This window comes from Pseudomonas sp. LS44 (assembly GCF_024730785.1).
In the GTDB taxonomy this organism is placed as follows: Bacteria; Pseudomonadota; Gammaproteobacteria; order Pseudomonadales; family Pseudomonadaceae; genus Aquipseudomonas.
This window is the reverse complement of the sequence record NZ_CP102830.1, coordinates 1091963-1149633: the sequence shown is the minus strand read 5'-3', so window position 1 is coordinate 1149633 and position 57671 is coordinate 1091963. Positions and strand designations below refer to the sequence as shown.

The following is a 57671-nucleotide window of genomic DNA, read 5'->3' as shown; positions in this document are numbered from 1 at the left end:
CCGAGGCTCGGACAAGCGTGCCGCGATCCAGACCAGAACCGCCGCAGCCAGGGTCAGATGAAAGACATCAACCCGGGGCACGCCCAACCAGCCGCCCTGCGTACCGACCAGCAACCCAGCGGCCATGAACAACAGCGCGCCGGCAATCGCCCAAGCCCAGCGCGCCGAGCGTCCGGGATAGGCGATCGCCAGCAACGCCAGGACATTCCCGACCAGCACTATGGCAGCGGGAAGCAACAACAGCGCCGCGGCCGCGGCGGCGACCGGCAGATGCCACCAGCGGCTGCGCAACACACCGATGGCAATCAACAACAGGCTCAATCGCGACGACCACTGGCTGAGCGCGGTATGCGCGGTGTCGATGCCACTGGCCCCGGCGTACTTGAGCGCCCCGCACAGCGCCGCCGCACCCATAAGCGCGAAGCCGGCCGCGCGCCAGGTCTGCCCAGCGCGCAGGCTGCGGTACCACGCCCAAGCGCAAACGGCGCACAACAGCAGTTCAGCCCCCACATGCAACAGCAGACTCATGAGCGATCCTCGAAATACCGGCGAAAAAGCGCTGGCCGGCATGGTCGCCTGATCGAACAGGGTGAGCAAGCCACGCACCTGATGCATGGCTATCAGCTTGATCGATGCTGATTGTCCAGGCCTCGCGGGCGGCCAAGACTGCACATTCGCTCACCACGCTTGGAGCCTTGCCATGGACAGTCCGCGCCCGATCACCCGTGAGATGCTCGAACAAGCCTTGCAGCACTCGCCGTTCGCCCAGTTGATCGGCTTTCAACTGACCGGCTTCGAAGCAGGTCGCATCTGCCTGGAAGTGCTACCCGCCGCGAGTTGACCCAGCACCACGGCTACGTGCACGGCGCGGTGGTCGGCTTCATGATCGACAGCGCCTGCGCCTGGGCCGCCGCCTCGCTGGTCGGCGACGTGGTGACCTCGGAATACAAGGTCAACCTACTGGCGCCGGCGATCGGCGACAAGCTGATCTGCCGTGGCGAGGTGATCAAGGCCGGCCAGCGCCAGGTGGTGACCCGCGCCGATGTATTCGCGCTGCGTGATGGCCAGGAAAAGATCATCGCCACTGGTCTGGCGACCATCGTCCGGGTGTAAGCTCCGCCCTGCGTGCGGCCCCCGCAGCGTTACCGGCGGCGATAACGGCGCGGACTCAAGCCGGCCAGATTGACGGGCAGATGCGCGCCCAGGCGACGCCAACCTGCGTTAGGCTGTATTCCGACCCTATCGGAAAATGGAGCCCGGCATGAGCAACGCCGTCGAACCCTATCAACCCGGACTGTTCGATCTGACCCACAAGCTGACCGTCGAAAAACACGGGCACACCGCCCTGCTGACCATCAATAATCCGCCCGCCAACACCTGGGACCGCGACTCGCTGATCGGCCTGCGGCAACTGGTCGAGCATCTCAATCGCGATGACGATGTGTACGCCCTGGTGATTACGGGCCAAGGTAATAAATTCTTCAGTGCCGGCGCCGACCTTAAGCTGTTCGCCGATGGCGACAAGGCCCGCGCCCGAGAAATGGCCCGCCGCTTCGGCGAAGCCTTCGAAACCTTGCGCGATTTCCGCGGCGTGTCGATCGCCGCGATCAACGGCTATGCCATGGGCGGTGGCCTCGAATGCGCGCTGGCCTGCGACATCCGTATCGCCGAACGGCAGGCGCAGATGGCCCTGCCCGAAGCCAGCGTCGGCTTGCTGCCCTGCGCCGGCGGCACCCAGGCGTTACCGTGGCTGATCGGTGAAGGCTGGGCCAAACGGATGATCCTGTGCGGCGAGCGCATCGACGCGGAGACTGCCCTGCGCATCGGCCTGATCGAACAACTGGTCGACAGCGGCGAAGCGCGCGGCCACGCCCTGCTGCTCGCGGCCAAGGTCGCGCGACAAAGCCCGGTGGCGGTCCGCGCGATCAAGCCGCTGTTGCAGGGTGCCCGCGAACGGGAGCCGAACAGTTGGCTGGCTGAAGAGCGCGAACGCTTCGTCGATCTGTTCGATGCGGCCGACACGCGCGAAGGCGTCAACGCCTTCCTCGAGAAGCGCGACGCGCAGTGGCTCAACAAATAGCCAGCGACGAGACGGATGTCCCATGCGCCGCTGGCGCAACTAGACACGGCGGCTGGCCTGACCTGCCAGCCGTCTCACAATGGAAACCAGCATGAATGTGATTTTCGAAGAGTTGCCCTGTCAGCACGCCGCCCGTATCGGTATCGCCACGCTGGATGCCGAACCGAGCCTCAATGCGCTGTCGCTGCCGATGATCGAGGCACTGTCCAGCAAGCTGCGTGAATGGGCGGCGGACCCGGCCATCGTCTGCGTGCTGCTACGTGGCAACGGGCCGAAGGCCTTCTGTGCCGGCGGCGATGTGATCAAGCTGATCGAGGCGTGTCGCACCCATCCCGGTGAAGTGCCGCCGCTGGCGATGCGCTTCTTCGCCGATGAATACCGCCTCGACTATCTCATCCACACCTATCCCAAACCGCTGATCTGCTGGGCGCACGGCTATGTGATGGGCGGCGGCATGGGCTTGATGCAGGGCGCTGGCGTGCGCATCGTCACGCCCAGCACGCGCCTGGCGATGCCGGAAATCAACATCGGCCTGTACCCGGATGTCGGCGGCAGCTGGTTCCTCAGTCGCCTGCCGGGCAAGCTCGGCCTGTTTCTCGGTCTGACCGCCAGCCATGTCAACGCGCGCGACGCTCTGGATATGGATCTGGCCGACCGTTTCCTCACCGACGACCAGCAGGACGCGCTGATCGACGGCCTGCAACAGCTGAACTGGCAGGAACAATCGGCCCTGCAACTGAACAGCCTGCTGCAAGCGCTGGCCCACGAGGCCGAACAGGACATGCCCGAAGCCCAGTGGGCACCGCGCCGCGACTATATCGACCACGTACTGGACGTCGCCGACCTGCCTAGCGCCTGGCGCGCCATCACCGCCTTGAGTGACGACCAGGACCCGCTGCTGACCCGCGCCGCCAAGACGCTTGCGGCGGGTTGTCCGCTTACCGCGCATCTGGTCTGGGAGCAGATCCAGCGCGCCCGGCATCTCTCGCTGCGTGAGGTCTTCCAGCTGGAATACACCATGAGCCTGAACTGCTGCCGGCATCCGGAGTTTCCCGAAGGCGTGCGCGCGCGCCTGGTCGACAAGGACAACACGCCACACTGGCACTGGCCCGACGTGACGGCGATTCCCGAGGCGGTGATCAACGCGCATTTCCAGCCGACCTGGAGTGGTGCGCATCCACTGGCGAATTTATAAGGCGCCATCGCCGCCAGCTGCCGCTGGTCGCAGACGCTTGGCATCAGGAGCATGACCATGAACAAAATCGCTTTTATCGGTCTCGGCCACATGGGCCTGCCCATGGCCCGCAATCTGCTCAAGGCCGGCTTTGAGCTGAGCGTCTATGACCTGCTGCACAGCACCATGCAGGAACTGGTTGGCGAAGGCGCGCGCGCCGCCAACGACGCACGGGATGCCGTGCACCAGGCGAGCGTGGTGATCAGCATGCTGCCCGCCAGCCGTCATGTGGAGGCCTTGTACCTTGGCGACGACGGCCTGCTGGCTCACATCACCGCCGGCAGTCTGGTGCTCGAATGCTCGACCATCGCGCCGCAATCGGCGCAAGCCGTGCACCGCGCGGCGGCCGAGTTGGGTATCGAGCTGCTCGATGCGCCGGTCTCCGGTGGCACCGCCGGCGCCGCGGCAGGCACCCTGACCTTTATGGTCGGCGGTGAGGCGAGCACTTTGGCGAAAGCCCAGTCGCTGTTCCAGGCGATGGGCAAGAACATCTTCCATGCCGGTCCAGCCGGCAGCGGCCAGTTGGCCAAGGTGTGCAATAACCAATTGCTCGCCGTGCAGATGATCGGCACCGCCGAGGCCATGGCGCTGGGCGTGGCCAATGGGCTGGACGCGCGCACGCTGGCGGAAATCATGCGCCAGAGCTCGGGCGGTAACTGGGTGCTGGAGCGCTACAACCCCTGGCCCGGAGTCATGGAAAACGCCCCGGCCTCGCATGCTTACTCGGGCGGCTTTATGGCCGAGCTGATGGCCAAGGACCTGGGCCTGGCCCAGGAAACCGCGCAGGCCAGCGGCAACAGCACGCCGATGGGCGCCCTGGCCTTGCAGCTTTACCGGCTGCTGCTCCGCCAAGGCCATGGCCAGGAGGATTTCTCGGTGATTCAGCGGTTGTTCGGCGAACCGCGCCCGAGCGAGCCAGACGACAGTCCGTAAACCCGTCTCAACGCTCGTGCAAGGCCTCGGCGCGGGCGCGGATGATCGGCTTGAGCAGGTAGCTGAGGATGCTTTTCTTGCCGGTCATGATATCTACCGAGGCAATCATCCCCGGGATGATCAGCAGCGGTTGTTCTTCGCTGCCCAGGTGGCTTTTCTGGGTCCGCAGCTTGATCAGATAGAAGCTGTTGCCCTCGTCATCGGTGATGGTGTCGGCACCGATCTGTTCCAGGTCCGCTGCCAGCCCGCCGTAGATGGTGTAGTCATAGGCGGTGAACTTGACCATCGCCTTCTGCCCGGGATGCAGGAACGCAATGTCCTGCGGGCGAATGCGCGCTTCGACCAACAAGGTGTCGTCCAGCGGCACGATCTCGACCAAATCGCTACCCGGCTGAATCACTCCGCCGATGGTGTTGACCAGCAATTGCTTGACGATGCCGCGCACCGGCGAAGTGACCAGGGTGCGGTTGACCCGATCCTCCAGCGCCTTGCCGGTGGCTTCGGCCTTGCTCAGGTCGGTGCGCGCTTCGTTGAGCTGGCCCAACGCCTCGCTGCGAAAGCGCCCGCGAGTCTCGTCGATCTTGCGCTGGACTTCCTTGATCGCCGACTCGGCGCGCGGAATCGCCAGGCCGGTGGCATCCAACTGGCCACGACTCTCGACCTCGGCGCGCTTCAGGCGCAGGACTTCGACCGGCGAAATCGCTCCCTCGGCGACCAGTGGCTCGGAGATGGCGATCTCCTGGCGGAGTAATTTCAGGCTGTTGCGGAACTGCTCCTGCTTGGAGGCGAACTCGCGCAACTCCTGCTGACGCTGCACCAGTTGCTCTTGCAGGCCGGCGACTTCGTCGTGGAGTTGCTGACGGCGGCTGACAAACAGCGCCTGTTCGCTGGCCGCCTGACTGGGTGCGGAGCGAATGACCTGCTCGGAAATTTGCAGATCACGGTCCTCGACTTCGGCGCTCAGACGTTCGACGCGCAAGAACATCGCCAGACGGTCCGCCTCGGTTTCCCCGACATTGGACTCAAAGCGCGTGGCATCCAGGCGTAACAGCGGCGCGCCGATCTCGACTACTTGTCCTTCGCGGACGAACAGTTCGGAAACGATGCCGCCTTCGAGGTTCTGAATTTTCTGCAGCTTGGACGACGGAATCGCCTTGCCTTCGCCGCGCGTCACCTCGTCGATCACCGCGAAATGCGCCCAGCCGACCAGGAATACGCCAAAGCCGATCAAGCCCCAGATGGTCAACCGCACGATCCGCGGGGCGTCCTCGACCAGTGCCTTGCCGACTTCCGGCAAGGGTTGTCCAGAGACCGCGTCGCCACCCCGAAAATAACTGCGGATGCCCTGACGGAGGGCGCCGAATGCTTTAGGCAACACTGATCTGCCCTCTTTTCAACGCTTCCATCACGGCCGCTTTCGGGCCGTCGGCGATTATCTGGCCCTTGTCGATGATGATCATCCGATCCACCAGCGAGAGCATCGAGGCCCGGTGGGTCACCAGCAGCACGGTCTTGTTGGCGATCACCGCTTCCAGGCGTTGTTTGAGGCGTTCTTCGCCGGTGTTGTCCATGCCGCTGGTAGGTTCATCGAGCAGCAGGATCGGCGGATCGAGCAATAGCGCACGGGCCATGGCGACGTTCTGCCGCTGTCCGCCGGAAAGCTGCTGACCGCGCTCGCCAACCTGCATTTCGTAGCCCTGCGGATGATGCCGAACGAATTCGTGCACCCCCGCCAACTCGGCGGCCTGCAGCACCTGCTCGTCTTCGACGTAGCGCGCTCCGCTCACCAGGTTGTCGCGCAGGGTGCCGCTGAGCAACTGGATGTCCTGCGGCACATAACCGATGTTGTAGCGCAGCTCGCTGATGTCCAGCTGACGCATATCGACGCCATCGACCAGCAGGCTGCCCTCGTTGGGCTGATACAGACCGACAATCAGCTTGGCCAGCGAGCTCTTGCCCGAGCCGCTGCGGCCGATGATGCCGACGCGCTCACCGGGGCGGATCACCAGGTTGACGTTGCGCAGCGCCAGGGTCTGCTGATTGGGATAGGTGAAATCCAGCTGACGCATCTCGATCGCGCCCTGCATGGTGCGCCGCGCCAGTGGCCGATCGCCCTGCTGGCGCTCCTGCGGCAAGGTCATCATCTGGTCGACCGAATGCATGGTCAGGCGCGCCTGCTGATACCGCACGATCAACCCGGACAGCTGATTCAGCGGCCCCAGCGCGCGACCGTTGAGCATGTAGCAGGCGATCAGCCCGCCCATGCTCAGTTCGCCGGCGATGATCAGATAGACGCCGGCAACGATGATCGCTACCCCGGCGAACTGCTGGATGAATTGGGTGATGTTCAGCGCCAGGCTGGAGAGCATCTTGACCCGCAGTTCGAGGCGGCTGAGGGTGCCAATGGTTTGCTCCCACTGGTACTGGCGTTCGCTTTCGGCGTTGTTGACCTTGACCGCGTCGAGCCCCGCCAGGGTTTCGATCAAGCTCGACTGCCGTTCGGCGGCCAGGGCCATGGTGCGGTTCATGGTCTCGGCCAGCGGCTTCTGCAGCAGCCAGCCAATTCCTGCGGCCAGCGGGAAGGCCAGCAGCGGGATCCACACCAGCGGCCCGCCGAGCAGGCCGATAACCAGAATGATCAGCAGGGTGAACGGCAAGTCGATCACGCTGGCCAGCGTCAACGAGGCGAGGAAATCGCGCAGAGTCTGAAATTCGTGGATGTTCTGCGCAAAGCTGCCCACGCGGGCCGGACGAAACTTCATCGCCATGCCGACGATGCGTTCGAACAGCGTCGCGGAAATGATCAGGTCGGTCTTCTTGCCCGCCAAGTCCAGACATAGACCGCGCAAGGTCTTGAGCAGCAAGTCGAACAGATAGGCACCGGAGATACCGATGGCCAGCACCCAGAGGGTCGCGGCGGCCTGGTTGGGCACCACGCGGTCGTAAACATTCATCACAAACAACGGCGCGCCCAGACCGATCAGGTTGATCAGCAGACTCGCCGCGACGGCGTCAATGTACAGCCAGCGCGAACGCTTGAGGGTGTCGCGAAACCAGGACTGCGCACGCGGGATCATGCCGCCCTGATCGAGATCGTATTGATGCTGCGGCTGAGCAAAGAACGCCTGGCCGCTGTAATCCTCGGCAAGCAGCTCCCGCGTAACGCGCACTTCGCCGCCATCGCTTTCGCTGAGCAGCAAACGTGCTTCGCCCTTCTCGCTCCAGCCCAACAACACAGCACTGCGCCCTTCGCGCAGGAGCAGCATGGCCGGCAGAGCGATCAGCGGAATCCGCTCCAGCCGACGCGCCAACACGCGCCCCTGCAACCCTGCCCGCACTGCTGCGCGAGGCAGCAGTTCGGCGCTCAGGCGCTGTTCGGGAAGCGGCAAACCGCTGGTGAGCATGGCTCGACTGGCAGCTTTTTGATGCAGCTGACAAAGCTGCAACAGGCTGTCGAGCAGCGGATCATCGAGCTGGCCGCGTGGATCACGGCCGAGGGTTGGACGACTGACTTCTGAATCCACGCGTTGGCTCTCTGGATAAATGAATGACTCAGTTCAGGCTTGGCAGCGCGGCCTCAGGCTTGAGGTCGTTCTGCACCACCGACGCCATCGGCGCCACGACACCCTGGCTTTTCAGCAGCTCGCCGAGGGTCGCTTTGATCCGATACTGAGTGAACAGCTCGGTGTATCGCACATCGAGCAGGCGCCGCGACGCGGTGAACAGCTCGTTCTCGCTGTCCAGCAGGTCGAGCAGACTGCGCTCGCCGATGCTGAATTGCTTCTGGTACGACTGACGCACCCGGGTACTGTAATCCACATACTGCTGCGCGATCGGCAACTGCTCGCGGGCATTGGACAGAGCATTCCAAGCCAGCCCGAGGTCTTCGTTCAGCTGACGCAGGGCGTTGTTGCGAATGTCCAGCGCCTCACTGGCTTCATACGACTTGGATTCCAGGTCGGCCTTGTGGCTACCGCCAGCGAACAGGTTGTAGCGCATGCGCAACATCGCCTGCCATTCGTTGGAGTGGCCTTCGTCACCATCGATGTCGTTATCGGCACCGCGCGACAATTCTGCATCGAAGCGCGGATAGAAGAACGATTTAGCCGCTTCGTACTGCTTCTCGGCGGCGGCCACATCGGATTCGGCAGAACGCAGCACCGGGCTGTTGGCGACCAGTTGCTGGCGCGCATCGGCCAGGTTGGCCGGCAACGAGCCCGGCAGACCGCTCGGCTCGCTCAGCTCGACCGGATCGCTGCCGACCACGCTGAAATAGTTGGTGCGCGCATCGGCCAGATTGGTCTGCTCGGTGATCAGGTTGTTGCGGGCTTGAGCCAGACGCGCCTCGGCTTGGTCCTGATCGGCCAGACGTCCGACACCACGAGTGCTGCGCAGGCTGATCTGATCGTAGATACGCTCATGACTACCCAGGTTTTCCTCGGCCAGACGCACCATCTCTTGGCGCTTGAGAACATCCAGGTAGACCAGCGCAACATCCAGCGCGGTCCGTTCGGAACGATCGAGCAGCGCATAAGCGCGCGAATTGACGACGGCCTGGCGACGCCCGACTTCGCTGGAAGTGGCGAAACCATCGAACACCATCTGCCGCAATTGCAGCGACGACTCGCCACGATTCAGCGTCTCCCAGTGATCGCCCCGGGCACGCGTGCTCGGCGTATCGCTACCTTCGCGACCGTAGCCGCCGAGCAAGTCGATGCTCGGCAGGTAGCCACCCTTGGCCGCCTTGAGCTGATAGTCCGCGGACAACCGGCTGTTGATCGCGGCCTGGACTTCAGGGTGGGCGGTCAAGGCTTGTTGCATGGAGTCCTGAAGGGTCTGCGCCTGGATAGACAAGCTGACCAACAGAGAAAGCGGCAATACGGGGAGAAAACGCAGGCACATCGTCTGAGCGTCCTTTTATGAGATGGCGGCGAGAAACGTGGAGAGGCATTCACTCCTGACGTCGCACAAGGGCGCCGCCGACTACTGAGAAGGAGGAAATGATGGCACTGCCGCAACCCCCATTCAGAGCCTGCAATATCAGTGTGACATCAATAGGTGAATTGTTTAGGATTAGACCCAATCGGTCAATAGTTTGGCTTTTTTAATCAAAAAGGAAATTAAGCCAATTTATTGACGCCAAGAAAAACATCGCTGAGCTGCCTACACAGCCGTGCAGGCAGTAATCCAGGAACAGCACCAGCAGGAGTCGCTCATGAGCAGTGTCATTGCCGTCGTCAAAAGCATCGTTGGCCAAGTCTATGCCCGTACCGCGGAAGGCGCGCAGCGCCTGCTCATCGAGGGTGATCGCATTTATGCCGGTGAAATCATCGAAACCGGCGCCGCCAGCATGGCGACGCTGCAACTGACCGACGGCCGCCTGCTGGACCTGGGACGCGACTCGCAATGGAGCAGCGCCGAGCTGCAAACTCCGCAAAGTGAGGCGGCCACCGACTCATCGCCAAGCGTCGAAGACCTGCAACAAGCCATCGCGGCCGGCGTCGACCCGACGCAAGCCTTTGAAGAAACCGCCGCCGGCCCTTCCGGTTCGTCGGGCCCTTCCGGCCCTGCGGGCGGCGGCCGTAGCTTTGTCCTGCTCAACGAAACAGCCGCGCAAGTGAATGCGCAGGTCGGTTTCCAGACGCAGGGGCAGGCTCTCAAAGGTTCGACCACCCCGGATATTTCGGATGCACCACTCAATCTCGCGCCCGAATTCAGTGACACCGACGGCACCCTGCTGGTCGGCGAATGGAACCTGGTTACTGCCGAAGACACGCCACTCGATGGCCGCTTCGCGATCCGCGATCCCAATGGCGATTTGTATGATTTGAAGCTCACCCAAGGCCCGAGCAACGGCATGTTGACGCTGACGGCCGACGGCACCTGGCAGTACACCCCCGGCGCGAATTACCACGGCGCCGACAGCTTCACCGTACTGGTGACCGATAGCCGCGGCGCCTCCACTCCGCTGACCGTGCAGCTGGATATTACGTCAGCCAACGATGCGCCAGTGGCCAGCGACTCCGACAGCGCCACCTCCGAGGATGCCGTGGTTCTGCAGGGCACCCTGAGCGCCACCGATGTCGATAGTCCGGAAGTGCTTACTTTTGCCACCGTCGGTGCAGTTCCAGCCGGCTTCAATCTCGGCTCGAACGGCGAGTGGACCCTCGATCCAGGCGATAAGGCCTACCAGTCGCTCAAGCACGGCGAAGAGCTGGTTCTGACCATCGCTTACCAAGTAACCGACAGCGGCAACCTGAGAGACACCGGCACTCTGACCATCACCGTGACCGGCACCAACGACACACCGATCGCCAGCGACGCCAGCAGCGATGTTCTTGAAGACGCGTCACTTATTGGCCAGCTGAGCACTACCGATGTCGATCACGACGCCCAACTCACCTACTCCGTTGCTGCACAGGGTGTACCGGCCGGCTTCAAGCTACAGCCTGACGGTTCGTGGACCTTCGATGCCAGCCATGCCACCTATCAGAACCTGGGCGCCGGCCAGACCCTCGAACTGGTCATTCACTACACCGCCACCGACGAACACAGCATCACCGACACAGGTACCCTAACCATCACGGTTACCGGCACCAACGATGCCCCGATCGCCACTGGCAGCTACACCGCCACCGTCACCGACACCGACGTCCTCGACAGCTTCGCCGACATCACCGGGCAGTTGCAGGCCAGCGACGTCGACGACACCCAGCTGTCCTGGAGCGGTAGCGCCATTGGCACCTATGGCGAGCTCACCGTCAACGCCGACGGCTCCTACGTCTACGTGGTCGATGCGGCAGCGGTCAACGCGCTGCCAGCCGGCGCCACGCCGAGCGAAACCTTTACCGTCACCGTCCGCGACCCCTTGGGCGCATCGGATACCCGTGACATCACCATCAACGTCAACGGCGCTAACGACACCGCCACAATCAGCGGCGTTGCGGCCGGCGCAGTGACCGAGGAAACCACGCTAACCGCCACCGGCATTCTGACCGTCACCGATATCGACAGCCCGGCCGCCTTCAACGCGGCCAGCGTCAGTGGCAGCTACGGCGATTTCAGCATCAATTCCGCCGGGGCATGGACCTATGCCCTGCGCAATAGCGACGCCAATGTTCAGGCTCTCAAAAGCTCCGAGAATCCTGTCGAGAGCTTCACCGTCTCCAGTGCCGACAGTACCGCCCATACCGTTACGGTCACCGTCAACGGTGCCAACGAAGCGCCCACGGCGATCGTGACTGCCGCCAGCGGCGCGGAGGACAACGCCATCCCCGTCACCCTCAGCGGCGGTGATGTAGATGGCACGCTCGCCAACTTCACCCTTACCGCCTTGCCGGACAATGGCACGCTGTACTTCAACGGCACTGCGTTGGCACTGGGCGCAAGCGTTCCGGCCAGCGCCGGCAGCGCCACGCTAAGTTTCGTGCCCACTGCCAACTGGAATGGCAGCACGTCACTGAGCTTCACCGCTACCGACAACGAAGGGGCAACCTCCAGCGCGGTCAACCAGTCGATCACCGTCACAGCGGTCAACGATGCCCCGACTGCCCACGACGATGCATTCGCCGGCGGCAGCCTGTCGGTAAGCGGCGCAATCGTCAGTGCCGGCGGTGGTGCAGTCAGCGTCGACCATTGGCAGATCCAGCATAACGGCGGGCGCTTCGTCGCTGACGTGCTGACCGAAATGCCGAAGATCATCAACAACTCCATCTACTCGCCCACCTTTGTCGACGTGAACGGCGATGGCGTGCGTGTGGGCTTCGACTCGCACATCTACTTGCTCGATCAGCACGGCAACGTCCTGTTCAGCAACGATGACAGTACAGTGCCGGGTGGTGACGGCTCGGTAAGCGACCGCGACTCCTTCCTCGATATCGCCAGCCTGCCAGCCGGCAACTACACGCTGGTGATCAGCGCCTGGGACCTCACTCCGGGCGAGTTGGCTAGCGGAGTCAACCTCCCCAACCATACTGGCTACATCACCGGTCCTTATCAGATCACCCTGCAGGACACCGTGGGTGTCATCACCAGCCCAACCGGGCAAATGATCCTGCCGGCGCGCGAAGACGCACCAGTAACTATCGCCGCCAATAGACTTCTGGCCAACGATACGGACATCGATGGCGGCACCCTGTCGATCGCCACCGTACAAAATGCCCAACACGGCAGCGTGGCACTGGTGAATGGCAATGTGGTGTTCACTCCGGCGTCGAACTACCACGGCCCGGCCAGCTTCACTTACACCGTTAGCGATGGTCGCGGTGGTTTCGATACCGCGACAGTCAACTTCGTGATCCAACCGGTTTCCGACCCGACCCTGACCACGCCCGATGTAGACAGCGGCCTGGAAGATGACGGCGTCATCGGCGGTAACCTGTTGGAGAACGATAGCGACGTGGATGCAGCGCTCTCGGTCAGCCAGTTCAGCGTCAACGGCACCAACTATGTCATCGCCGCCGGCGCCAGCCAGACTGTGGTGCTGGCCAATGTTGGCAGCCTGACGATTGCCAGCAACGGCGACTACAGCTTCACGCCTGCCGCCAACTACAACGGCAACGTGCCGGTCGTGACTTACACCGCCACCGACGGCAGCAGCAGCGCTACCAGCACGCTGACGCTCAGCGTCACTTCGGTCAACGACGCGCCGGCCGCCTTCTCCGCCAGCACCAGCACCGGTGAAAACACCGCGCTGAACAGCAACGTCCCGATTGCCACCGACATCGACGGCACGATCGCCAGCTACCACCTGGTCACTGACTTGAGCAACGGCAACGGCAGTCTGACCTTCAACAGCGACGGCACCTACACCTTCAACCCAGGCAGCGACTTCGACGACCTGGCAGAAGGCGCCAGCCGCGACGTGAGCTTCACCTACACCGCCATCGACGACAGCGGCGAAGCCAGCGCTCCGGCGACCATCACCATCAAGGTGACCGGCACCAACGACGCGCCGCTGGCGACCGCTACCAGCTCCACAGCAGTGGAAGATGGGGAGACTGTGAACGGCCAACTGCTGGCCAGCGACGCCGATGACGGCGCCGTCCTGAGCTTTGCCCTGAACCAGGCTGCACCCGCCGGTTTCAGCCTGAGCCCGGATGGCAGCTGGACCTTCGACCCAAGCGTTGCGGCCTACCAGGCCCTGGCTAAAGACGAAACCCAAGTCATCAACATTCCCTTCACCGTCACCGACGATAAGAGTGCGAGCAGCACCAGCAGCCTGAGCCTGACCGTCACCGGCACCAATGACACACCGATTGCCGCACCCAGCAGCGCCAGCGCAGTCGAAGACGGAGTGTTCCTCCCAGGCCCGGTCGCCAACGCCACCGATGGCTCGGCCATCGTGATCACCGTAGTCACCACCGACCCGAACCAGAGCTTCGCTTTCAACTGGCAGTTCGGCACTTCGGACTACCTGCCGTTCAACGACTTCGCCTTCATCCAGATCAATGGCCTGCCGGTGCAGACCCTCAGCAGCGTGTCGGCCGTCGGCGATAAAGGGAGCTCCGGGCTACAGGCCTTCAGCCACGTGTTCGCGACCCCGGGCACCTACCAGATTGTCATCGGTGTATCCGACGCCAACGACACTAACTTCGACTCGAGCCTGGCGCTGAGCAACCTGCCCTCCGCCCTGATCAGCTCGATCACCCCGGTGGGCAGCGCGTCCAACGCCAATAGCATCTGGAACCTGAGCAGCAACGGCGCCAACAATGGTGCCCTGAGCAACCTGCTGACGCCGGTAACCCAGGTGTCCGGGCAGTTGCAGGCCAGCGACATCGACCACAACCCCACGCTGACCTTTAGTCTCAACAACACGGCGCCGGCTGGCTTCAGTCTGAACTCGAACGGCAACTGGACCTTCGACTCCAGCGATGCGGCCTACCAGTCGCTGGCCCAAGGCCAGACGCAGGTCATCCAGATTCCGTTCACCGTCACCGACGAACACGGCGCGACCAGCAGCAGTACGCTAACCCTCACGGTAACCGGCACCAACGACGCCGCCGTACTCAGCAGCGCCGTGGTGAATCTGACCGAAACCAACGTCCCGCTGAGCACCAGCGGCCAGCTGACCATCAGCGACGTCGACAGCCCTGCCGTCTTCCAGCAGAGCAATCTCGCTGGCACGCACGGCAGTTTCTCGATCGATGCGACGGGCGCCTGGACCTACACCACCAACTCCGCCCTCAACCCCCTGAGTGCAAATCAGTTGGTCACCGAGAACTTCACCGTGCTCGCCGCCGATGGCACATCGACGACCGTGCAGGTGAACATCACCGGCACCAACGACGCCGCCGTACTCAGCAGCGCCGTGGTGAATCTGACCGAAACCAACGTCCCCCTGAGCACCAGCGGCCAGCTGACCATCAGCGACGTCGACAGCCCTGCCGTCTTCCAGCAGAGCAATCTCGCCGGCACGCACGGCAGCTTCTCGATCGATGCGACGGGCGCCTGGACCTACACCACCAACTCCGCCCTCAACTCCCTGAGTGCAAATCAGTTGGTCACTGAGAACTTCACCGTGCTCGCCGCCGATGGCACATCGACGACCGTGCAGGTGAACATCACCGGCACCAACGACGCCGCCGTACTCAGCAGCGCCGTGGTGAATCTGACCGAAACCAACGTCCCGCTGAGCACCAGCGGCCAGCTGACCATCAGCGACGTCGACAGCCCTGCCGTCTTCCAGCAGAGCAATCTCGCCGGCACGCACGGCAGCTTCTCGATCGACGCGACGGGCGCCTGGACCTACACCACCAACTCCGCCCTCAACCCCCTGAGTGCAAATCAGTTGGTCACCGAGAACTTCACCGTGCTCGCCGCCGATGGCACATCGACGACCGTGCAGGTGAACATCACCGGCACCAACGACGCCGCCGTACTCAGCAGCGCCGTGGTGAATCTGACCGAAACCAACGTCCCGCTGAGCACCAGCGGCCAGCTGACCATCAGCGACGTCGACAGCCCTGCCGTCTTCCAGCAGAGCAATCTCGCTGGCACGCACGGCAGTTTCTCGATCGATGCGACGGGCGCCTGGACCTACACCACCAACACCGCCCTCAATGCCCTGAGCGCAGACGAAACGGTCAGCGAGAACTTTACTGTGCTCGCCGCCGATGGCACATCGACAACCGTCCAGGTGAACATCACTGGCACCAACGATGCCCCTATCGCCGTCAATGACAGTCTCACCGCCACCGAAGACACCCAGGTAACTTTCAGCGCCGCGCAATTGCTCGGCAATGACACCGATGTCGACGGCCCGGCCTTGACCATCGCCAGCGTCACCAGCGGTACGGGTGGCACCGCCGTGCTGAATATCGACGGCACCGTCACGTTCACGCCGAACGCCAACTACAACGGGACGGCGACTTTCACCTACACCACCACCGACGGCACCCTGACCTCCGCACCGGCCACGGCGAGCATCACCGTCACCCCGGTGAACGATCCACCGGTGGCCAACAATGACAGCGGCCTCAGTGGCTTGAAAGGCGAGTACTTCGCCTACCGCGAAGGGAGCGATGGCGGCAACCTGACCAACCTCGGTGACGTCACCGCGTTCATCAGCAGCCATGCAGCGAACGCGACATTCGTCGCCACTAACCTGAACTATGGCCACATCTCCGATGGCGTTGGCCTGGCTGGCGAACAGAAACTTCAGCAGTTCCTCAAGGGGGACGCGGGCTCGCTGTCCAGTGACCCGGTCAACAGCTCCGACGCGATCATCAAGCTGAGCGGTTATGTAACCCTGGCGGCAGGTACCTATCAGTTCCGGGTCACCGCCGACGATGGCTTCTCTATTCGCATCGACGGTGCCACGGTTGCCGAGTACAACGGCAATCAAGGCCCAACTGCGCGTGAGCTGCCAACGTTCAACATCGCTCTGAGCGGCGCGCACCAGATTGAAATCATCTACTGGGACCAAGGCGGCGAAGCGCAGTTGCAAATCGAGCTGCGCGACCAGGGCGGCACTTATACGGTCCTCGGCGAAGACAAGCTGAGCCAGCTAAACCCTGCCCTGGTTACCAATGAAGACCAGGCCCTGACCATCAATCCAAACGTCCTCCTCGCCAACGATACGGACATCGATGGCGACAGCCTGTCGATCATTGCTGTGCAAAACGCCCAGCATGGCAGCGTGGCGCTGGTGAATGGCAATGTGGTGTTCACCCCGGCATCGAACTACAGCGGTCCCGCCAGCTTCACCTACACCATCGCCGACCCGTCCGGCGCCACCAGCACCGCGCAGGTCAGCCTGCAGGTCACCGCGGTCAACGATGCACCGCGGGTGACCCCGGTGGCACTCACCGGCGGCAACGAAGACGCCGGCAGCGTGACCTTCACCAAAGAGCAGCTACTGCAGGGCTCCAGCGATGTCGAGGGCGACAGCCTGAGCTTGTCGAACCTGCAGTTGGTCGCTGGCAACGGCACGCTGAGTGTCAATGGTGCCGGCACCACCTGGACCTTCACCCCCGCCGGGGACTGGAACGGCAGCGTGAGCCTGTCCTTCGACGTCAGCGATGGCAAGGGTGGTGTCACCAGCAACACCGCATCGTTCACCGTCGCGGCGGTGGCCGACATCGGCGCCGACGGCTTCTCGATCGTCGAAGACACCACGACCCAAATCGACGTACTCGGTAACGACAACTTCGAGAACGCCGGGCGCTATATCAGCGCCATCAACGGAACTGCGATTACGAACGGCGGCAGTGTCGCGGTCGAACACGGCACAGTGACGATGTCCGGCGGCAAGCTTTCGTTCAGCCCCGACGCCAACTACAACGGCCCGGCGAGCTTCAGCTATTCGGTGACCTCCAATGGTGCCGTGGAAACCGCTACCGTCTCGCTCAACGTCACCCCGGTCAATGACGCCAAGCTACCGACCCTGTCGGTCAGCCCGGTCGGCCAATGGACCTTTGACGAGAACAACGGCGCCACCACCACGAACGCTACCACCGGCCAGACCGGCACGCTGCGTGACGACAGTAACAGCGGCGGCAGTACTCTTCCGTCGTTCGGCACCGCTACGCGCGAGACGACCTCTGGCGCCACCGCGGAAGGCGCTGGCCACTACATCACCTTCAACGACAACGGCGACCGCATCGACCTGAACAGCGGTGCTACCCAGGCCCTGCTGGGCAGTGCGACCATGACGTTCTGGCTGAAGACCAGCCAGGAGGGTTCGGGCGACGGCGACGGCGATTCCTGGGACCAACCGAGCATCATCGGTAGCGAGCAGGTCGGTGACGGCAACGACATCCAATGGGGTGTCATCAACGAGGACGGGGAAATCGGCTTCGGGCTGGGGAACGTCGACGGCGTGTACAGCAAGACCGAGATCAACGACAACCAGTGGCACAGCGTGGCGATCAGCCGCAATGCCAGCACCGGCCTGGTGAGCGTCTACGTCGACGGCAAGCTGGAAGCCACTGGTAGCCCGAGCGATAGCGATTTCACCGGCAAGCTGAACCAGCTGACATCGATCGGTGTCACCAACAAGTTCACCGGCGACGGCACCAGTGAAGCCGACACCCGCTATTTCAAAGGCTCGTTGGATGACCTGCGCATCTACGATCACGTGCTGAGCGCCGACCAGATCCAGGCGATCCATTCGGTCGAGAACGGCTTCCAGGACAGCGCCATCGCCAACGATGGCGGGCCGCTGAGGATCGCCCTGTCCGGCCAGGACTACACCGACCTAAGCGTCAGTGGCCTGGCCAAGGACATGGTGATCAGCGACGGCAACGGCCACAGCATCGTATCCTCCGGCATCGATCAGGTGATCAACCTAGGCGGCTGGTCGACCAGCACGTTAATGCTCAGCAATACCGGCACGGCCTCGGGCACTCTTGCCTTTACCGCAAGCAACACGGTAGGCGGCGACACACGCGACACCACCGAGTACCTGACCCTGGCCAATGGCACTTCCAAACTGGTGGATGGTGGCTCCGGCAACGACACGCTCACCGGCTCTGCCGCCGCCGACCTACTCCGTGGCGGCAATGGCAGGGACACCCTGTCCGGCGGTGGCGGCGAGGATCGTCTGGAGGGCGGCGACGGCAAGGACACACTGCTCGGTGGCGACGACAACGACATCCTCTTCGGCGGGGCCGGTGACGATACGTTGACCGGTGGCGCTGGCGCCGACCTGTTCATCTGGAAAGCCGGCAACACCGGGCACGACACGATCACTGACTTCAATGCCAGTGAGGGCGATCGTATCGACCTGCGCGACCTGCTGCCGGACAACGCCGCCGGCGATATCCTCAGCTATCTCAAGGTAGAACCTGCCTCAACCTCAGGCGGCCTGGCGACCTTGCAGGTGAGCAGCAGCGGCCAGGTCAACGATTCGGGTAAAGTCGATGCGAGCATCAGTCTCGACCTCAGCCACTATTCGGGCAGTGCTGCCGACATAGTGAATTCGCTGGTGGCCGGCGCCAACCCGCACGTCAAGGTCGATCACACCTGACCGGCGTGATGCGCCTGCAAACGCCAAGGCGATTGCAGGCGCATCCGCTGCGTGGCACTTTCACGGCAACGCCCACCCTAGCGTGGGCTCACCTAATGAGGAGTTCGCAATGCTCTATGTCCAGCGCGATGCGCAAGGCCAGCTGCTTCGCGTGGAGGCAGCCAGCTTCGAGGGCATGACCGGAACCCTGCCGGCGGACGATCAGGACGTGCAGGCATGGTTCGCCAATCAGCAGCTGGAAAGCGGTTTGCTGCAACTCAAGCAGAGCGACCTGGACATGATCCGCGTGCTCGACGACCTGATCTCGCTGCTGATGAGCAAGGGCGTGATCCGCATTACCGATCTGCCCCCAGCGGCGCAGGCCAAGCTGATGACGCGTAACCAGGCGCGTGAAGCGCTGGGTGGGCTGAGTCGACTAATCAACGAAGACGAAACCGGACTGATCTGACGGCGCCCGCCGCAAGCAGGCCGTTTTTAACGCCGTATCGGCAACGCAGGTAATTTTTCAACGGCCTGCCAGATCCTTTCACTCCCTCACTGCCAGGGCTTCGGTGCGCCGAACAACTGGCCTTGCACGCCATGGATGCCCATGGACTGCAACACCTGCAACTCCCCCGCCGTCTCCACACGCTCGGCAATCAGCGGCAAATCGATGCTGTGCGCGGCACGCTGCATGGCCTCGATGAACAGGCGCTTGTCGCCTTCCTGATCGATAGCGCGGATATGGCTGCCGTCGACCTTCAGATACGCCAAGCCCAAGCGTGCCAGGTTACCGATCATGCTGAAACGCCCACCGAAGTGTTGCAGACTCAGGGCAAACCCCAGCTCGCGCAGGCGCCGAGTGAGATTTTCCAGCGACGCCTGCTCCGGCAACTGACTTTCTTCCAATTCCAGGATCAAGCGCGGGCCGCAGTGGCGATACTGCTGCAGCAACCCCATGGCCTTGTCGAACGCCTGCGGATCACGCAGCAGCGCACCGGACAAATTCAGCGCCAACGATTGATCGTGATCCGCCATCTGCCGCAACACCTGACCGAGCATCAACACGTCCAAACGCGCCGACCAGCCGAAGCGCTCCAACCACGGCAGGAAGCGCCCGGCCGGGATGCTCTCGCCCTGCGCATCGGGCAAGCGCGACAGCACCTTGTAATGCAGCACACGCTGCGGATCGCGACACTCCATCACCGGCTGGAAATACAGCAGGAAGCGGCCCTCGAGCAGCGCCTGATCGAGCAACTGGTGCCAAGCATGACGCTCGTCGCCGATACTCACGCCCTGGCTGCGCTCGACCCAGGCCCAGGCTTTGTCTGCCTGGCGCTCGGCCTTGGCCAAGGCCTCGTCGACGAGCAGGAATAATTCCTGCGGCAGCTCCTCTGGACTGAACGGCACCAGGCCGATGTGCGCCACCGGCAGCGAATCGATGGCCTCGGTGGCGGCCAGGCTGGCCAGCGCCGCCTCGAGACGCGCGGCCAACTGCTCGGCCTCCTCGCGGACCAGCCCCGGCGCCAGTAACACGAACTCGCCGCCGCGGCTGCGCGCCAACACCCAGCCCTTTCCCAGCTCGGCGCAATGGCGTTGCAGCTGCTCGGCGACCGCCTGCAGCAGGCGGTCGGTACGCTGCCCGCCGAGGCGCTGATTGAGGCCGACCAGATCGCTGACACGCAGCATCAGCAGATAGCCGCTGCTGCCATCCGGATCGCTCAGCCGCGTCTGCAACTGCATGTCGAAATAGCGCCGGTTGCCGAGCCCGGTCAAACTATCCAGATAGGCCTCGTCGCGCAGTTTTTCGCTGCGCTCGGCCTGTTCGCGAAACAACGCTTTGAGCTTCTCCACCATCTGGTTCATCGCCTGCACCACGCGGCGCAGCTCGGGGGTGCGCGGCAACTCGGGCAGGCTGAGGAATTCGCGACGGGCAATCGCGTGCGACTGCGCGACCATGTAATCCAGCGGCTTGAGCTGGCGGCGCAGCAATACCGCACCGAGCGTGGCGCTGAGCAGACCGCAGACCAGCAGCCACCCCAGGCTGCCCAGAGCGGTGCGCCACAGCCGGGCGATGGCGAACATCGGATGACTGAGCACCTCGACGCGCGCCACCTGGGTCCAACCGCGGCTGACGATGGCGTCGCCGCCGGCCGGTGCCAGGCCGATCAGGCTGACGAACCACTGTGGTACTTGGGCCGCCTGCGCGCCTGCCGGGCCGGTACGCTCGACCATCACCTCGCCGGTCGCCTGATCGATCACCCGGATGCTCTCGAAGTAGCCGCTGTCGAAGATCGAGCTGACCATCAGTTCGACCATCGCCGGGTCGTCGATATTGGGTGTCAGCGCTAAGCCCAAGGCGGTCGCCGCATCCTGCGCATGGGAACGCAGCTGGTTGACGTACTGCTCACGCGAGCTTTCCAGACTGACCATAAAGCTGCCGCTGAAGGCGACGATCAGGAACAGGCAGATGGCAATCAATAACTGTTTGAACAGAGACATCTGGACTCCGCTATTCGCTTACGGGGAAGCCTTCGGCTTGCATTTTTTTCAGGAGATCCTGCCAGCGCGACAGGCGCTTGCTATCGCCAACCGGTTTGGCGCCGCGCGCACCGGCCAACCACAAGCCCTCGCCATTGAAGGCGTAGACCGGTAATAGATCAGCCCGCTGGCTGGCCGGCAAAATGCTGCCGACCAGGTTATCCAGCACCAAGGGGATCGAATCGGGTGTTGCGTAGTAGGTCAGCACCATGTGCGCCTGGTTCAGGCGCAGGGCTTTGACGTAGGTAATGCGCAGCTTGTCGCTGGGCACACCGAGATGACGCAGGCTGAAATACTTGCTGATCGCATAGTCTTCACAGTCACCGGCGCCGACGCGCAACGCCTCTACCGGAGTCGCCCAGTAGTCAGCCTGGCGCCATATGCGTTGATCGTCGCTAAAGCGCAGCTGCGCATTGAAGAAGCGGTTTACCGCCTGCAGTTTGTCGCGCTCGGGGGATTCGGCGTGTTGTTCGAGCAGCTGCTGCCACGAGTCGATGCGTCGTTTGCCGTCGCCCAGCGGCCCATAAAGCGCTTCGGCGCGGCGGCTGATCAGGCGGAAATCCCAATCGGCATACAAACTGCCGACGAGCCCCAGCAGCACAACAACGGCCAAGGCACGATGACATCGAACGCTGTGCTTCGCTCTGCTGGAACTGCTGATCCGCAAAATCGAGACTTCCTGCCGCTTGAGATACCCGTTAACCGCCAGGCAGACCGCTCACTGGCGGCGCATGGTGCTGGCTACGCCGGGAAAACTCAATGGCACTATGCAATCACTCTGCATAGATGAAGGCGCGCATCGCCAGCGATGGCGCGTGCCCCGGCCAACGCCGGGGCGGCGGGATTAGGCTTGCTGACGCAGGGTTTTCAGGTGCAGGACACCGAACAGCAGCACCAGCACGCGCTCCAGCCACGGTTGTGGGCGTGCGGCCAGCCGGCTGTTGAACAGCAGCACTTCGACGATATGCACCAACAGCATGATCCCGGAGACCGCCAACAGCCACCCATGCAGCGGCGCGCTGAACGGGAAAATCACGTTGAGTACGGCAACCAGCCAGAACATGGCCAGCACGCCTTTGGCGAACGATAGAGCCTTCATGAACACCTCTTCTTATTGTGAGTAACCGCAGTCAGTGTGCCGGCTAAACCGCCGCAGCTGTCCGCACTTTCGTTTGGGCCGCACAGGTAGGCCCGCGCAGGTCGGCCCGCGTAGGCTGAGCCACATCGACTGGATTCCAGCGACCAGACCTTAGACCTGCAGCATAGATCGGGGCGCGCACGCTGCGCGCCCCGTGTACGCCGAGTATCAGCCGCCCTGCTTGGGCGTGACGATATCGAACCAGTAGTCGAACGACTCGAGCATGCCGAACAGTTGGCCGAGCAGCAGCGGATTACCCGAGCTCTTCAGCTTGCCTTCGGCCACCAGGGTCTGCGCGGAGACTTCCTTGAGCATCAGCCGGTTGAGGTCGGCGCGGTCGATGGTCACGGTCTGCCCGGCCTTGGCACTCTGCACGCCCTTGATGTTGTTCAGGTGCGAGTTCTTCAGCTCCAGCAGGTACTGCTCGTTGCGGTCCGGCAGCACCAGGTTGATGCTGATGTCTTTGCCCTCTGCTTTCTTCGCGTTCAGGCGCACGCCGACGTAATCGAACAGCAGGCCGGTATCCATCGCCGCCATGGCGCCCGCACTGGCCTTGGATGTTGGCAGATGACGCGGTACGCCATGGCGCAACTCGTAGGCGCCAGCCAAGTAGCTGTTGCGCCAGCCGGCGTTCTCGGCCTGGTAGCCGAGCTGCTCCAGGGTGTCGGCCTGCAACTGGCGTGCGGCCTGGTTGTCCGGATCAGCGAAGACCACCTTGTTGACCACCTCGGCGACCCAGCGGTACTCGCCCTTGTCGTAGGACTGGCGCGCCATCTTCAGCACGTGCTCGGCGCCGCCCATGAATTCGACGTACTTCTTCGCCGAATCTTCTGGCGCCAGTGGGTTGAGCGTCGCCGGGTTGCCGTCGTAGTAGCCGAGGTACTTGTTGATCACCGCACGCACGTTGTGGCTGACCGAGCCGTGGTAGCCGCGGTTGGACCATTCATGGGCCAGCTCGTCGGGCACCGTGAAGCGCTCGTGGATCTGGTTGATGGTCACGCCCTGGTTGGCCAGGTTCAGGGTGTGGTCGTTCAGGTAGCCGTACATGTCGCGCTGCTTTTCCAGGGTCTTGACGATGTCGTCATGCCCCCAGCGCGGCCAGTTGTGGGTGGCGAGCAGCACGTCGGCCTTGTCGCCATACAAGTGCAGCGCGTCGTTGATGTACTTGCTCCAGGCCAGAGCATCACGCACCTCGGCACCGCGCAGGGTATAGAGATTGTGCTGGGTACCGGTGACGTTCTCGGCCATCAGCAGCGCCTTCTGCTGCGGCAGCCAAATGTTCATTTCCGCCGGCGATTCGGTGCCTGGGGTGTTCTGGAAAGTCACCGGCACGCCGTCGATTACCAGCTCTTCGAGACTGCCCTCGATCAGCTTGGTCGGCGCCAGCAGGCTCAGCGGGCCATGCGCCGTCGTCTTACCAATGGCCATGTCGACAAGGCCCTGCGGGCTCTTCTCCAGATAGCGGCCGTACTGGTAGGTGGCGCGGCGGGACATGGCGTTGCCGGCCAGCACGTTTTCCTTGATCGCCGCTTCCATGAAACCAGACGGGGCAATGATCTGCACCTCGCCCTTGGCCACCTGCTCGGCCGACACCAAGCCCTGCACGCCGCCAAAGTGGTCCGCGTGGGCATGGGTGTAGATGACCGCCTTGATCGGCTTCTGCCCCAGCTCCTGGCTGACCAGCGCGTAGGCTGCCTTGGCAGTGGCGGGAGTAAGCAGGGTGTCGATGACGATCCAGCCGGTCTTGCCCTCGACGAAGGTGATGTTGGCCAGGTCGAAGCCGCGCACCTGGTAGACGCCGTCGACAACCTTGTACAGACCGCTCGTGAGATTGAGCTGCGCCTGGCGTTGCAGGCTCGGGTTGATGGTGTCGAAGTCCTTGCCGGTTTTCAGGAAGTCGTAGCCACCCAGTTGCCAGGCGACGCTGCCGTCCTGGTTCTTGATCAGCAACTGCTCGGGGCGCTTGATCAGGCCCTTTTCCGCGCGCTCGAAGTCGGCGCGGTCGCTGAACGGCAGCTCGGCGCGGACACGTTGCTGCGCCTCAAGGGTGAAAGAGGTGGGCTGTTTGGCATCGGTGGCTTCGGCAGCCAGCAGGCAAGGGGAAAGGCTGGCCAACAGAACGGCAGTGGATAGGCGGATCATCGAAGGCTCCGGAAGTTGTTATTGGAAACATAGAGTTGCTCGCACTATGGCGCAGGGCCTGCTAATAATTCCAATGCATTCCAATTCGCAACTCGATGCAAATCACTCATGACTGACCTACGCCAGCTCCGCCATTTCGTCGCCGTCGCCGAACACGGCCACTTCGCTCGCGCCGCAGCGGCGATCAACCTCAGCCAACCAGCCCTCAGCCGCAGCATCCAGGCGCTGGAAGCCAACCTCGGCTGCAACCTGTTCGACCGCGGCGCACGCAGCATCACCCTCACCGCCCACGGCCAGTTGGTCCTCGAACACGCCAGGCGCCTGCTCGCCGGTAGTCGCGCGCTGCACAACGCGGTCAGTCAGCTCGGCAATCTGCAAGCCGGCGAGTTGCGCCTCGGCGCCGGGCCCTATCCGGCGGCACGCCTGGTCCCCAGCGCCCTGGGCCAACTGGCGCGCCGCTACCCCAAAGTGCGCGTGCAGCTGCACACCGAAGACTGGGCGAGCCTGCGCCGCCGGCTGCTCAATGAAAGCATCGAATTGTTCGTCGCCGACTGCCGAGAGCTGCTCGACGATCCGCTGCTCACCGTCGAACCGCTGCGCGTGCATCCCATCCTGTTCTTCTGCCGGCCCGACCATCCACTGCTAGCCCTCCGCGAACCGACCACCAAGGATCTCGCAGCCTACCCGCTGGCGGGCACGCAGATTCCCGAGGACGGCACGCGGAGCCTGCAAAAGCTACTGGGCCGCGAGCCGCTGCCGGATATCCAGTGCGACAACTTCATGGTGCTGCGAGAGTTGGTCCGGCAAAGCGACGTGATCAGCCTCGCGCCGCAGGATGTGCTGAGTGCGGATCTTGCCGCGGAGCAGTTAACGGCCCTGTCCGCTCGCGACGCGCCCCCCATGCAAGGCTCGGCCTATGGCCTGGTCAGCCGCGCCGGTCACAGCCTGTCACCGGCGGCGCAGACCCTGCGCGGACTGATATTGGCGGGCGACGCCGCCGCTGAACCGACTCAGTAACGCGGACCGCCGCGATAGCTGCCCGGCGGCGCAGAGCGCATGTCCTGGCGATAGCCCGAACGGTTGTTTTGTTGGTAGTGCTTCTGGGCATTCTTCGGCGGTGCCACGTAACGCGGACGGTCGTGGCCACGCAACTGCTTGTATTGATGGATCTGGCCGTCCTGTCCCCGGTAGTAGCGTGGTTGGTCATAGCGCTGCTTATCGTAGCGACGATAGTCCTGCCGACGGTAATCACGGTCGCCGTAATAGCGTGAAGAATCGGTGCCGTAATAACGGTACGCACCTTGGCTCCGATAACGCGAGGAGTCGTTGTAGGAGCGACTATCTCCGTAGTAGCGCCCGTCGTAGTGGCGGTCATCATCGGCATAGGCATAATCGTAAGTGGTGCAGCCACTCAAGGCGAAACCCAACAACAGCAACAACAGAGCTCGATAGGGCATGGCGGCCTCCTTCGACCGCAGGGACGGAGTCGACGATCGTCGATACCCCGGGGAGTTACTACTTCCACTCTGTTCGACAGCACGCCTCGACGCCGGTGCCATGGAGCAGCCGCGCGATCTTTACCATTCATTTCAGTCGCGCACCAAAATGACGCCGCGCGCCTCATTTACGGGCGCAATTGACACCCGACTCACCCTCTCATGCTGCGCAACGCCGCCAAATCTGGGCTCGGCAAACTTGGCACGCCCTTCGCTATGAGACAGGCGTGCAGGATCACCCGGACGACCGGGTCGCGGCACCACAATTTGCTAATGGCTGGCTAGGGTTCCGACTCGCTTGTGCGGGTGACTGGTCCGAGAGCTGGCGACCTCCAGTGAGGTTACACGGCGGGATAAAAGCCCGGGAGAACGCAACCTGATTCGTCGGGTGTTGCCGCTCCTGCTGACTTTCTTCTCGAACTGGAGGTTCCTCATGCGTAAACCCCGTCTGTTCGCTTTAGCCGCCGCCGGCCTCGCCGCCGCCCTCAGCCTCTCCGCGCACGCCGAGCAGAAAGACAAATTCAACGTCTGCTGGACCATCTACGCCGGCTGGATGCCCTGGGAGTACGGCGCCAGCAAGGGCATCGTCGACAAGTGGGCGAAGAAGTACGGGATCGAGATCGAGGTCACCCAGCTCAACGATTACGTCGAGTCGATCAACCAGTACAGCGCCGGCCAGTTCGACGGCTGCACCATGACCAACATGGACGCGCTGACCATTCCGGCGGCCGGCGGCGTCGACTCCACCGCGCTGATCGTCGGCGACTTTTCCAATGGCAACGACGGCCTGGTACTCAAGGGCGAAGGCAAGCAGCTCGCCGATATGAAAGGCATGCCGATCAATCTGGTCGAGCTGTCCGTCTCCCACTACCTCCTCGCCCGCTCCCTGGAAAAGGCCGGCCTCAGCGAGAAGGACATCAAGGTGGTCAACACCTCCGACGCCGACATCGCCAGCGCCTTCAACACCAGCGACGTGCAGGCCGCCGCCACCTGGAACCCGATGCTCGCCGAGATCACCGCCAAGCCCGGCGTCAGCCAGGTGTTCGACTCCAGCCAGATCCCCGGCGAGATCATGGACATGATGGTGGTCAACAGCGAGACCCTGAAGGACAACCCGGCCCTGGGCAAAGCCCTGACCGGCGCCTGGTTCGAAATCCTCGCTCTGATGAACAGCGGCAGCGCCGAAGGCCAGACCGCCCTCGAGCACATGGCCAAGGCCTCCGGCACCGACCTCGCCGGCTTCCAGGCGCAACTGGCCACCACCAAGTTGTTCTACACGCCGCAGGAAACCCTGGCGTTCGCCACCAGCCCGAAACTGCCGGCAACCATGACCAAGGTCGCCGAGTTCTCCTTCAGCCACGGTCTGCTCGGCGAAGGCGCGAAAGACGCCACCGCAGTGGGCATGAGCTTCGCCGGCAACGTGGTCACCGGCGACAAGGGCAACGTCAAGCTGCGCTTCGACCCGAGCTACGTGCAGATGGCTGTCGAAGGGAAACTCTAGACCCCAATGGTTCCCACGCTCGGCGTGGGAACGCAGCTACAGACGCTCCGCGTCTGCCGGGACGCAGAGCGTCCCTGGAGGGATTCCCACGCCGAGCGTGGGAACCATCGAACACATGAGATAACGCCATGCGCCTGATCAACCGCCATCCGGATCGCCCTAGCCGCCTGTTGCTGGTGTTGCTGCCGTTCGCCCTGCTGCTGTTCGTCTACTTCACCGGCTCGGCGGCGCGGCTGACGGAGAACCCCAACGACAAGCTGCTGCCCAGTGCGGCGCAAATGATCGATGCGGTCGAACGCCTGGCGCTCACCGAGGACAAGCGCAGCGGCCAGTACCTGTTCTGGCAGGACACTGCCTCGAGCCTGACCCGCCTCGGCATCGGCCTGGGCATCGCCGCCCTCGCCGGCCTGTGCCTGGGTCTGGCCAGCGGCACCCTGCCGCTGTTCGGCGCGCCGCTGTCGCCACTGCTCACCGTGCTGTCGATGATCCCGCCGCTGGCGGTGCTGCCGATCCTGTTCATCGTCTTCGGCCTCGGCGAGCTGTCCAAGGTGATGCTGATCGTCTTCGGCATCACCCCCTGCATCGCCCGCGACATCGAACAGCGCGCCCGTGAGATCCCCAAGGAAATCCTCATCAAGGCGCAGACCCTTGGCGCCAGCACCTGGACCCTGATCCTCCGCGTGGTGCTGCCGCAGCTGCTGCCGCGCCTGCTGATCTCGCTGCGCCTGATGCTCGGCTCGGCCTGGCTGTACCTGATCGCCGCCGAAGCCATCGCCAGCACCGACGGCCTTGGCTACCGGATCTTCCTGGTCCGCCGCTACATGGCGATGGACGTGATCCTCCCCTACGTGGTGTGGATCACCCTGCTCGCCTGGCTGATGGACCTCGGCCTGCGCCGCGCCACCCAGCTGGCCTTCCCCTGGTACGAAGGAGCCAAGGCATGAGCACCAATAAAAATGGAGCCGTCACGAGCGAGTCCATGGCAAGGCGCCCGGAGCACAGCGACCGGAGCGGACAAGTCGTCCATGAGGATCGCGCGCACCGCGTAACACAGTCAGGGGCTCGCGCAGCAGGCGACTTCATTCAAGTGAAAAATGTCTGGCAAACCTACGGCGACCAGACCGTCCTGGAGAACCTCAACCTGAACATCGCCGAGGGTGAGTTCTGCACCCTGGTCGGTGCTTCCGGTTGCGGCAAGTCGACCTTCCTGCGCCTGTTGCTCGGCCAGGAACGCGCCAGCCGCGGGCAGATCCTCCTCGACGGCCAGCCGCTGGCCGGCGAACCGGATGCCAGCCGCGGCGTGGTGTTCCAGCGCTATTCGGTGTTCCCGCACCTGACCGTACTGGACAACGTCGCCATCGGCCTGGAGCTGCCGCGTTCGCCACTGTTTGGGCGGTTGTTCGGCCGCGCCAAACGTGACGCCCGCGAACAAGCCGCCGCGCTGCTGCAGAAAGTCGGCCTCGGCCACGCCTTGGACAAGTACCCGAGCGCGCTGTCCGGTGGCATGCAGCAACGTCTGGCGATTGCCCAGGCACTGATCACCAAGCCGCGCGTGCTGCTGCTCGACGAACCGTTCGGCGCCCTCGATCCGGGCATCCGCAAGGACATGCACGAGCTGCTGCTCGGCCTGTGGCACGAGACCCAGCTGACCGTGTTTATGGTCACCCACGACCTTAGTGAAGGCTTCAGCCTCGGCACGCGCATCCTGGTGTTCGACAAGCTGCGCGCCGATCCGCATGCGCCGAACGCCTACGGCGCGCGGATCACCTACGACATTCCCCTGAACAGCGACCGCCGCGCCGCGCGCGCCGCCGTCGACGCCCTGCCGGCGCACGTCACCGGCAACCTGCAACCTGCCATTCAAGGAGCCTGAGGATGACTGCCTCGCTCGCCCTGCGCCCGACCCTGTATGAAGAAACCGTCCCCGCTGGCGGCCACACCTCGTTCGTCCTCAAGCGCGGCCAAGTCCTGCGCGTCACCGACCTCGAAGGCGGCGCCAACGTCAGCCTGCTGCTGCTCAGTGCCGAGGAAAAAAGCGAGCGCCTCAACCTGCCGGACACCCTCAAGTGCCAGCACACCGCCAAGCTCACCGAAGGCCACTGCCTGTACTCGGACATGGGCCGCGTGCTCGCCGCGATCACCGCCGACACCTGCGGCTGGCACGACAGCTTCGGCGGTGTATTGAACGCTGCGGAAGTCGAGGAGAAGTACGGCGCTGGCCGCTATCAGGAGCTGCGCAACAACTACTTCCGCAACGGCGTGGACAACCTGCTGGTGGAAATGGGCAAGTGGAACCTCAACCTGCAGGACCTGCTGATGGCCCTCAACCTGTTCAGCAAGGTCACGGTGGACCGCGACGGCTGCTTCAACTTTGAGCCGGGCAACTCCAAGGCCGGCGACTACGTCGAGCTGTACGCGCCGATGGACACGCTGGTGGTGCTCACCGCCCTGCAGCATCCGCTGGACCCTAATCCGCAGTACGCGCCCAAGCCGGTGCAGCTGACCTGGAGCCGCGTCGAGAGCGATGGCATCAGCATCCTCTGCCGCACCTCGCGCCCGGAAAACGCCCGCGGCTTCCACAACACCGAACGCCTGTATATCTGAGGGCTGCGCCATGTCTCTGATCGAAAGCAAGCTGCATCCCGAAGCCGCCGTGTACCGCCATGTGATCCCGGCCGGCGAACCGTTCCTCTGCGAAGTGAAAGCCGGGCAGACCGTGCGTCTGCTCGATCTGGAAGGTAACCAAGCGGTCGACACGCTGTTCTACTCGGCCCGCAACCCGCGCGAGCGTTACGACCCGCAGCGCACCCTGCGCAAGCAGAACAACGTCTACCTGACCACCGGCACGGTGCTGTATTCCAACCTCGGCAACCCGCTGCTGACCATCAGCGCCGACACCTGCGGCCGCCACGACACCCTCGGCGGCGCCTGCGCGCAGGAGAGCAACACCGTCAGATATGCACTCGAAAAACGCTATATGCACAGCTGCCGCGACAACTTCCTGCGCGCCAGCTTGCACGACGGCCGCCTGGAGAAGCGCGACATCGGCGCCAACATCAACTTCTTTATGAACGTTCCCGTGACACCAGAGGGCGGCCTGACCTTCGCCGACGGCATCTCCGCGCCAGGCAAGTACGTCGAGCTGAAGTCGCACATGGACGTGATCGTGCTGATCTCCAACTGCCCGCAGCTGAACAACCCGTGCAACGCCTACAACCCGACCCCAGCCGAGGTGCTGGTATGGGACTGAGCAAATTTCGCGCTTGGTTGTTCCGTCTGTTCCAGAGCCGCTCGGGGCAATGCCTGGAACAGCGACCCGAAAGTAAAACGTAGGTTGGCGCTGAGCGCAGCGATGCCCAACGCGGATACGGATTGACCGATGTTGGGCTTCGCAGGCTCAGCACCAACCTACGATGACGAGACTTCCAGCCCGGTAGCCCGGATGCAATCCGGGAGCCGGCAAAAAAATTCAGCCACGGACGACCGTGGTGCAGACGAATAAGACGGGACGGCCCGTCATCCCTTTCGAGGGTTCTGCAATGTTCAACAAACTCCTGATCGCCAACCGCGGCGCCATTGCCTGCCGCATCCTGCGCACCCTGCGCGCGCTCGACGTCAAAGGCGTCGCCGTGTACTCCGAGGCCGACGCCGCCAGCCTGCACATCCAGCAGGCCGACGAAGCGCACAGCCTCGGCGAAGGCCCGGCCGCCGGCACCTATCTGGTGGTCGACAAGATCCTCGCCGTGGCCAAGCAGACCGGTGCCACCGCGATTCACCCCGGCTACGGCTTCCTCTCCGAGAACGCCGCCTTTGCCGAAGCCTGCGAAGCCGCCGGCATCGCCTTCGTCGGCCCGACACCCGAGCAACTGCGCGTGTTCGGCCTCAAGCACACCGCCCGCGCACTGGCCAAGCAGCACGGCGTGCCGATGCTGGAAGGCACCGAGCTGCTGGAAAACCTCGACGCCGCGCTGATCGCCGGCGATCAAGTGGGCTACCCGGTCATGCTGAAAAGCACCGCCGGCGGCGGCGGCATCGGCATGCGTGTATGCCGCAGTGCGGAAGAGCTGTCCGACGCCTTTGAAACCGTCAAGCGTCTCGGGCAGAACAACTTCAGCGACTCCGGCGTATTCATCGAGAAATACATCCAGCGCGCCCGCCATCTGGAAGTGCAGGTGTTCGGCGACGGCCAAGGCGAGGTGCTGGCCCTCGGCGTACGCGACTGCTCGGTGCAGCGGCGCAACCAGAAAGTCCTGGAAGAGACCCCGGCGACCAATCTGCCGGCCGGTATGGCCGACGAGTTGTGCGCAGCGGCGATCAAGCTGGCCAAAGCGGTCAGCTATCGCAGCGCCGGCACCGTCGAGTTCGTCTACGACAGCGAGGCCGAGCGCTTCTACTTCCTCGAAGTGAACACCCGCCTGCAGGTCGAGCACGGCGTCACCGAACAGGTGTGGAGTGTCGACCTGGTGCGCTGGATGATCGAACTGGCGGCCGGTGACCTGGCCCCGCTCAGCGAGCTGGCCAAGGGCCTGAAGCCCAGCGGCCACGCGATTCAGGCGCGCCTGTACGCCGAAGACCCGGGCCGCGACTTCCAGCCGAGCCCCGGCCTGCTCACTGCCGTCGAATTTCCCAAGGCCGACGGCAAAGCGCTGCGCATCGACACCTGGGTCGAAGCCGGTTGCGAGATTCCGCCCTACTTCGACCCAATGATCGCCAAGCTGATCGCCTGGGCGCCGAGCCGTGCCGAGGCCAGCGCAGCGCTGAGCCAGGCGCTGGCCGATTCCATTCTGTACGGCGTGGAGTCCAACCGCGATTACCTGCGGCAGATTCTGGTCGACGCGCCGTTCGCCAGCGGCTCGCCGTGGACCCGCTGCCTGGAAGGCTTGATCTATAAAGCCGATACCTTCGAAGTGCTGTCCGCCGGCACCCAGACCACCGTGCAGGACTTCCCCGGCCGCCTCGGCTACTGGGCAGTTGGCGTGCCGCCGTCGGGACCGATGGACGACCGCGCGCTGCGCCTGGGCAACCGCCTGCTGGGTAATGCGGAAGGCGCCGCCGGCCTGGAAATCACCATGAGCGGGCCAAGCCTGCGCTTCAACACTGACGCGGTGATCGCGGTCACTGGCGCGGCGATTCCGCTGAGCCTGGATGGCGTCGCCCAGCCGCTGAACACCGCGCTGCTGGTCAAGGCCGGCAGCACCCTCAGTCTCGGCACCATCGCCGGCAGCGGCGCGCGCGCCTACCTCAGTCTGCGCGGCGGCCTGCAGGTGCCGGATTACCTCGGTTCGAAGAGCACCTTCACCCTCGGCCAGTTCGGCGGCCACGGCGGCCGCGCGCTGCGCGCCGGCGATGTGCTGCATATCCCAGCACTCGACGACCGCGAGGCCGGCGCCAGCCTGCCCGCTGAGCTCTACGACGTGCTGCCGGCAGTCCGCGAGATCCGCGTGATCTACGGCCCACACGGCGCCCCGGAATACTTCACCCCGGCCTACATCGAGACCTTCTTCGCCACCGCCTGGGAAGTGCACTTCAACTCCAGCCGCACCGGCGTGCGGCTGATCGGGCCGAAACCGGAATGGGTGCGTGAAAGCGGCGGCGAGGCCGGCCTGCACCCATCGAACATCCACGACAACCCCTACGCCATCGGCGCGGTGGACTTCACCGGCGACATGCCGGTGATCCTCGGCCCGGACGGCCCGAGCCTCGGCGGCTTCGTCTGCCCGGTGACCACAATCGAGGCCGACCTGTGGCAACTCGGCCAGCTCAAGGCCGGCGACAAGGTGCGCTTCTTGCCGGTGGAGATCACCACGGCGCGCGAGCTGGCGAAGCTGCGTCAGGAAGAGACGCGGAACCTCGTAGCCCGGATGCAATCCGGGGCGGATGCGTCGCCGGCTTCCCGGATTTCATCCGGGCTACAAAGCCCCATCGTTCTGGACCTCGGTGAAGCCGATAAGCACCTGGTCGCCCGCCTCTCCGGCGACACCCACCTGCTGCTGGAAATCGGCCAGCCGGAGCTCGATCTGGTCCTGCGCTTCCGCGGCCACGCGCTGATGCAGGCCCTGGAAGCCAAGCAGATCGCCGGGGTGATCGACCTGACCCCCGGCATCCGCTCGCTGCAGGTGCACTACCAGCCGGAAACCCTGCCGCTGCAACAGCTGCTCGACACCGTCGCCGGCGTCTGGGGCGCGGTGTGCAACGCCCAGGACCTCAAGGTGCCGTCGCGCATCGTCTACCTGCCGCTGTCCTGGGACGACCCGGCCTGCCAATTGGCCATCGAGAAATACATGACCACGGTGCGCAAGGACGCGCCCTGGTGCCCGAGCAACCTGGAGTTCATCCGCCGCATCAACGACCTGCCGAACCTCGACGAGGTGTACCGCACGGTGTTCGACGCCAGTTATCTGGTGATGGGCCTCGGTGACGTCTACCTCGGCGCGCCAGTCGCCACGCCGCTGGACCCGCGCCATCGCCTGGTGACCACCAAGTACAACCCGGCCCGCACCTGGACCGCGGAGAACTCGGTGGGCATCGGCGGCGCCTACATGTGCGTGTACGGCATGGAGGGCCCCGGCGGCTACCAGTTTGTCGGCCGCACCCTGCAGATGTGGAACCGTTACCGCGCGGTCGCCGCGTTCGACGGCAAGCCGTGGCTGCTGCGCTTCTTCGACCAGATCCGTTTCTACCCGGTGTCTGCCTCCGAACTGCTGCAGATCCGCCGCGACTTCCCGCTCGGCCGCTATGACTTGCGCATCGAGCACAGCGAACTGGCGCTGGCCGACTACCAGCAGTTCCTCAATGAGGAAGCCGAGGGCATCGCCGCCTTCCGCGGCCAGCAGCAGGCGGCGTTCAACGCCGAGCGCGAACGCTGGATCGCTTCCGGCCAGGCGCATTTCGACAGCGAGGAAGCGGTCGTCGAGCTCGGCGAGGACACCCCGCTCGGCGCTGGCCAGCACGCCATCGAAAGCCACATCGCCGGCAACCTCTGGCAGGTGCAGGTCGAGGCCGGCTGCGAAGTGAAGGCCGGCGACGTACTGGTGATCCTCGAGTCGATGAAGATGGAAATCCCCCTCACCGCCCCACGCGACGGCGTGGTCCGCGAAGTCCGCGTGCAACCCGGCTCACCGGTGCGTGCCGGGCAGCGGGTGGTGGTACTCGAGGAAGCCTGAGACAGGGCACCCGTAGGGTGGGTTAGGCCGCAGGCCGTAACCCACCGACCGACCGCGAGGCCGGCCCATCTGTTATGCCCATTGCATCGATGGTGGGTTACGCCGCTACGCGGCTAACCCACCCTACGAAAGGAAGCTGACTATGCAACACCAATTCGATCTACGCCTGGACGCCCTGAAAGCCGCCTACCGCGAAGGCCAAACCACCCCGCGCCAGCTGATCACCGCGCTGCGCGAGCAGGCCGCCGCGCTCAACCCGGACTATCACCTGTTTATCCACCTGCTCAGCGTCGCGGAGTTGGAGCCTTACCTGACCGCCCTCGACAGCCAGAGCCCGGACAGCCTGCCGCTGTACGGCGTGCCGTTCGCCATCAAGGACAATATCGACCTGGCCGGCGTGCCGACCACGGCCGCCTGCCCGGCCTTCACCTACACCCCGGACAGCAGCGCCACCCTGGTCGCCCAGTTGATCGCTCTCGGCGCCGTGCCGCTGGGCAAGACCAACCTCGACCAGTTCGCCACCGGCCTCAACGGCACCCGCTCGCCCTACGGCGCCTGCCCGAACTCGGTGCTGCCGGAATATCCGTCCGGCGGCTCCAGCTCCGGTTCGTCGCTGGCGGTGGCGCTCGGCGTCGCCAGTTTCGCTCTGGGCACCGACACCGCCGGCTCCGGCCGCGTGCCGGCGGCGCTGAACAACCTGGTCGGTCTGAAAGCCACCAAGGGGCTGATATCCACCACCGGGCTGGTGCCGGCCTGCCGCACCCTCGATTGCATCACCTACTTCACCGCCACCGCGCGCGAGGCCAGCCAGCTGCTGGCGTTGACCGCCAAGCGTGACCCGCGCGACGCATACAGCCGCGCCAACCCGCTGTGGAACGACGCCAGCGCCTTCGGCGCGCCACGCCCCGGTTTCCGTTTCGGCGTGCCCGAGCAGCTGGAGTTCCTCGGCTGCGCGGAAAGCCCGGCGCTGTTCGCCGCAAGCATCGAGCAGCTCAAGGCGCTCGGCGGCGAGGCGGTGGAAATTGATTTCGCGCCCTTCCTCGAAGCCGCGTGCCTGCTCTACGAAGGCCCCTGGGTGGCCGAGCGCTACAGCCTCGCCGGCGCGCTGATCGAACAGCAGCCCGACGCCGTGCTGCCAGTGATCCGCGCCGTGCTGGAGAAGGCGCCGGGCGTCAGCGGCGTCGACACCTTCCGCGCCCTGTACCGCCTGCAGGCGCTCAAGGCGAGCTGTGACGACATCCTCAAGGGCCTCGACTGCGTGCTCACCCCGGCCTACCCGCGCCCGGTGACCCTGGCCGAGCTGGCCGCCGAACCGGTCAAGCGCAACTCCGACCTCGGCTACTACACCAACTTCATGAACATGCTCGACTACGCCGCCGTCGCCGTGCCGGCGGGCTTTATGGCCAACGGCCTGCCCTGGGGCGTGACCCTGTTCGGCCGCGCCTTCACCGACCAGTACCTGCTCGGCCTGGCCGATGCGCTGCAGCGTCACACCGGCCTGCCGCTCAGCGGCGTGCGCGCCCTGCAACTCGCCGCTCCGACGACTGCCGCGCGCAGCGACATGGCCCGGCTGGTGGTCTGTGGCGCGCACCTCAACGGCCTGCCGCTCAACTGGCAGCTCAAGCAGCGCGGCGGACGTCTGATCGAGGCGACGCACAGCTCGGCGGACTACCAGCTGTACGCCCTGGCCGGCGGCCCGCCGTTGCGTCCCGGCATGGTTCGCGTGGCGGAAGGCGGCGCGGCCATCGAGGTGGAAGTCTGGGAGCTGCCGAGCAGCGAACTCGGCTCGTTCCTCACCGGCATCCCGGCACCGCTGGGCCTCGGCAAGGTGCAGTTGGCCGACGGCCGCTGGGAAACCGGCTTCATTTGCGAGCCGTATGGGCTGGAAGGAGCAGTGAATATTACCCATCTGAGTGGTTGGCGAACCTATCTCGCCCGGCACCATTAAAGGCAACCAGGCAATGCCGTCAGTCGATCAGATCGCACGGCATTTCCTAGCACACCGCTGGGAGCTAAGCTGCCGATATCCCGATGATGCTGCACGGAATACTTGCCCCATGACCGCGCTTTTCACCGATATCCCCGAGCACCTTTCCCTCCTCCTGGTAGACGATCACAGTCTGCTGCTGGACGGTTTGAGCCTGGTACTCAACCCCCTCAGTCCGGGCTTGCAGATCCATAAGGCACGTAGCGCGGAGGAAGCCCGGCAACTGGTCGGCACACAGGATTTCGATTTGATCCTTCTCGACCTGCGCCTGCCGGATGGGTCGGGGCTGGACCTACTGCGCAATTGGCAACAGGAGGGTCTGCTGACCCCGGTCGCAATCCTCAGCGCCAGCGACTCGAACCATGACGCCCAAGCCGCTTATGCGGCCGGCGCGCGGGGGTTTATCTCGAAGAATTGCGATGCTGACGAATTGCGCCAATCGGTTAGCCGTGTGCTGCTCGGCGAAACGCTGCCAAGTACGACAAGACCGGCTAGCTGTCACCTGACCCAACGCCAGCTGGATATCCTTTTCCTGCTGGTCGAAGGGCTACCGAACAAGCTGATCAGCCGGCGCCTGCACATCAGCCAGGACACCGTGAAATTCCACCTCAAGGTGTTGTTTCAAGAGCTGGGCGTCAGTAACCGCACCGCCTGCGTCAATGCGGCACGGCAGCTGGGCCTGTTTTAGGGCCTGTTAACGCTACTGACGCGAGCCGCGTTGCAGCGAGAAATGGCCCCCGGTTAGGCGCAGGACGCAGGCAATGGTCATTCCCTTGGCAAGTCCTGCAACGACAGCGGGGGCCATTTCCCGCGCAACCCTGGGGGACGGGCCTGTTTTTGCGCGATGCTGCGTTTCTCGATGCTCATTTGGAATGCCAAACCTTGCATCTCGCGCCTTGCCTCGCGCAAAAACAGGCTCCGGCGCGGCCGTGTCAGTAGCGTTAACAGGCCCTAACCTGCCGTTGGCCCAGGAGTACGGCCAAGGTCTGCAGCAAACGCACCGGCAAAATCGGTTTGCCGAACAAAGTGACATGCGCCAAGGCGCAACGATCGGCCAGATTGGTGCCGACATCGGCAGTGATCAGCACAGCGGGCAACATCTCTACGGCCCGCTCACGCAGTAACTCGATAACCTGCAAGCCATTCTCTGGACCATCCAGCCGGTAATCGCTGATCAACAGTTGTGGCTGCACCTGTGGCAAGCGCTCGAGCGCCTCGGCCAGCGACGCACACGCGCACACCTCACAGCCCCAGCGCGTCAGCAACCCACTCAACGCCTCGCGGCTGGCCGCATCATCCTCGACCAATAGCACGCGACCTTCGAGTCTCGCGGCGGCCGGCACGGCCACGGGCGCCTGGGTAACCAGCGCCGCACAGGGCTGCAGGATCAGCTTGAACTGCGCGCCCTTGCCCGGCTCCGAGGTCAATGTCAGCTGGTGACCGAGCAGTTCGGCCAGTTGTCGGACGATAGCCAGACCAAGTCCCAGACCGCGCTCGACGCTGGGTTGCGACGGTGCGAATTGCTGAAATTCGTCGAAGGCTTGCCGCTGCTGCTCCACGGTAAATCCACGGCCATCATCGCCAATCTCAAGGCGCAAGCGCTCACCCTGAGCCTCCAGCCGTAGCCAGACTTGGGCGGCGCCGGCATGTCGCAGGGCATTGGTAAGCAAATTGCGGACGATGCGTTCGAGCAGCAGGGGATCGCTGTGCGTCCACAGGTCATCGTTAGCTATCAGGCTCAGCATTACGCCTTGCTTGCGTGCCAGGGGCTCGGACTCGGCGGCGAGACGCTGGAGCAACGGCTGCAAGGCCACCGGTTGCGGCTGGGCCTGCACCACGCCGGGCAGACTCAGACTGGTGTAATCGAGCAGCGATTGCAGCAGATGACCGAGCTGCTTGACCGAGGCCGACAGACGCTGACTGATATCGCGCACCTCGTCATCGGCGGCGCGCTCCTGCAGGTGCTGGGCATACAGCCCCATGGCGTTCAGCGGCTGACGCAGGTCATGGCCGGCAGCTGCCAGCAAGCGCATGCGCCGTGCATCTTCCTCCTCGCGCTTGCGAGCGATATCGAGCAACTCGAAGCGCAGCCAGGTGGTACGTCGGCCATGATCGCGCCGATAGACACTGAAAAAACCGATGATGGTGATGCACAGCAAGGAGGTGATCCGGAATTCAAACCCGCTATCGTCCAATCCCGCAGGCATCAAACCGAACACCACATACAGGATGCTCAATGCCCAGGACGCGCGAATGATCTGGCGGAACGACAATTGCCACCCCATGTAGGCCAGCATCAGCAAGAGCAGCAAGCCGTCCACGAAGAACCCCACGCCATGCTGGGCACCCACGCGGGCAATCGCCACCAGCGTCAGGCCATAGGTCAGGTAGCCGAGCAAATAGCCCAGCTCCACACTGTCTGGTCGATCCCTGCGCAGATGGCAATAGACGGCGGCCAACAACATGAACAAGACTCCCAGCAGACGCAGCGGCAAGATCTCCAGCGCCACCTCGTTGGGCAGTGAGAGAAAGTCCAGGCCGATCAGCGCGCCGATGAACAGCGGCCCGGCTATCGCGTAGAGCAGGCGCCGGTTACGGTTGGTCAAGCGCTGGCGGCGGTATTCGTCATACACCGCTTCCAGTGGCGGACTGAAACGCAAATAACGATGGCCCTGCAGCTGTTGGCTCAGCAACGCTCGGCGCCAAGCTTCCTGGCTGTTCGACATGGGCCGCTCCCCTGATAGATGTTGCTCGAGTATGCCTGCCCGGCCCAGCCGCCACTAGATAGGGGCCTTGGTGCTCGCCGATGAACCGCGCTAGCATTGCGCCATCGCCAATCCTTGGATCAATTCATGCTACAGCGCTCGCTCAAACATTCCCGGCTTACGTTGCTCGTGCTGCTGTTTATCCTGCTGGTCTGCGGCTTCCTCGCCACCTCTCTGGCCAGCTACTACGCCTCGCACGACGCGATCCGCAACAGCATTATTTACACCGAATTGCCGCTAACCTCCGACACCGTTTACTCGGAGATCCAGAAGGACTTGATCCGCCCGGTTCTGATCTCCTCGATGATGAGTCGCGACACGTTCGTGCGTGATTGGGTGATAGGTGGCGAGAAGGACGTCGGCCAGCTGACCCGCTACCTGCTGGAAGTGCAGGAACACTACGGCGCCTTTACCAGCTTTTTCATTTCGGAAAAAACCAGGACCTACTACCAGGCCAAGGGCGTGCTCAAGCAGGTGAGCGAAGACGAGCCGCGCGATGCCTGGTACTTCCGCGTGCGCGATATGCAGACGCCGTACGAGATCAACTTCGATCCGGACATGGCCAACCAGGATCGCTTGACGTTCTTCATCAATTATCAGGTGCTCGATTACAGCGGCAACTTCATCGGCGCCACCGGCGTCGGCCTGACGGTCGACGAAGTGGTCAAGCTGATCGACCAGTACCAACTCAAGTACGAGCGCAGCGTGTATTTCGTCGATACTAACGGCAAGCTCATGCTCACTGGCGCGCAGGGCGGCCCGTTCGGTGCGCGTGCCGGCCAGATGTTGCAGGACATCGATGGCCTCAACGACTTGATGGACAAACTGCCCAAACCCCAGAGCGGCAGCTTCGAATACCGCGAACATGACAATGGCCACTACCTCAACGTGCGCTACATCCCCGAGCTGGATTGGTACCTGTTCGTCGACAAACACGACCGCAGTGCGCTGGCCGGGATTCGGCAGAGCCTTTATCTCAACTTGCTGATCTGCCTGCTGATCACTGCCGTAGTGTTGACGCTGGTCGGCCTGATGCTCCGCCGCCATCAGCGCCATATCGAAGCCCTGGCGACTACCGATGTGCTCACCGATCTGCCCAACCGGCGCGGCTTCAACCTGCTTGCCGCCCAGGCGTTGCAAGAAAGTCAGCGCGAGCGGAGCCCGCTGAGCGCGCTGATGATCGATATTGACCACTTCAAGGCGCTCAACGACACCCATGGCCATCTGGCAGGCGATCAGGTGCTCAAGGGTTTTGCCAGCGAATTACGCGACAGCTTGCGCAAATCGGACATCCTCTGCCGCTGGGGTGGCGAGGAATTCGTCGTGTTGCTCAAGGGTACCGACAGCCAGGCCGCCTATGCCTTGGCCGAGAAACTACGCATGCAAACCACCACCAGCCGTTATCCCTTCGCCGGCAAAGAGCTGCGCATCGAGATCAGCATCGGCGTGGCCGAGCAGCGCGCCGACGACAGCTTGCACAATCTGCTGATGCGCGCCGACCACGCGATGTACCGCGCCAAGCAATCCGGCCGCAATCAGGTCTGCGTCGAGCCCAAGGGCATCTGACAAGTCGTTGAAAAACTACTGCGCTCGGCTATACCGCGTTGAAATCAGGCTCAAAATGCTCATTTACCACTCGTAAACTGCGCTTTTTCGCCTGATTTATTCGCTGGCGCTTACCCTTCGGGCCAGCCTGCGGCTGTTACTCCCGTTGGTCGTTGCGCCTTGTCTAGCCTTCGCTCGCTACGTTTTTCAACGGCCTGTTGACCGTTCACAGCGTGCCGGTTGCATCCGGCACGCAAGCGCTTCACGCTGCCCCCTTCCCCCACGCCGCGCCACCGCCATGAACACCGTCGACCCAAACCGCTGCCCGCTGTGCGGCCAAGCCAATTCCTGCACCCAAGCTGACCCGGCACGTAAGGGCGAAGACTGCTGGTGCTTCAGCACGGCCATCGACCCGCAGGCGCTGGAACGTATTGCCCCCGAGCTGCGCCGACGTGCCTGCCTGTGTCCACGTTGCGCCCAACTGCTGCCAGCCGAGCCCGCGAACTAATGCGCCTGGATCGCCTACTCGGCAACCTGCCCCATGGCAATCGCCGCGAAGCCCGCCTGGCCCTCGCGGCCGGACGGGTCCGAGTGGATGGCGCTTCGATCAGCGACGGTAGGCTGGAGGTCCGCGAATTCAGCCGCATCGAACTCGATGGCGAGGTCATCCAGGCTGGCAAAGCGGCGCGCTATTTTCTGCTGCATAAGCCTGCCGGCGTGGTCAGCGCTACCGAGCATCCGCAACACCGCACGGTGCTCGATCTGCTCGACGAGCCGGACAAGCATGAACTGCATCTGGCCGGCCGCCTGGATCTGAACACCACCGGACTGCTGCTGATCACCAACGATGGCCTCTGGTCACGGCGTATTACCCTGCCGCAGACCAAGCTGGCCAAGGTCTACTACGTCGAGACCGAACAACCGATCGGCGCCGAGTACGCCGAGGTCTTCGCCGCCGGTCTGTATTTCGCCTATGAAAACCTCACCACCTTGCCGGCCGGCCTGGAAACTCTCGGCAGCCACAGCGCGCGGCTGACTCTTTACGAAGGCCGCTACCATCAGGTCAAGCGTATGTTCGGGCATTTCCAGAACAAGGTCGTGCGCCTGCACCGTGAGCGCATGGGCAGTCTGGCACTCGGCGATCTGCCCGAAGGGGCTTACCGGGCACTAAGCCAAACGGAGCTCGATAGCCTTTAACAGGCCGTTGAAAAACGTAGCGAGCGAAGGCTAGACAAGGCGCAACGACCAACGGGAGTAACAGCCGCAGGCTGGCCCGAAGGGTGAGCGCCAGCGAATAAATCAGGCGAAAAAGCGCAGTTTACGAGTGGTAAATGAGCATTTTGAGCCTGATTTCAACGCGGTATAGCCGAGCGCAGTAGTTTTTCAACGGCCTGTTAACGCCCGTCCTTGAGCCCTCCCCGATTGCCGCAAAGCAAAGTCGCCGGCTAAGCTGAGCGCAACATCCGTTTCTGGAAGGTTCGATGAAAGCCCTATTGATCGCCATCTGCCTGCTCACTGCCAGTTTTCTGGTCTCTGCCATGCCGCTCAAGGCGCCGACGTCGGCCGAGTTACGCGCTCGGCTGGATACACTCAAGCCCGGCCAGTTTCTCTGGTATCCGCAAGTCTCGCCACGTGGCCCGGTGACCGTGGTGGTCAGCCTCACCGAGCAGCGCGCCTATGTGTACCGTAACGGCATCGCCATCGGCGTCAGTACTGTGAGCAGTGGCAAACCTGGGCGGGAAACGCCGACCGGGGTCTTCAGCATTCTGCAGAAGAGCGTCAACCACCACTCCGACCTCTACAACAGCGCGCCGATGCCCTACATGCAGCGCCTCACCTGGGACGGCATCGCCCTGCACGCCGGTAATTTGCCCGGTTATCCGGCTTCACACGGTTGCGTGCGGCTGCCCAAGGAGTTTGCCAAGGAGCTCTTCAAAACCACCGGTTTCAGTTCGACCACAGTAATCGTTTCCGATACCCATAGTGCGCCGGTCGAGGTCTACCATCCCGGCTTGTTGGCGCCGGTAGTCAGCGATGGCAAAGCGCAGGGAACCTTGGTGCCGAGCAATCAGATGTACTGGAACGATCCCGCTCCACAGGCCGGTCCGCTGTCGATTTTGATCAGCCGTGCGGACTCGCGCATCTATGTGTTCCGCGGTGGCCAGGCGATTGGCTCGGCGCCTGTTGTATCGCAGGCCCCCAATCAGCAGCGCAGCGGCATGGCGGTGTTCTCGTTACTCGCCAAACCCACCACCACCGGCTCCGATCCGGTGCCAACCCTGCATTGGTCGGTGGTTCTGGAAAGCAATCCAGAGTATGGCCAGACCCCGCAGACGCAACTCGGCGGCCTCAGCGTCAATCCGGTTTTTCTCCAGCAGCTGCATGCCGCAATGGATGTCGGCACCACGCTGGTCATCACCGATTTGGCCTCTACCCAGGACACGCGCAGCGACACAAATTTCACGGTCATCGCCAGCGAGACTGATGCGCCGAAAGAACCACCGGTCAAAAAGTGATCGGCAGCTGTACGGTTTTCGATCACAATGCCGACGTTTTTCATAACCATAACGACTTTACAAAGCGATCCGGAAACAGGGATCGAGACCATTAAGAACAAACGGGATAGCCAATGTCGATGTTTGACCGATTGGGGGGAGCCTTGCGGCTTAGTGCGGGCAGTCTGGCCATTTTTCTGGCTGGCGCCTTGCAGCACACATACGCCCAGAGCCTGCCAAGTGCAGCCGAACTGCAACGCCTGGCGCCCGACGCCAGCCTCTCTACGCTGCGCTTGGCGCTCACTGCCTATCAGTGTGCGAGCCAGAACCAGACAGAAAAGTTACTGACCGTGATCGACTATTCGAAACCGTCGCGCGATAAGCGCCTGTGGGTGTTCGATCTGCGGACCAAGAAGCTGCTGTTCGAAGAGTGGGTAGCGCATGGCAAGAACAGTGGCGCTGATGTCCCCACCTCGTTCTCCAACGTGCCGAACAGCTACCAGTCGTCCATCGGCTTGTTCCATACCGGCCAGACCTACAGCGGTAAACACGGTCGTTCCCTGCGCCTGCAAGGTTTGGAGCCGGGCTTTAACGACAACAGCATGTCGCGCGCCATCGTCATGCATTCGGCCGCCTATGCCGACCCCAAAGTCGTACCTGGCCTCGGCCGTCTGGGTCGTAGCCAAGGCTGCCCGGCGGTACGTCCGGCAATCGCCGGCAAGCTGATCAATACCCTGCAGCAAGGCAGCTATGTGTTCGCCTACTACCCGCAAAAGGACTGGCTGAAAAAGTCGCGCTTCCTCACTGCGCAAAGCTGCCCACTGAGCGATACCACGGTCGCCAGCAAGTAACTTAAGTAAGCGAGGCCTGCCCGAGCGCGCCTTGCGGTCCGGCGATCAGCGGGGGAGAACTATCAGGATTCCCCCCGCCTCTCACCGCGGGCTATCGAGCATGTCCAGGTACACCTGGATATTCACCTCGTCGAGTTGTTCGCGGCTAAGGAATTTCTCCCCGTATTCGCGATAGACGCCGCGCGTCAAAAACAGACGGTACAAGTCCGCATCGATATGCCGGTCACGGGCCATGAAGGTGAGAATCTTCAGCGATTCGGTGAGCGTTTTCGGCGCCTTGTATGGCCGGTCGGCGGCCGTCAGCGCCTCGAAGATGTCAGCAATCGCCATCACCCGCTCGGCGATGCTCATATCGTCCTGACTGAGCCGGCGCGGGTAGCCGGTGCCATCCATCTTCTCGTGGTGATTGCCGGCGATGGTCGGCACCCGCTTGAGCTGTCGCGGCAACGGCAAGGTGCTGAGCATGATGATGGTCTGCACGATGTGCTCGTTGATCTTGAAGCGCTCTTCCTCGCTCAACGTGCCGCGACGGATCCCCAGGTTGTACAGCTCGCCATAGTTGTTGGCCTGTGCCGGCAAGCGCATGTCGAAGCCCCACAGGTTGCGTGGATCGCCTTTTTCCACCGGCGGTTTGCGCTCGCCCCAAGGCACCACGTGATCGGCTCGATCGGCCAGCAGTTGCTCTTCCACGGGCAGATTTTGCACCGGCACACGCCCCAAGCGCTCGGCCTCGTCGTAGGACAACCCAAGGCGATTGTCGAAGTGCCGTAACCAGCGACGCGCGCCAATCTGCTGTAAGCGTTCGACATCCTCATCCTTCATGAACTCACCGCCGATATTGGCGGTGGCGATGAAGGCAAACTCGTCGCGCAACTCGGCTTGGCGGCGTTCCAGGGTCAACTGCAAGGCTTCTTGATCGCCACCGCCGGCCAGCGCCTGCCAGTAGTCGATCTCGGCATCGCGCCAGAGCACTTCGAAGCGCGTGCGCACTTCGTGGATGCGGTTGTAGAGGGTTTCCAGCTTGGTGGCCTTGTCGACCACATATTCCGGACTGGTGATCTTGCCGCAGTCGTGCAGCCAGGCGGCGACACGAAACTCATAACGCTCGACCTCGTTCATGGCGAACTCGGCGTAAGGTCCATCCCGAGCGTCGATGGCTTTGTCGAGGAGCATCTCCGCCAACTGCGGCACGCGCTCGCAATGCCCCCCGGTATACGGACTCTTGGCATCGATGGCATCGGCGAGCAGCTTGATGATGGCATCCAGCAAGCGTTGCTGGGCCTCGATCAATTGCCGCGTTTCGATGGCTACTGCGGCCGAACCGGACAGCTCCTCGACGAACTGCCGGAATGGCTGGTGCACCACACCCTGCGCCTCATGTTCTGGGGCCAGCTGCAAGACCAGGATGCCGAGCAACTGCTCGCCGCGATCGTTCAGCAGCACCGTCAGGTAATGCGCATCGCTTTCCAGCGCCTGCGCCACAGCGACGGCCAGATCTTCATGAGTGCGCGCGGCGATGCACAGTTCCGCGGGGTAATCCTGACCCTGGCATTGACTCGCCAGATGCAGCGCGGCGGACTCATCGTCGTAGAGATAGACAGCCCCACCACTTACCCCAGTGGCCTCGACCAAGCGTCCGAGTACACCACCGAGCATGTTATCCAGGCGCGTTTCCCGGCTCAGCGTCAGGGTGATGGCCTGGAAGTTGTGGATGGTGCGCGACATGCTACCCAGCACATGACTGAGCTCACGCACCTCGGTAACCCGCGACTTCACACCCACCGGCCGACTGAAATCGAACCCCGCCAGCCCGCGCACCTGATCAGCCAGCGCGCGCAACGGATGCGCGATGCGGCGGGCCAGAACCCAGCCGATCAGCAACAGCAGCGCGATCAACGCACTCGCCCACAACACCTGCTCGAGCAACACCTTGCGCGCGCCGGCCAGCAACTCGGCGGCCGGCACCGCGATCAAGACATTCACATCTTGCTGGCCAAAGGAGGACAGCGGCACCCGCGTGCCATACCAGTCTTTGCCGTTCACCTTGTAGCGTTGCGGCTCCCTGCCCTTGTTCGGACTGGCGAACAGCTCGCTCAAGCTCGGCACGCCCAACTCGTCGAGCCGTGACAGACGCAACCCGCTGCCCTCTTCGACCAGCACCCGCTGCAGGTCGGGATAAGCAATCACCTTGCCCGAGCCATCAACCACCGCCATTTCGGTGCCAGGGGTCATGCGTAAATCCGCGACCTCACCGCCGAGGTCGTTGACCGACGCATCCATGCCCAGCACCGCCGCACCATCGACGCTGCGCTGCGCCAGGGTCAGGCCGATTTCACGGGTGGTAAAGAACACATAGGGCTCCGTCAGCACCGTGCTGGCGATAGCCAAGCCCCGGGTAAACCAGGGACGACTGCGCGGATCGAAGTGATAGTCCGGCTTCATCTCGCTATGCAGCAGCGCCAACTCACGATCGTAAAAGCGCCATTCGCCCTGCAGCGCGCCGGCTTCGCCAAGGCTGATGCTCTGAACCAGAAACACCGCGCCTTGCGGGGCTTTGAGCCGCTGTTTCAACTCGGCATTGCGCAACACTCGAACCAACAAAAATTCGCCATTCGGATAGCCGACATACACCGCACTGAGCATTTTGTTAGTGTTCAGACTCTCCACCAGCAACGGCAAACGATCGAGCCGTTCGGGCAGATTATTGGCTTGGGAGATCGGGTCGTAGGCCAACAGACGAATCGAACTTTGCGCCGGATCGATCAAGCGCCGGGCCCGCTCATTGATGGTATTGCTCAGCTGATGGGAGTAGTCACCAGCGGCAGTCACCAGCGCCTCCTCGGTACCGTGATAGCCCTGATAAGCCAGGCCGCTGCCGAGCAACAAGGTGCTCAGCATGATCGCCAAGGCGATCAACATCTGCAGGGAAATGCCACGAGCGGCGTTGTTCATGGCTGCCTTCCTTGTTTGGCCAGATCGTAGCGATAACCGCTGTTGAGTAATTCGTCCGCCAGAGCCGGCGAAGCATTGGCGCGCATGATGTCGGCCAGACGACCCTGCAAACGCATGGCTTCGACCAAGCGCAACCATTCGGCGGCCTGTGCCGGGCTGAAATGCGTGCGGGTTAGAATCAAGCCATGGGGAATCGACGGGCCGGGCACCACATCGATAATCCGGTAATTCAACTGTTCATCTTCCGGCAGTAAGCTGCTGAAACTTAGATCGTGACCAATCAAGGCACTGACCTCGCCACGGCGCAAGGCGGCAAAACGTGCCGCATCGTCGGCAAACTCCACCACTCGGCCGGCACTGCGCAGTATGCGCACGCCACTTTCCAGATAAGGGCCATGCCGATAGCCGCGCACCACGCCGAGCCGCGCATCGTCGCGGCGGACGAAGGCTTCCAGGCTTTGCACCTCGGTCGACAACGAAGCTGGCAGGATCAGTTTGTTGCGCACATACATGTAGGGCACGAAAAACGCGAAACCCCGGCGCTGCGGTGTAGCGATGCCGCTGGTGGCCATATCCAGCGTACCGGCTTGCAGACGCATCCAGATTTCACTACGTGGCAACACGCCAACCTCGAACTCGCAACCGCTACGTTGCTGCAACTCGGCGACCATTGACGGGTCGATGCCCTGCCCGTCGCGATAGAAAATCTGGTCTTTATAAAGAGCCAAGCGGATCGGCTGCGAACAGCCATAGCGTTGGGCCGGCTCGGCGGCATGCACCGCCGACAGTCCAGTACTCAGCAATAACGCGATAAGTCCAAAGCGGAGAACGTGGAGTTGGTATGCAGGGGAGTCCATGCGCGTCAGTCCATTTGCCGGAAGGCGATCCCGACCGCAGGGGTCTGCATATCGGCTGTTCGACGAAGTGTAATCGGGCACATGGAAAAGCGTAGGGCTTATGCCTTATTGATCGGTAAAAAAACTTATGCCCGCTTGCACTCAAAAAATGCAGCTGCTTAAATCGAGCCATAAGGTCAGAGTGTGACTCCAGAGTCACACGGACCATCTAAGCGTTCCTTCGGTTACCTGCGCCCTGCGCAAATTGGATTCCTGCCTGGCAAAGCCCCCCTCCCACCGTGCGAGCACTTGGCATTGGCGGAAGCAGCTTTGTAGTCCTGACCGCTTGATCCTCTCCTAATAAAAATTCCAGCCTGATCTTGCCGACTGCCAACAAAGCCCGGTGAACGGTGTATTTCCGTTCGCCACGCCCAAACTGCGCCAGGAGGAAAACGACATGAGGCCAGAAACCGCTGTCGTTCATGTACATGAGCACTACAACGTACACACGGAGTTCTACCCGAGCCCCGCCGCACGCAAAACCATCATCTTGGTCAACGGGTCGCTGGCGACTACATCCTCATTCGCGCAGACCGTTAAATACCTGCAGCCGCAGTTCAATGTGGTGCTCTACGACCAGCCCTATGCCGGCCAGTCAAAACCCCACAACCACCACCGCCAGCCCATCAGCAAAGAAGACGAAGCGCAGATTCTTCTCGAGCTGATCGAACATTTTCGGGTCGACTATCTGATGTCGTTCTCATGGGGCGGGGTCGCTGCCCTGCTGGCCCTGGCCCAGCGCCCGGCACGCATCGAAAAGGCCGTGATCGGCTCATTCTCGCCGCTGCTCAACGAGCCCATGCTGGACTACCTGGGGAAAGGCGTCGGTTACCTGCATAGCATCGATCGCCAAGGCATCGGCCAGCTGGTCAACGAGACCATCGGCAAGCACCTGCCCTCTCTGTTCAAGCGCTACAACTATCGCCACATCAGCACTCTCGACGAGCACGAGTATCGACAGATGCACGCGCACATCCACAAAGTGGTCAACCTCGACAGTCATTGCCAATTGGAATGCCTGGCCGGCATCGACATCCCCCTGCTGTTCGTCAATGGCGATAACGACGAATACACCACCGCAACCGACGCGCGCTTGTTCGCCCACTACCTCAACGATTGCCACTTCGCCACCATCGATAACACCGGGCACTTCCTCGACATGGAGCACAAAAGAGCCTGGCTGCAGATGCAGCACACCTTGATCGGTTTCCTGCAAGCGGGCCGCACCAGCTACCAGCATCGCTTGGCTTTCGGAGCCGAAAGTCAAGCGATGGCAGGCTGACGATGACAAAATCCACGCCCGGTAAACCGAGCTGCTTATTTCGATCAGCTCGCTGCGGGCTTCATTTCCCAGCGCGGTTCTGGTAAAAAGGCACCCGCAAAAGCGGGCGTCGTATAATGGCATTACTCCAGCTTCCCAAGCTGATAACGAGGGTTCGATTCCCTTCGCCCGCTCCACTCTTTTGTTCCCACATGCATCTGCATGTCGCGGAATCCCAGAAAAACCGGCCAATCAGCCGGTTTTCTTGTTTCTGGACAGCCAACAGCGCATAAACCTCGGCGATAACAGGCTTTTCCCAGACCCGCAGCGCCTAGTCGTTACACGTCACTTCGGTCGAAAATAAGCAGCCAGCACATATAGAGGGCGTCGATTGGCGCCCTGCCGATGGCAGGACTCATTGCCATCCAACGCAGGTTTCCAGCCCATCCAAGAGCCGTCCAGCAGGATAGAGTTCTCTTCTCAAGACCAATTAGGTCATATTGCCACTATAAGTAAACTGGCATCCCCAGCGCCGATCCACGCTGACCGGGCCCCTGTCACCTAACGCAGCAGAGATTCCGATGCATTCCGTGTCTTCCAGCCAGGTTTTGGAGTGTGACACTGATCGGCAGTTCGCCAGCCTGACCCGCCTGGCCAGACTGCAGTTCGGCGTGACCGCGGCGGTGCTGGCCACAGGTAGCGGCGACGTCTGGTGCGTTCGGGCGGCTGATGGGCTGACAGCCATCGACGCGCAATGGCTCACTGATTGCGGAGCGTCGCCGGCGGCGGTCGAGAACCTGATTGTCGTGGCCGATCTGCGCAGCGAAGAGCGCTTTCGTCATCATGCGCTTCTTACGTCCTACCCCTGGTTACGTTGCTACATCAGCTGCCCGCTGGCGGTCGATGGCGGCCCCACCTTGGGCATGCTGTTCCTCCTGGCCGACCAGCCGGGTGGTCTGGATGCCACGCAGCGGGAGCAGCTGCTTGCGCTTGCCCAACTCGGCGCCGAGCTGCTTGAGCGCGATGCTCACGGCGCCAGTACCCGGCAGGAACTGGATAGTCTTCGCGAAAGCGAGCGTATGACGCTGGCGATCACCGGCAGCGGCACCGGGATCTGGGATCGCAATGTGCAAAGTGGCGAGATCCACTACTCCACCGGCTGGAAAGCGATGCTCGGCTACGCCACAGACGAGATCAGCAACCGTATCGAGGACAGCTACCAGCGCGTCCATCCAGCCGATATTGCCTATGTCAGGGCGACCATTCAGGCGCACTTCGAGCTGCGTTCGCCCATCTACGATGTCGAGCACCGCATCCGCTGCAAGGACGGCAGCTACAAGTGGGTCTGTAGTCGCGGCAAGGTGGTTGAGCGCGATAGTGACGGCAACCCGTTGCGCATGATCGGCACCACCACGGATATCACCGCTCTGCGTGCCATGTCCGAACAGGTCCAGCAGACCGCCGAATTGATGACCGACCTGACCAACGAGATTCCCGGCATGGTTTTCCAGTACCGGCGCCTGGCCGATGGAGCGTCGTTCTTCAACTATGTCAGCAGCGGCATCGCCGACATCTATGGCCTCACCGCGGAACAGGTGGCCGAAGATACCGAGGCGCTGAACGCCATTATCGACCCGCAGGATTTGCCCGCCTATCTGGCGTCGCTGGATACCTCCGCGCAAGACCTCACGCCTTGGCACCTGGAGTACCGTGTCCAGCTGCCGGGTGAGGAGCTCGCCTGGCGCCAGGGCGATGCACGCCCCAGGCGGCTGGCGGACGGTAGCATCCTCTGGCACGGCTTCATTACCGACATCACCGCGCGCAAACGCATCGAAACCGAGCTGCAGGTCTTCGCCACCACCGACTTCCTCACCCAGTTGCCCAACCGCCGGTGCTTCATGCAGCAGCTCGAGGCAGAGCTGGCGCGTGTACGCCGCACTGCCGGCCACGGTGCAGCCATCCTGATGTGCGATCTCGACTACTTTAAGGCCATCAACGACCGTTGGGGCCACTCGGTGGGCGACGACGCCCTGCGGCATTTCTCCGCCATCCTCCGCGCCCAGCTGCGCCTGGACGACACGGCTGGACGGGTCGGCGGCGAAGAGTTCGCGGTGGTGCTCAGCAATGCCGATATCGACGAAGCCACGGTCTTCGCCCAACGCATTCAGCAGGCGCTCAAGGATGCGCCGTTGCGGGCCAACGGCGAGTACATCCAGCTGGCCATCAGCGTTGGCATTGCCGCCTTACGCGAGGACGATGCGAGCGCCGATGCCGTCTTGTCCCGCAGTGACCTGGCGCTGTATCGCGCCAAACAGGCCGGGCGCAACCGCATCGAGTGTTCCTGATCGGGCAACCTGTCTGCCTAAGGCAGGTCTGGCTTTACTCCGCGTCGGCTCGCCAAGGCTCAGGCCATCGGCTCATATCCTTATGCCTTTAAATCATTTATTGAAACATTCTTAGATCGTTTAGCTTTGCTTCACCGGACCACCGGACCTTAATCGATAACACCAACGTCCCGTGCTCCGGCCCTCTTCGCAATCGGCCGGCCGATTTGTCGAGGAGACCTGCCATGACCCCCTTTCTGTTTCCGCGTCGCCTGCTCGCCGTCCTGACCCTCGGCGGCCTCGCACTCACCACCCAGGCGGCCAATTTCACCGTGGCCTACCAGACCACCGTCGACCCGGCGAAAGTCGCCCAGGCCGACGGCGCCTATGAGAAGGCCAGCAACAGCCAGATCGACTGGCGCAAATTCGACAGCGGCGCCGAAGTGATCACCGCGGTGGCCTCCGGCGACGTGCAGATCGGCTATGTCGGCTCCAGCCCGCTGGCCGCCGCGGCGACCCGCCAACTGCCGATCCAGACCTTCCTGATCGCCACCCAGATCGGCGCCGCCGAAGCCCTGGTGGCGCGCGACGGCAGCGGCATCGCCAAGCCGGCCGACCTGATCGGCAAGAAGATCGCCGTGCCCTTCGTTTCCACCGGCCACTACAGCCTGCTCGCCGCGCTCAAGCACTGGCAGATCGACCCGGCCAAGGTGCAGATCCTCAACCTCGCACCGCCGGCGATCATCGCCGCCTGGCAGCGCGGCGACATCGACGCCACCTACGTGTGGGACCCGGCGCTCGGCGTGGCCAAGCAGAACGGCAAGGTGCTGATCACCTCCGGCGAACTGGGCAAGCTCGGCGCGCCGACCTTCGACGCCTGGATCGTGCGCAAGGACTTCGCCAGCAAACACCCGGAAGTGGTGCGTGCCTTCGCCAAGGTCACCCTCAACGCCTACGCCGACTACCGCAAAGACCCGCAAGCCTGGCTGGCCGATAAGGCCAACGTCGCCAAGCTGGTCAAGCTATCCGGCGCCAAGGCCGAGGACATCCCGTTGCTGCTGCAGGGCAACGTGTTCCCGCTGGCCGCCGACCAGGCTGCCGCACTCGGCGCGCCGACCACCCAGGCGATCACCGACACCGCCGGCTTCCTCAAGGCGCAAGGCAAGGTCGAAGCGGTGCTGCCGGACTACGCGCCGTACGTGAGCAACCAGTTCATCACCAACTGATCCGGCCGGCGGGTTGCACCCGCCCTACGCATTGGCCATCTCCGCGTAGGGCGGGTGTAACCCGCGGGGCCGTCATCGAGCATCGGGCCCCCGGCCGTTCGCGGACGGGGTGGATAACGGAGCACGGACGCTCCGCCTTCCTCAGCATCAGGTAGGAGCGAATTCATTCGCGATCACGGGAACAACGGATCGCGAATGAATTCGCTCCTACGCAGCACCTTCACCATCTACGCATAGAGACCACCATGGCCTTACTCAAACTGGAGCGCATCAGCGCACAGTACCCCGGCACGGCCGAGCCGGTACTGCGCGACATCTCCCTTAGCCTCGGCGCCGAGCAGTTGCTGGTCGCCCTCGGTCCATCCGGCAGCGGCAAGACCACCCTGCTCAACCTGATCGCCGGCTTCGTCGCGCCCAGCACCGGCACCATCAGCCTCGACGGCGTGGCCGTGCACGGGCCAAGCGCCGAGCGCGGCGTGGTGTTTCAGGACGACGCCCTGCTGCCCTGGCAGGACGTGCTCGGCAACGTCGCCTTCGGCCTGGAACTGGCCGGCGTGCCGCGCCCGCTGCGCGAAGCCAAGGCCCGCGAGCTGCTGGCCCTGGTCGACCTGGCCGGTTTCGACAAGCGGCGCATCTGGGAACTCTCCGGCGGGCAGAAACAGCGCATCGGCCTGGCCCGCGCGCTGGCCGCCGACCCGCGCGTGCTGCTGATGGACGAGCCGTTCGGCGCGCTCGACGCCTTCACCCGCGAACAGATGCAGGAGCTGCTCCTGCAGGTCTGGCAGCGCGCGCGCAAGCCGGTGCTGCTGATCACCCACGACATCGAAGAGGCGGTGTTCCTCGCCACCGAACTGATCCTCCTCGCCCCCAATCCCGGGCGCATCGCCGAACGCCTGCACCTCGACTTCGGCCGCCGCTACGCCGCCGGTGAGAGCGCGCGGACGATCAAGTCCGACCCGCGCTTCATCGAAACCCGCGAGCACGTGCTCGCCCAGGTGTTCGCCGAACGCCAACGGAGGCACGCATGAGCACCCTCGACTTGCCGCTGGCCAGCCCGGCGGAGCCCACGTGCAAGCCGCGCCGCGAACCCAGCCTGATCACCGTTGGCGGCCTGACCGTGGCCAGTCTGCTGCTGCTCTGGTGGGCGGTGACCAGCGCCGGGCTGATCGAGCCGCTGTTCCTGCCCAGCCCGCAGGCGGTGCTGGCCCGCGCCTGGCGCCTGCTCGGCGAGGGCTACATGGACGCCAGCCTGGCCCAGCACCTCGGCGCCAGCCTCGGCCGCATCGGCCTGGCGCTGCTCGCCGCGGTGCTCACGGCGATTCCGCTGGGCATCGCCATCGGCCGCAACCGCCTGGTGCGCGGCATCTTCGACCCGCTGATCGAGTTCTACCGGCCGATCCCGCCGCTTGCCTACCTGCCGCTGATCGTCATCTGGTGCGGCATCGGCGAGCTGTCCAAGGTGCTGCTGATCTACCTGGCGATCTTCGCCCCGCTGGCCATCGCCACCGCCACCGGGGTGCGCAGCGTCGACCCGACCAAACTGCGCGCCGCCCAGTCGCTCGGCGCCACGCCGGCGCAGCTGGTGCGCTACGTGATCCTGCCCAGCGCACTGCCGGAAATCCTCACCGGCCTGCGCATCGGCCTCGGCGTCGGCTGGTCGACCCTGGTCGCTGCCGAGCTGATCGCCGCCCAACGCGGGCTGGGTTTCATGGTCCAGTCGGCGGCGCAGTTCTTGGTCACCGACGTGGTGATCGCCGGCATCCTGATCATCGCCCTGATCGCCTTCGCCCTCGAACTGGGCCTGCGCGCGCTGCAGCGCAAGCTGGTGCCCTGGTATGGGCAGGCGCATTGAACCCTTTGTTGGGCATCGCTGCGCCGTAGGTTGGTGCTGAGCGCAGCGATGCCCAACGCGAACATTTCCGGAGAACGAAAATGCCCCTGCACATCACTCCCCTCAGCCCCGCCCTCGGTGCCGTCGTCAGCGGCGTCGAGCTGCGTGACGACCTCAACGACGCCACCCAGCAAGCCATCGCCCAGGCCCTGCTCGACCACCAGGTGCTGTTCTTCCGCGACCAGCCACTGACCCCGCAGCAGCAGGCGCGTTTCGCCGCGCGCTTCGGCGACCTGCACATCCACCCGCTCTACCCCAACGTGCCCGAACAGCCCGAGGTACTGGTGCTCGACACCGCGGTCACCGACGTCGCCGACAACGCCATCTGGCACACCGACGTGACCTTCCTGCCGACCCCGGCGCTCGGCGCGGTGCTGGCCGCCAAGCAGTTGCCGGCGTTCGGCGGCGACACCCTGTGGGCGAGCAGCAGCGCCGCCTACGACGCCCTGTCACAGCCGCTGCAACAGTTGCTCGACGGCCTCACTGCGACCCATGACTTCACCCGCTCGTTTCCCCTGGAACGCTTCGGCACCAGCGCCGATGCCCTGGAGCGCTACCACCAGGTGCAGCGCCAGCATCCGCCGCTGTCGCATCCGGTAGTGCGCACCCACCCGGTCAGCGGGCGCAAGGGGCTGTTCGTCAACGAAGGCTTCACCGCGCGAATCAACGAGCTGGCGCCGGCGGAAAGCGACGCGCTGCTGCGCTTCCTGTTCGCCCACGCGACCCGGCCGGAATTCACCATCCGCTGGCGCTGGCAGGAAAATGACGTGGCGTTCTGGGACAACCGCATCACCCAGCATTACGCGGTCGACGACTACCGGCCGACGCGCCGGGTAATGCACCGGGCGACCATCCTCGGCGATGTGCCGGTCTAGGTTGGCCCCATGCCGAATGGTGGACAACGCTGCGCGGTTGTCCACCCTACGTCGGTCGATGCCGCGTACGTAGGGTGGATGCCGCTTTTGCATCCACCAATGCGCTCGCTAGGGCTCGTAGACTTAGAGCCTGTTTACAATCTTCTGAATTAGAGCCAGACAAGGCAAAAGTGGCCGAAAAAGCGCAGTTTACGGGGTGTAAATGAGCATTTTGAGGCCACTTTTAACGCGGTCTGGCCGCGAGTCAGGAGATCGTAAACAGGTTCTTACTCCTCCAGCACCGCCAACTGCAGGTGCACGCTGACCATGGTGCCCTGCTCCGGCGGGCTGATGGTGACCAGTTCGCCGCCAAGGATTTCCACCAGACGGCGGGCGATGGTCAGGCTCACCGGGGCGGCGCGCGCCAGATCGTCGGTAGCCACCGCCGACAACTCGGCGAGCGAGTAAGTGCGCAGCGGATCGGGCTGTTCGCGCGGCGTGCCGGCGATCTCCAGGCGCAGCGCAATCGCGCCGTCCGCCTGCGCCTCGGCATGCACGCCGAGCTTCACCGCACCGGCATCGGTCTGCTGCAGCACATGGCGCAACAGGTAGGCGAGCGCCAGGCGCAGGCGCGGCGGATCGGTGCGCAGCGGCTGCTGCAGCTCGCCGTCGAGCTGCAGCAGCAACTCCAGACCCTTGTGCTGCGCCTCCGGGCGCAACTCTTCGATCAGCTCGGCGGCCAGTGCGTCGAGGCGCGTCGCCAGCTGCGCCACCGGCAGCTCGCCGGCCTCGACCTGGGCGATGCCCTGCAGGTCAGCGACCAGACTCAGCAGGCCCTGAGTGGTCGCCGCCACCAGGTTCAGCGCCTCGCGGTCGGCGCGCTCCAACGTGGCGCGCTCGAGGACCAGTTGCAGCATGCCGCGCATGGCCTGCAGCGGGGTGCTGAATTCCTGGCTGGCGCTGACCAGGAAATCCAGCTTGCGCTGATTGCCCAGCTCGGCCTGCTCCTTGGCCTCGCGTACCGACTGCAGGAGGTCCTGGCGGTTGGTGATGTCGACACTGCCGCAGATCATGCCGAGCAGGCGCCCGGCCTGGTCGCGGTACGGCGTGCCCCAGTGGTGCAGCACGCGACGGCGCCCGTGGATGCGCACGTCGATGTCGCGGGCGAAGCGCTGGCCGGCGGCCACCGCCTGTAGGTAGAAGCCCTGCAGGGTCGCCGCATCGGCCGCCGAGTACCAGTCCACGTCGATGGCGCGGGTACCCAGCACAGCGTCCAACTCGACGTCGTACAGATGCAGGAACGCCGGGTTGGCGAACAGCAGGCGGCCGCCGGTATCGCGCACGTAGAGCGCCGCCGGCAGGCTGTCGATCATCGCCTGCAGCATCGCCAGATCGCTGCTGCTCTCGCCGGGCGGCGCTCCGCGGTCGGCGGGATGATCCTGATCGACCACCAACTCGTTGCGCCGGGCGAAGTCGATCAGCTCGGGCAGCGTGCGCAGGTTGAGCTTCTGCTGCAGCCGCGTGCGGTAGGTGCTGACGGTCTTCTCGCTGATGGTCAGTTCGTTGGCGATCTCGTGATTGCTGTAACCGCTGGCCAGGAAGTAGAGGACGCTCAACTCGCGGTTGGACAGCTGATTGACCCGCTCGGTCTCCTGGGTGCGGATCGCCGGCAGGTTGACGCTGCCGAGCAGTTGGCTGGGGAAATAGCTGCGCCCGCGCAAGACCATCGACACCGCCAGGCGCAGCTCGCCGAGGTCGTCGTGCTTGCTGACGAAGCCGGCGGCGCCGGCCTGCAGGAAGCGCCCGGCGATGTGCTCGGAGTCCTGGCTGGTGAACACCAGGATCGGCATGCGCAGGCCGCGGGCGTGCAGGCGTGCCATCACGTCGAGGCCATTCAGGCGCGACAGGTCGATATCGAGGATCAGCAGGTCGGGCCGTGTCTCAAGG

General features: G+C 63.5%; 40 protein-coding genes, 1 tRNA gene and 1 riboswitch (2 of these 42 running past the window's edge). Of the genes, 28 read left to right on the top strand and 13 right to left on the bottom strand.

Annotated elements, in window-relative coordinates; all coding sequences use genetic code 11:
• Positions 1–597: the 5' portion of a hypothetical protein gene (locus NVV93_RS05080; RefSeq protein ID WP_258253360.1), read on the bottom strand. 39 nt of this gene lie to the left of the window's left edge; only the first 597 of its 636 coding nucleotides appear in the window; the start codon lies at positions 595–597; its stop codon lies beyond the left edge, outside the window.
• A gap of 103 nt (positions 598–700) precedes the next feature.
• On the opposite strand from NVV93_RS05080, the gene NVV93_RS05075 reads away from it, so the two are divergent.
• The 5 genes from NVV93_RS05075 (at position 701) to mmsB (ending at position 4247) form a co-directional block, all read left to right on the top strand.
• Positions 701–841, top strand: a complete 141-nt coding sequence (locus NVV93_RS05075) for a hypothetical protein (protein ID WP_258253359.1) — start codon at positions 701–703, stop codon at positions 839–841.
• Positions 838–1113 (top strand): PaaI family thioesterase, encoded by a 276-nt coding sequence (locus tag NVV93_RS05070; RefSeq protein ID WP_258253358.1) that lies wholly within the window; start codon positions 838–840, stop codon positions 1111–1113. Before NVV93_RS05075 ends, NVV93_RS05070 begins: the two co-directional genes overlap by 4 nt.
• Positions 1114–1261: 148 nt before the next feature.
• Positions 1262–2080 (top strand): enoyl-CoA hydratase, encoded by an 819-nt coding sequence (locus tag NVV93_RS05065; RefSeq protein WP_258253357.1) that lies wholly within the window; start codon positions 1262–1264, stop codon positions 2078–2080.
• Between the two features lie 91 nt (positions 2081–2171).
• Positions 2172–3275, top strand: coding sequence for an enoyl-CoA hydratase/isomerase family protein (locus NVV93_RS05060; protein ID WP_258253356.1), 1104 nt, complete (start codon positions 2172–2174; stop codon positions 3273–3275).
• A 57-nt stretch (positions 3276–3332) separates the two neighbouring features.
• Positions 3333–4247 (top strand): 3-hydroxyisobutyrate dehydrogenase, encoded by a 915-nt coding sequence (mmsB, locus tag NVV93_RS05055; RefSeq protein ID WP_258253355.1) that lies wholly within the window; start codon positions 3333–3335, stop codon positions 4245–4247.
• 7 nt (positions 4248–4254) lie between these two features.
• Here the strand turns inward: mmsB and NVV93_RS05050 are convergent, their stop codons facing one another.
• The 3 genes from NVV93_RS05050 to NVV93_RS05040 are packed head-to-tail and all read right to left on the bottom strand — an operon-like array spanning position 4255 to position 9149.
• Positions 4255–5589 (bottom strand): HlyD family type I secretion periplasmic adaptor subunit, encoded by a 1335-nt coding sequence (locus tag NVV93_RS05050; RefSeq protein WP_375162924.1) that lies wholly within the window; start codon positions 5587–5589, stop codon positions 4255–4257.
• A 25-nt stretch (positions 5590–5614) separates the two neighbouring features.
• On the bottom strand, positions 5615–7771 hold the full coding sequence (locus NVV93_RS05045; RefSeq protein WP_258253353.1) for a type I secretion system permease/ATPase: 2157 nt from the start codon (positions 7769–7771) through the stop codon (positions 5615–5617).
• A 28-nt stretch (positions 7772–7799) separates the two neighbouring features.
• Positions 7800–9149 (bottom strand): TolC family outer membrane protein, encoded by a 1350-nt coding sequence (locus NVV93_RS05040; RefSeq protein WP_258253352.1) that lies wholly within the window; start codon positions 9147–9149, stop codon positions 7800–7802.
• Positions 9150–9462: 313 nt separating this feature from the next.
• On the opposite strand from NVV93_RS05040, the gene NVV93_RS05035 reads away from it, so the two are divergent.
• Both NVV93_RS05035 and NVV93_RS05030 read left to right on the top strand, forming a co-directional pair.
• On the top strand, positions 9463–18717 hold the full coding sequence (locus NVV93_RS05035) for a retention module-containing protein (RefSeq protein ID WP_258253351.1): 9255 nt from the start codon (positions 9463–9465) through the stop codon (positions 18715–18717).
• A 109-nt stretch (positions 18718–18826) separates the two neighbouring features.
• Positions 18827–19165, top strand: coding sequence for a tryptophan synthase subunit beta (locus tag NVV93_RS05030; RefSeq protein ID WP_258253350.1), 339 nt, complete (start codon positions 18827–18829; stop codon positions 19163–19165).
• Positions 19166–19251: 86 nt separating this feature from the next.
• Here the strand turns inward: NVV93_RS05030 and lapD are convergent, their stop codons facing one another.
• The 4 genes from lapD to NVV93_RS05010 all read right to left on the bottom strand — a co-directional run bounded on the left by lapD (position 19252) and on the right by NVV93_RS05010 (position 24517).
• On the bottom strand, positions 19252–21198 hold the full coding sequence (gene lapD, locus NVV93_RS05025) for a cyclic di-GMP receptor LapD (RefSeq protein WP_258253349.1): 1947 nt from the start codon (positions 21196–21198) through the stop codon (positions 19252–19254).
• Positions 21199–21208: 10 nt separating this feature from the next.
• Complete coding sequence (lapG, locus tag NVV93_RS05020) at positions 21209–21850, bottom strand: cysteine protease LapG (RefSeq protein ID WP_375162907.1); 642 nt, start codon at positions 21848–21850, stop codon at positions 21209–21211.
• A gap of 231 nt (positions 21851–22081) precedes the next feature.
• A complete protein-coding gene (locus NVV93_RS05015; protein ID WP_258253347.1) occupies positions 22082–22336 on the bottom strand; it encodes a DUF1145 domain-containing protein in 255 nt (84 codons plus the stop codon).
• A 207-nt stretch (positions 22337–22543) separates the two neighbouring features.
• Positions 22544–24517 carry an alkyl/aryl-sulfatase gene (locus NVV93_RS05010; RefSeq protein ID WP_258253346.1) on the bottom strand — a complete coding sequence of 658 codons (1974 nt, stop codon included), beginning with the start codon at positions 24515–24517 and terminating at the stop codon, positions 22544–22546.
• Between the two features lie 108 nt (positions 24518–24625).
• Between NVV93_RS05010 and NVV93_RS05005 the strand changes: the two genes are divergently transcribed.
• Positions 24626–25534, top strand: coding sequence for a LysR family transcriptional regulator (locus tag NVV93_RS05005; protein ID WP_258253345.1), 909 nt, complete (start codon positions 24626–24628; stop codon positions 25532–25534).
• Here the strand turns inward: NVV93_RS05005 and NVV93_RS05000 are convergent.
• The gene (locus NVV93_RS05000; protein WP_258253344.1) at positions 25528–25974 is read right to left on the bottom strand and encodes a hypothetical protein; all 447 of its coding nucleotides are present in this window, start codon (positions 25972–25974) and stop codon (positions 25528–25530) included. The two genes, NVV93_RS05005 and NVV93_RS05000, sit on opposite strands and share 7 nt — an antisense overlap.
• 309 nt (positions 25975–26283) lie before the next feature.
• Positions 26284–26383, top strand: a riboswitch (guanidine-I (ykkC/yxkD leader).
• Positions 26384–26446: 63 nt separating this feature from the next.
• On the opposite strand from NVV93_RS05000, the gene NVV93_RS04995 reads away from it, so the two are divergent.
• From NVV93_RS04995 to NVV93_RS04960, 8 genes are all read left to right on the top strand, one after another.
• Positions 26447–27514 (top strand): putative urea ABC transporter substrate-binding protein, encoded by a 1068-nt coding sequence (locus NVV93_RS04995; protein WP_258253343.1) that lies wholly within the window; start codon positions 26447–26449, stop codon positions 27512–27514.
• Positions 27515–27642: 128 nt separating this feature from the next.
• Positions 27643–28458 carry an ABC transporter permease gene (locus NVV93_RS04990; RefSeq protein ID WP_258253342.1) on the top strand — a complete coding sequence of 272 codons (816 nt, stop codon included), beginning with the start codon at positions 27643–27645 and terminating at the stop codon, positions 28456–28458.
• A 35-nt stretch (positions 28459–28493) separates the two neighbouring features.
• The gene (locus tag NVV93_RS04985) at positions 28494–29387 is read left to right on the top strand and encodes an ABC transporter ATP-binding protein (protein ID WP_375162923.1); all 894 of its coding nucleotides are present in this window, start codon (positions 28494–28496) and stop codon (positions 29385–29387) included.
• A 2-nt stretch (positions 29388–29389) separates the two neighbouring features.
• Positions 29390–30118 carry an urea amidolyase associated protein UAAP1 gene (locus NVV93_RS04980; protein ID WP_258253340.1) on the top strand — a complete coding sequence of 243 codons (729 nt, stop codon included), beginning with the start codon at positions 29390–29392 and terminating at the stop codon, positions 30116–30118.
• Positions 30119–30128: 10 nt separating this feature from the next.
• The gene (locus tag NVV93_RS04975; RefSeq protein WP_258253339.1) at positions 30129–30764 is read left to right on the top strand and encodes an urea amidolyase associated protein UAAP2; all 636 of its coding nucleotides are present in this window, start codon (positions 30129–30131) and stop codon (positions 30762–30764) included.
• A gap of 289 nt (positions 30765–31053) precedes the next feature.
• Entirely contained in the window at positions 31054–34677 is a 3624-nt protein-coding gene (gene uca / locus NVV93_RS04970; RefSeq protein ID WP_258253338.1) for an urea carboxylase, read from the top strand.
• Between the two features lie 142 nt (positions 34678–34819).
• Positions 34820–36625 (top strand): allophanate hydrolase, encoded by a 1806-nt coding sequence (gene atzF, locus NVV93_RS04965; protein ID WP_258253337.1) that lies wholly within the window; start codon positions 34820–34822, stop codon positions 36623–36625.
• A gap of 109 nt (positions 36626–36734) precedes the next feature.
• Entirely contained in the window at positions 36735–37352 is a 618-nt protein-coding gene (locus tag NVV93_RS04960; protein WP_258253336.1) for a response regulator transcription factor, read from the top strand.
• A gap of 253 nt (positions 37353–37605) precedes the next feature.
• Here the strand turns inward: NVV93_RS04960 and NVV93_RS04955 are convergent, their stop codons facing one another.
• A complete protein-coding gene (locus tag NVV93_RS04955; RefSeq protein ID WP_258253335.1) occupies positions 37606–39390 on the bottom strand; it encodes a hybrid sensor histidine kinase/response regulator in 1785 nt (594 codons plus the stop codon).
• 126 nt (positions 39391–39516) lie between these two features.
• On the opposite strand from NVV93_RS04955, the gene NVV93_RS04950 reads away from it, so the two are divergent.
• From NVV93_RS04950 to NVV93_RS04930, 5 genes are all read left to right on the top strand, one after another.
• Entirely contained in the window at positions 39517–40995 is a 1479-nt protein-coding gene (locus NVV93_RS04950; RefSeq protein ID WP_258253334.1) for a sensor domain-containing diguanylate cyclase, read from the top strand.
• A gap of 277 nt (positions 40996–41272) precedes the next feature.
• The gene (locus tag NVV93_RS04945) at positions 41273–41482 is read left to right on the top strand and encodes a cysteine-rich CWC family protein (protein ID WP_258253333.1); all 210 of its coding nucleotides are present in this window, start codon (positions 41273–41275) and stop codon (positions 41480–41482) included.
• Positions 41482–42171 carry a pseudouridine synthase gene (locus NVV93_RS04940; protein WP_258253332.1) on the top strand — a complete coding sequence of 230 codons (690 nt, stop codon included), beginning with the start codon at positions 41482–41484 and terminating at the stop codon, positions 42169–42171. The genes NVV93_RS04945 and NVV93_RS04940 overlap by 1 nt, the downstream gene beginning before the upstream one ends.
• A gap of 284 nt (positions 42172–42455) precedes the next feature.
• Positions 42456–43490, top strand: coding sequence for a L,D-transpeptidase (locus NVV93_RS04935; protein ID WP_375162906.1), 1035 nt, complete (start codon positions 42456–42458; stop codon positions 43488–43490).
• Positions 43491–43603: 113 nt separating this feature from the next.
• Positions 43604–44320 carry a murein L,D-transpeptidase catalytic domain family protein gene (locus NVV93_RS04930; protein ID WP_258253331.1) on the top strand — a complete coding sequence of 239 codons (717 nt, stop codon included), beginning with the start codon at positions 43604–43606 and terminating at the stop codon, positions 44318–44320.
• A gap of 81 nt (positions 44321–44401) precedes the next feature.
• Here NVV93_RS04930 and NVV93_RS04925 read toward each other — a convergent pair whose 3' ends face one another.
• Both NVV93_RS04925 and NVV93_RS04920 read right to left on the bottom strand, forming a co-directional pair.
• A complete protein-coding gene (locus NVV93_RS04925) occupies positions 44402–47272 on the bottom strand; it encodes an HD domain-containing phosphohydrolase (RefSeq protein ID WP_258253330.1) in 2871 nt (956 codons plus the stop codon).
• Complete coding sequence (locus NVV93_RS04920; protein ID WP_258253329.1) at positions 47269–48129, bottom strand: ABC transporter substrate-binding protein; 861 nt, start codon at positions 48127–48129, stop codon at positions 47269–47271. The genes NVV93_RS04925 and NVV93_RS04920 overlap by 4 nt, the downstream gene beginning before the upstream one ends.
• Positions 48130–48565: 436 nt before the next feature.
• Between NVV93_RS04920 and NVV93_RS04915 the strand changes: the two genes are divergently transcribed.
• The 7 genes from NVV93_RS04915 to tauD all read left to right on the top strand — a co-directional run bounded on the left by NVV93_RS04915 (position 48566) and on the right by tauD (position 55745).
• Positions 48566–49450 (top strand): alpha/beta fold hydrolase, encoded by an 885-nt coding sequence (locus NVV93_RS04915; RefSeq protein ID WP_258253328.1) that lies wholly within the window; start codon positions 48566–48568, stop codon positions 49448–49450.
• 102 nt (positions 49451–49552) lie between these two features.
• A tRNA-Gly gene (locus NVV93_RS04910) sits at positions 49553–49626 on the top strand.
• A 384-nt stretch (positions 49627–50010) separates the two neighbouring features.
• Positions 50011–51774, top strand: coding sequence for a sensor domain-containing diguanylate cyclase (locus tag NVV93_RS04905; protein ID WP_258253327.1), 1764 nt, complete (start codon positions 50011–50013; stop codon positions 51772–51774).
• A 224-nt stretch (positions 51775–51998) separates the two neighbouring features.
• On the top strand, positions 51999–52979 hold the full coding sequence (tauA, locus tag NVV93_RS04900; protein ID WP_258253326.1) for a taurine ABC transporter substrate-binding protein: 981 nt from the start codon (positions 51999–52001) through the stop codon (positions 52977–52979).
• Between the two features lie 245 nt (positions 52980–53224).
• Positions 53225–54007 carry a taurine ABC transporter ATP-binding subunit gene (gene tauB, locus NVV93_RS04895; RefSeq protein WP_258253325.1) on the top strand — a complete coding sequence of 261 codons (783 nt, stop codon included), beginning with the start codon at positions 53225–53227 and terminating at the stop codon, positions 54005–54007.
• Entirely contained in the window at positions 54004–54831 is an 828-nt protein-coding gene (tauC, locus tag NVV93_RS04890) for a taurine ABC transporter permease TauC (protein WP_258253324.1), read from the top strand. Before tauB ends, tauC begins: the two co-directional genes overlap by 4 nt.
• A gap of 80 nt (positions 54832–54911) precedes the next feature.
• Positions 54912–55745: a taurine dioxygenase gene (gene tauD / locus NVV93_RS04885; RefSeq protein ID WP_258253323.1), complete on the top strand. Its 834-nt coding sequence runs from the start codon at positions 54912–54914 to the stop codon at positions 55743–55745.
• A 266-nt stretch (positions 55746–56011) separates the two neighbouring features.
• On the opposite strand, the gene NVV93_RS04880 is transcribed toward tauD, so the two are convergent.
• On the bottom strand, positions 56012–57671 hold the 3' portion of the coding sequence (locus NVV93_RS04880; RefSeq protein WP_258253322.1) for a response regulator. It continues 125 nt past the right edge of the window; the window shows 1660 of its 1785 coding nt (coding positions 126–1785); its start codon lies off the right edge, out of view; the stop codon is at positions 56012–56014.

Coding starts and splice junctions, on each gene's coding strand:
- NVV93_RS05075 (WP_258253359.1), top strand. CDS start 701: ATGGACAGTCCGCGCCCGATCACCCGTGAGATGCTCGAACAAGCCTTG.
- NVV93_RS05065 (WP_258253357.1), top strand. CDS start 1,262: ATGAGCAACGCCGTCGAACCCTATCAACCCGGACTGTTCGATCTGACC.
- NVV93_RS05060 (WP_258253356.1), top strand. CDS start 2,172: ATGAATGTGATTTTCGAAGAGTTGCCCTGTCAGCACGCCGCCCGTATC.
- mmsB (WP_258253355.1), top strand. CDS start 3,333: ATGAACAAAATCGCTTTTATCGGTCTCGGCCACATGGGCCTGCCCATG.
- NVV93_RS05040 (WP_258253352.1), bottom strand. CDS start 9,149: ATGTGCCTGCGTTTTCTCCCCGTATTGCCGCTTTCTCTGTTGGTCAGC.
- NVV93_RS05035 (WP_258253351.1), top strand. CDS start 9,463: ATGAGCAGTGTCATTGCCGTCGTCAAAAGCATCGTTGGCCAAGTCTAT.
- NVV93_RS05030 (WP_258253350.1), top strand. CDS start 18,827: ATGCTCTATGTCCAGCGCGATGCGCAAGGCCAGCTGCTTCGCGTGGAG.
- lapD (WP_258253349.1), bottom strand. CDS start 21,198: ATGTCTCTGTTCAAACAGTTATTGATTGCCATCTGCCTGTTCCTGATC.
- NVV93_RS05015 (WP_258253347.1), bottom strand. CDS start 22,336: ATGAAGGCTCTATCGTTCGCCAAAGGCGTGCTGGCCATGTTCTGGCTG.
- NVV93_RS05010 (WP_258253346.1), bottom strand. CDS start 24,517: ATGATCCGCCTATCCACTGCCGTTCTGTTGGCCAGCCTTTCCCCTTGC.
- NVV93_RS05005 (WP_258253345.1), top strand. CDS start 24,626: ATGACTGACCTACGCCAGCTCCGCCATTTCGTCGCCGTCGCCGAACAC.
- NVV93_RS05000 (WP_258253344.1), bottom strand. CDS start 25,974: ATGCCCTATCGAGCTCTGTTGTTGCTGTTGTTGGGTTTCGCCTTGAGT.
- NVV93_RS04995 (WP_258253343.1), top strand. CDS start 26,447: ATGCGTAAACCCCGTCTGTTCGCTTTAGCCGCCGCCGGCCTCGCCGCC.
- NVV93_RS04990 (WP_258253342.1), top strand. CDS start 27,643: ATGCGCCTGATCAACCGCCATCCGGATCGCCCTAGCCGCCTGTTGCTG.
- NVV93_RS04985 (WP_375162923.1), top strand. CDS start 28,494: ATGGCAAGGCGCCCGGAGCACAGCGACCGGAGCGGACAAGTCGTCCAT.
- NVV93_RS04980 (WP_258253340.1), top strand. CDS start 29,390: ATGACTGCCTCGCTCGCCCTGCGCCCGACCCTGTATGAAGAAACCGTC.
- NVV93_RS04975 (WP_258253339.1), top strand. CDS start 30,129: ATGTCTCTGATCGAAAGCAAGCTGCATCCCGAAGCCGCCGTGTACCGC.
- uca (WP_258253338.1), top strand. CDS start 31,054: ATGTTCAACAAACTCCTGATCGCCAACCGCGGCGCCATTGCCTGCCGC.
- atzF (WP_258253337.1), top strand. CDS start 34,820: ATGCAACACCAATTCGATCTACGCCTGGACGCCCTGAAAGCCGCCTAC.
- NVV93_RS04960 (WP_258253336.1), top strand. CDS start 36,735: ATGACCGCGCTTTTCACCGATATCCCCGAGCACCTTTCCCTCCTCCTG.
- NVV93_RS04955 (WP_258253335.1), bottom strand. CDS start 39,390: ATGTCGAACAGCCAGGAAGCTTGGCGCCGAGCGTTGCTGAGCCAACAG.
- NVV93_RS04950 (WP_258253334.1), top strand. CDS start 39,517: ATGCTACAGCGCTCGCTCAAACATTCCCGGCTTACGTTGCTCGTGCTG.
- NVV93_RS04945 (WP_258253333.1), top strand. CDS start 41,273: ATGAACACCGTCGACCCAAACCGCTGCCCGCTGTGCGGCCAAGCCAAT.
- NVV93_RS04940 (WP_258253332.1), top strand. CDS start 41,482: ATGCGCCTGGATCGCCTACTCGGCAACCTGCCCCATGGCAATCGCCGC.
- NVV93_RS04935 (WP_375162906.1), top strand. CDS start 42,456: ATGAAAGCCCTATTGATCGCCATCTGCCTGCTCACTGCCAGTTTTCTG.
- NVV93_RS04930 (WP_258253331.1), top strand. CDS start 43,604: ATGTCGATGTTTGACCGATTGGGGGGAGCCTTGCGGCTTAGTGCGGGC.
- NVV93_RS04925 (WP_258253330.1), bottom strand. CDS start 47,272: ATGAACAACGCCGCTCGTGGCATTTCCCTGCAGATGTTGATCGCCTTG.
- NVV93_RS04920 (WP_258253329.1), bottom strand. CDS start 48,129: ATGGACTCCCCTGCATACCAACTCCACGTTCTCCGCTTTGGACTTATC.
- NVV93_RS04915 (WP_258253328.1), top strand. CDS start 48,566: ATGAGGCCAGAAACCGCTGTCGTTCATGTACATGAGCACTACAACGTA.
- NVV93_RS04905 (WP_258253327.1), top strand. CDS start 50,011: ATGCATTCCGTGTCTTCCAGCCAGGTTTTGGAGTGTGACACTGATCGG.
- tauA (WP_258253326.1), top strand. CDS start 51,999: ATGACCCCCTTTCTGTTTCCGCGTCGCCTGCTCGCCGTCCTGACCCTC.
- tauB (WP_258253325.1), top strand. CDS start 53,225: ATGGCCTTACTCAAACTGGAGCGCATCAGCGCACAGTACCCCGGCACG.
- tauC (WP_258253324.1), top strand. CDS start 54,004: ATGAGCACCCTCGACTTGCCGCTGGCCAGCCCGGCGGAGCCCACGTGC.
- tauD (WP_258253323.1), top strand. CDS start 54,912: ATGCCCCTGCACATCACTCCCCTCAGCCCCGCCCTCGGTGCCGTCGTC.